The organism is Aeromonas sp. TECH754, from assembly GCF_056279295.1.
In genome coordinates this window covers 2,351,715-2,406,592 of the sequence record NZ_JBWBRA010000001.1, presented here as the reverse complement: position 1 = coordinate 2,406,592, position 54,878 = coordinate 2,351,715, and the positions used below count along the sequence as shown (strand labels likewise).

Annotated in this window: 56 protein-coding genes, 1 pseudogene and 1 riboswitch (2 of these 58 cut by a window edge); of the genes and pseudogenes, 39 read left to right on the top strand and 18 right to left on the bottom strand. The window is 61.4% G+C overall.

All coding sequences use genetic code 11. From position 1 onward, the window contains the following. A protein-coding gene (locus ACZ9IL_RS10610) for an endonuclease/exonuclease/phosphatase family protein (protein WP_476003485.1) crosses the window boundary here: on the top strand, positions 1 to 387 show its final stretch. 459 nt of this gene lie to the left of the window's left edge; 387 of the gene's 846 nt are visible here — the last part of the coding sequence; its start codon lies beyond the left edge, outside the window; its stop codon occupies positions 385 to 387. 68 nt (positions 388 to 455) lie between these two features. Here ACZ9IL_RS10610 and ACZ9IL_RS10605 read toward each other — a convergent pair whose 3' ends face one another. Beyond that, positions 456 to 1,706, bottom strand: coding sequence for a lytic transglycosylase (locus ACZ9IL_RS10605; protein WP_476003484.1), 1,251 nt, complete (start codon positions 1,704 to 1,706; stop codon positions 456 to 458). Between the two features lie 54 nt (positions 1,707 to 1,760). Between ACZ9IL_RS10605 and ACZ9IL_RS10600 the strand changes: the two genes are divergently transcribed. Next, positions 1,761 to 1,979 carry a hypothetical protein gene (locus ACZ9IL_RS10600; protein WP_476003483.1) on the top strand — a complete coding sequence of 73 codons (219 nt, stop codon included), beginning with the start codon at positions 1,761 to 1,763 and terminating at the stop codon, positions 1,977 to 1,979. Positions 1,980 to 2,066: 87 nt separating this feature from the next. Here ACZ9IL_RS10600 and gloB read toward each other — a convergent pair whose 3' ends face one another. Then, entirely contained in the window at positions 2,067 to 2,831 is a 765-nt protein-coding gene (gene gloB / locus ACZ9IL_RS10595) for a hydroxyacylglutathione hydrolase (protein WP_476003482.1), read from the bottom strand. 81 nt (positions 2,832 to 2,912) lie between these two features. On the opposite strand from gloB, the gene ACZ9IL_RS10590 reads away from it, so the two are divergent. Continuing rightward, positions 2,913 to 3,635 (top strand): class I SAM-dependent methyltransferase, encoded by a 723-nt coding sequence (locus ACZ9IL_RS10590; RefSeq protein ID WP_476003481.1) that lies wholly within the window; start codon positions 2,913 to 2,915, stop codon positions 3,633 to 3,635. Between the two features lie 40 nt (positions 3,636 to 3,675). On the opposite strand, the gene rnhA is transcribed toward ACZ9IL_RS10590, so the two are convergent. Then, positions 3,676 to 4,140 (bottom strand): ribonuclease HI, encoded by a 465-nt coding sequence (gene rnhA / locus ACZ9IL_RS10585; RefSeq protein ID WP_476003480.1) that lies wholly within the window; start codon positions 4,138 to 4,140, stop codon positions 3,676 to 3,678. A gap of 53 nt (positions 4,141 to 4,193) precedes the next feature. Here rnhA and dnaQ point away from each other — a divergent pair, with 53 nt between their 5' ends. After that, a complete protein-coding gene (dnaQ, locus tag ACZ9IL_RS10580; protein ID WP_476003479.1) occupies positions 4,194 to 4,928 on the top strand; it encodes a DNA polymerase III subunit epsilon in 735 nt (244 codons plus the stop codon). Then, positions 4,925 to 6,187, top strand: coding sequence for a TIGR03503 family protein (locus ACZ9IL_RS10575; protein WP_476005342.1), 1,263 nt, complete (start codon positions 4,925 to 4,927; stop codon positions 6,185 to 6,187). The genes dnaQ and ACZ9IL_RS10575 overlap by 4 nt, the downstream gene beginning before the upstream one ends. A 68-nt stretch (positions 6,188 to 6,255) precedes the next feature. Here ACZ9IL_RS10575 and ACZ9IL_RS10570 read toward each other — a convergent pair whose 3' ends face one another. Together ACZ9IL_RS10570 and fadE are read right to left on the bottom strand one after the other, a co-directional pair. Next, a complete protein-coding gene (locus ACZ9IL_RS10570) occupies positions 6,256 to 7,776 on the bottom strand; it encodes an HD domain-containing phosphohydrolase (RefSeq protein WP_476003478.1) in 1,521 nt (506 codons plus the stop codon). Positions 7,777 to 7,952: 176 nt separating this feature from the next. Beyond that, positions 7,953 to 10,409: an acyl-CoA dehydrogenase FadE gene (gene fadE, locus ACZ9IL_RS10565; RefSeq protein WP_476003477.1), complete on the bottom strand. Its 2,457-nt coding sequence runs from the start codon at positions 10,407 to 10,409 to the stop codon at positions 7,953 to 7,955. 260 nt (positions 10,410 to 10,669) lie between these two features. On the opposite strand from fadE, the gene lpcA reads away from it, so the two are divergent. The 3 genes from lpcA to ACZ9IL_RS10550 all read left to right on the top strand — a co-directional run bounded on the left by lpcA (position 10,670) and on the right by ACZ9IL_RS10550 (position 12,769). Next, positions 10,670 to 11,248 (top strand): D-sedoheptulose 7-phosphate isomerase, encoded by a 579-nt coding sequence (lpcA, locus tag ACZ9IL_RS10560; protein WP_033129351.1) that lies wholly within the window; start codon positions 10,670 to 10,672, stop codon positions 11,246 to 11,248. A gap of 85 nt (positions 11,249 to 11,333) precedes the next feature. Then, positions 11,334 to 12,131: a class II glutamine amidotransferase gene (locus ACZ9IL_RS10555; protein ID WP_476003476.1), complete on the top strand. Its 798-nt coding sequence runs from the start codon at positions 11,334 to 11,336 to the stop codon at positions 12,129 to 12,131. Positions 12,132 to 12,433: 302 nt separating this feature from the next. Beyond that, the gene (locus tag ACZ9IL_RS10550; RefSeq protein ID WP_476003475.1) at positions 12,434 to 12,769 is read left to right on the top strand and encodes an Hpt domain-containing protein; all 336 of its coding nucleotides are present in this window, start codon (positions 12,434 to 12,436) and stop codon (positions 12,767 to 12,769) included. 14 nt (positions 12,770 to 12,783) lie between these two features. Here the strand turns inward: ACZ9IL_RS10550 and ACZ9IL_RS10545 are convergent, their stop codons facing one another. Next, a complete protein-coding gene (locus ACZ9IL_RS10545) occupies positions 12,784 to 13,707 on the bottom strand; it encodes a gluconeogenesis factor YvcK family protein (protein ID WP_476003474.1) in 924 nt (307 codons plus the stop codon). A 109-nt stretch (positions 13,708 to 13,816) separates the two neighbouring features. Between ACZ9IL_RS10545 and ACZ9IL_RS10540 the strand changes: the two genes are divergently transcribed. Both ACZ9IL_RS10540 and ACZ9IL_RS10535 read left to right on the top strand, forming a co-directional pair. Further along, positions 13,817 to 15,001 carry an FIST signal transduction protein gene (locus ACZ9IL_RS10540; protein WP_476003473.1) on the top strand — a complete coding sequence of 395 codons (1,185 nt, stop codon included), beginning with the start codon at positions 13,817 to 13,819 and terminating at the stop codon, positions 14,999 to 15,001. 18 nt (positions 15,002 to 15,019) lie between these two features. Next, positions 15,020 to 17,101 (top strand): PAS domain-containing hybrid sensor histidine kinase/response regulator, encoded by a 2,082-nt coding sequence (locus ACZ9IL_RS10535; RefSeq protein WP_476003472.1) that lies wholly within the window; start codon positions 15,020 to 15,022, stop codon positions 17,099 to 17,101. Positions 17,102 to 17,343: 242 nt separating this feature from the next. On the opposite strand, the gene ACZ9IL_RS10530 is transcribed toward ACZ9IL_RS10535, so the two are convergent. The 4 genes from ACZ9IL_RS10530 to narQ form a co-directional block, all read right to left on the bottom strand. Beyond that, entirely contained in the window at positions 17,344 to 17,919 is a 576-nt protein-coding gene (locus tag ACZ9IL_RS10530; protein ID WP_476003471.1) for an LON peptidase substrate-binding domain-containing protein, read from the bottom strand. Positions 17,920 to 18,238: 319 nt separating this feature from the next. Then, positions 18,239 to 18,664 (bottom strand): globin domain-containing protein, encoded by a 426-nt coding sequence (locus ACZ9IL_RS10525; RefSeq protein WP_476003470.1) that lies wholly within the window; start codon positions 18,662 to 18,664, stop codon positions 18,239 to 18,241. A 203-nt stretch (positions 18,665 to 18,867) separates the two neighbouring features. Further along, the gene (gene narL, locus ACZ9IL_RS10520; protein WP_033129359.1) at positions 18,868 to 19,506 is read right to left on the bottom strand and encodes a two-component system response regulator NarL; all 639 of its coding nucleotides are present in this window, start codon (positions 19,504 to 19,506) and stop codon (positions 18,868 to 18,870) included. Then, complete coding sequence (narQ, locus tag ACZ9IL_RS10515; protein ID WP_476003469.1) at positions 19,506 to 21,218, bottom strand: nitrate/nitrite two-component system sensor histidine kinase NarQ; 1,713 nt, start codon at positions 21,216 to 21,218, stop codon at positions 19,506 to 19,508. Before narQ ends, narL begins: the two co-directional genes overlap by 1 nt. A gap of 79 nt (positions 21,219 to 21,297) precedes the next feature. Then, positions 21,298 to 21,451: riboswitch (molybdenum cofactor riboswitch) on the top strand. Here narQ and moaA point away from each other — a divergent pair. From moaA to ACZ9IL_RS10430, 17 genes are all read left to right on the top strand, one after another. Then, positions 21,439 to 22,431: a GTP 3',8-cyclase MoaA gene (gene moaA / locus ACZ9IL_RS10510; protein ID WP_476003468.1), complete on the top strand. Its 993-nt coding sequence runs from the start codon at positions 21,439 to 21,441 to the stop codon at positions 22,429 to 22,431. (Overlaps the previous riboswitch by 13 nt.) Positions 22,432 to 22,685: 254 nt before the next feature. Further along, complete coding sequence (gene napF / locus ACZ9IL_RS10505) at positions 22,686 to 23,207, top strand: ferredoxin-type protein NapF (protein WP_476003467.1); 522 nt, start codon at positions 22,686 to 22,688, stop codon at positions 23,205 to 23,207. Continuing rightward, entirely contained in the window at positions 23,204 to 23,482 is a 279-nt protein-coding gene (locus tag ACZ9IL_RS10500; RefSeq protein ID WP_476003466.1) for a chaperone NapD, read from the top strand. Before napF ends, ACZ9IL_RS10500 begins: the two co-directional genes overlap by 4 nt. A 158-nt stretch (positions 23,483 to 23,640) precedes the next feature. Next, on the top strand, positions 23,641 to 26,130 hold the full coding sequence (gene napA, locus ACZ9IL_RS10495) for a nitrate reductase catalytic subunit NapA (protein WP_476003465.1): 2,490 nt from the start codon (positions 23,641 to 23,643) through the stop codon (positions 26,128 to 26,130). 15 nt (positions 26,131 to 26,145) lie between these two features. Beyond that, entirely contained in the window at positions 26,146 to 26,880 is a 735-nt protein-coding gene (gene napG / locus ACZ9IL_RS10490; RefSeq protein WP_476003464.1) for a ferredoxin-type protein NapG, read from the top strand. Beyond that, entirely contained in the window at positions 26,877 to 27,752 is an 876-nt protein-coding gene (gene napH / locus ACZ9IL_RS10485) for a quinol dehydrogenase ferredoxin subunit NapH (protein WP_476003463.1), read from the top strand. Before napG ends, napH begins: the two co-directional genes overlap by 4 nt. Further along, entirely contained in the window at positions 27,752 to 28,207 is a 456-nt protein-coding gene (locus tag ACZ9IL_RS10480; RefSeq protein ID WP_476003462.1) for a nitrate reductase cytochrome c-type subunit, read from the top strand. Before napH ends, ACZ9IL_RS10480 begins: the two co-directional genes overlap by 1 nt. A 94-nt stretch (positions 28,208 to 28,301) precedes the next feature. Further along, positions 28,302 to 28,892, top strand: coding sequence for a cytochrome c3 family protein (locus ACZ9IL_RS10475; protein ID WP_476003461.1), 591 nt, complete (start codon positions 28,302 to 28,304; stop codon positions 28,890 to 28,892). A 222-nt stretch (positions 28,893 to 29,114) separates the two neighbouring features. Then, entirely contained in the window at positions 29,115 to 29,621 is a 507-nt protein-coding gene (moaB, locus tag ACZ9IL_RS10470) for a molybdenum cofactor biosynthesis protein B (protein ID WP_476003460.1), read from the top strand. 57 nt (positions 29,622 to 29,678) lie between these two features. Continuing rightward, positions 29,679 to 30,173: a cyclic pyranopterin monophosphate synthase MoaC gene (moaC, locus tag ACZ9IL_RS10465; protein WP_476003459.1), complete on the top strand. Its 495-nt coding sequence runs from the start codon at positions 29,679 to 29,681 to the stop codon at positions 30,171 to 30,173. Further along, positions 30,170 to 30,415 (top strand): molybdopterin synthase sulfur carrier subunit, encoded by a 246-nt coding sequence (gene moaD / locus ACZ9IL_RS10460; protein ID WP_476003458.1) that lies wholly within the window; start codon positions 30,170 to 30,172, stop codon positions 30,413 to 30,415. Before moaC ends, moaD begins: the two co-directional genes overlap by 4 nt. 4 nt (positions 30,416 to 30,419) lie before the next feature. Continuing rightward, complete coding sequence (gene moaE, locus ACZ9IL_RS10455; protein WP_476003457.1) at positions 30,420 to 30,908, top strand: molybdopterin synthase catalytic subunit MoaE; 489 nt, start codon at positions 30,420 to 30,422, stop codon at positions 30,906 to 30,908. Positions 30,909 to 30,957: 49 nt separating this feature from the next. After that, entirely contained in the window at positions 30,958 to 31,686 is a 729-nt protein-coding gene (gene modA / locus ACZ9IL_RS10450; protein WP_476003456.1) for a molybdate ABC transporter substrate-binding protein, read from the top strand. A gap of 210 nt (positions 31,687 to 31,896) precedes the next feature. After that, complete coding sequence (gene modB / locus ACZ9IL_RS10445; RefSeq protein WP_476003455.1) at positions 31,897 to 32,577, top strand: molybdate ABC transporter permease subunit; 681 nt, start codon at positions 31,897 to 31,899, stop codon at positions 32,575 to 32,577. Beyond that, positions 32,570 to 33,199: a YdeI/OmpD-associated family protein gene (locus ACZ9IL_RS10440; RefSeq protein ID WP_476003454.1), complete on the top strand. Its 630-nt coding sequence runs from the start codon at positions 32,570 to 32,572 to the stop codon at positions 33,197 to 33,199. The genes modB and ACZ9IL_RS10440 overlap by 8 nt, the downstream gene beginning before the upstream one ends. A gap of 22 nt (positions 33,200 to 33,221) precedes the next feature. Continuing rightward, on the top strand, positions 33,222 to 34,277 hold the full coding sequence (gene modC / locus ACZ9IL_RS10435; protein ID WP_476005341.1) for a molybdenum ABC transporter ATP-binding protein: 1,056 nt from the start codon (positions 33,222 to 33,224) through the stop codon (positions 34,275 to 34,277). An 86-nt stretch (positions 34,278 to 34,363) separates the two neighbouring features. After that, positions 34,364 to 35,143 (top strand): alpha/beta fold hydrolase, encoded by a 780-nt coding sequence (locus ACZ9IL_RS10430; RefSeq protein WP_476003453.1) that lies wholly within the window; start codon positions 34,364 to 34,366, stop codon positions 35,141 to 35,143. Between the two features lie 142 nt (positions 35,144 to 35,285). On the opposite strand, the gene moeB is transcribed toward ACZ9IL_RS10430, so the two are convergent. After that, the gene (gene moeB, locus ACZ9IL_RS10425) at positions 35,286 to 36,044 is read right to left on the bottom strand and encodes a molybdopterin-synthase adenylyltransferase MoeB (protein ID WP_476003452.1); all 759 of its coding nucleotides are present in this window, start codon (positions 36,042 to 36,044) and stop codon (positions 35,286 to 35,288) included. Continuing rightward, entirely contained in the window at positions 36,041 to 37,267 is a 1,227-nt protein-coding gene (gene moeA / locus ACZ9IL_RS10420; RefSeq protein WP_476005340.1) for a molybdopterin molybdotransferase MoeA, read from the bottom strand. Before moeA ends, moeB begins: the two co-directional genes overlap by 4 nt. Before the next feature lie 353 nt (positions 37,268 to 37,620). Here moeA and folE point away from each other — a divergent pair, with 353 nt between their 5' ends. Together folE and ACZ9IL_RS10410 are read left to right on the top strand one after the other, a co-directional pair. Continuing rightward, positions 37,621 to 38,277 carry a GTP cyclohydrolase I FolE gene (gene folE / locus ACZ9IL_RS10415; protein ID WP_476003451.1) on the top strand — a complete coding sequence of 219 codons (657 nt, stop codon included), beginning with the start codon at positions 37,621 to 37,623 and terminating at the stop codon, positions 38,275 to 38,277. Between the two features lie 324 nt (positions 38,278 to 38,601). Next, a complete protein-coding gene (locus ACZ9IL_RS10410) occupies positions 38,602 to 40,251 on the top strand; it encodes a methyl-accepting chemotaxis protein (RefSeq protein ID WP_476003450.1) in 1,650 nt (549 codons plus the stop codon). A gap of 279 nt (positions 40,252 to 40,530) precedes the next feature. On the opposite strand, the gene ACZ9IL_RS10405 is transcribed toward ACZ9IL_RS10410, so the two are convergent. Continuing rightward, complete coding sequence (locus tag ACZ9IL_RS10405) at positions 40,531 to 42,264, bottom strand: formate--tetrahydrofolate ligase (RefSeq protein WP_476003449.1); 1,734 nt, start codon at positions 42,262 to 42,264, stop codon at positions 40,531 to 40,533. A gap of 66 nt (positions 42,265 to 42,330) precedes the next feature. On the opposite strand from ACZ9IL_RS10405, the gene ACZ9IL_RS10400 reads away from it, so the two are divergent. Then, positions 42,331 to 42,738, top strand: coding sequence for a hypothetical protein (locus ACZ9IL_RS10400; protein ID WP_476003448.1), 408 nt, complete (start codon positions 42,331 to 42,333; stop codon positions 42,736 to 42,738). 69 nt (positions 42,739 to 42,807) lie between these two features. Here ACZ9IL_RS10400 and ACZ9IL_RS10395 read toward each other — a convergent pair whose 3' ends face one another. Further along, positions 42,808 to 43,710: a LysR family transcriptional regulator gene (locus ACZ9IL_RS10395; protein ID WP_476003447.1), complete on the bottom strand. Its 903-nt coding sequence runs from the start codon at positions 43,708 to 43,710 to the stop codon at positions 42,808 to 42,810. A 142-nt stretch (positions 43,711 to 43,852) separates the two neighbouring features. Here ACZ9IL_RS10395 and ACZ9IL_RS10390 point away from each other — a divergent pair, with 142 nt between their 5' ends. The 4 genes from ACZ9IL_RS10390 to ACZ9IL_RS10375 all read left to right on the top strand — a co-directional run bounded on the left by ACZ9IL_RS10390 (position 43,853) and on the right by ACZ9IL_RS10375 (position 46,851). Further along, positions 43,853 to 44,413 (top strand): YceI family protein, encoded by a 561-nt coding sequence (locus ACZ9IL_RS10390; protein ID WP_476003446.1) that lies wholly within the window; start codon positions 43,853 to 43,855, stop codon positions 44,411 to 44,413. Continuing rightward, positions 44,413 to 45,150: a hypothetical protein gene (locus tag ACZ9IL_RS10385; RefSeq protein ID WP_476003445.1), complete on the top strand. Its 738-nt coding sequence runs from the start codon at positions 44,413 to 44,415 to the stop codon at positions 45,148 to 45,150. Before ACZ9IL_RS10390 ends, ACZ9IL_RS10385 begins: the two co-directional genes overlap by 1 nt. 192 nt (positions 45,151 to 45,342) lie before the next feature. After that, positions 45,343 to 46,470 carry an adenosylhomocysteinase gene (locus tag ACZ9IL_RS10380; RefSeq protein ID WP_476003444.1) on the top strand — a complete coding sequence of 376 codons (1,128 nt, stop codon included), beginning with the start codon at positions 45,343 to 45,345 and terminating at the stop codon, positions 46,468 to 46,470. A gap of 69 nt (positions 46,471 to 46,539) precedes the next feature. Then, entirely contained in the window at positions 46,540 to 46,851 is a 312-nt protein-coding gene (locus tag ACZ9IL_RS10375; RefSeq protein WP_476003443.1) for an Rdx family protein, read from the top strand. A 141-nt stretch (positions 46,852 to 46,992) separates the two neighbouring features. On the opposite strand, the gene ACZ9IL_RS10370 is transcribed toward ACZ9IL_RS10375, so the two are convergent. From ACZ9IL_RS10370 to ACZ9IL_RS10360, 3 genes are all read right to left on the bottom strand, one after another. Continuing rightward, positions 46,993 to 47,151: a hypothetical protein gene (locus ACZ9IL_RS10370; protein ID WP_476003442.1), complete on the bottom strand. Its 159-nt coding sequence runs from the start codon at positions 47,149 to 47,151 to the stop codon at positions 46,993 to 46,995. Between the two features lie 141 nt (positions 47,152 to 47,292). Next, a complete protein-coding gene (gene pepT, locus ACZ9IL_RS10365; protein ID WP_476003441.1) occupies positions 47,293 to 48,516 on the bottom strand; it encodes a peptidase T in 1,224 nt (407 codons plus the stop codon). 590 nt (positions 48,517 to 49,106) lie between these two features. After that, positions 49,107 to 49,283, bottom strand: coding sequence for a hypothetical protein (locus ACZ9IL_RS10360; protein ID WP_476003440.1), 177 nt, complete (start codon positions 49,281 to 49,283; stop codon positions 49,107 to 49,109). Positions 49,284 to 49,549: 266 nt separating this feature from the next. On the opposite strand from ACZ9IL_RS10360, the gene speA reads away from it, so the two are divergent. From speA to ACZ9IL_RS10335, 5 genes and pseudogenes are all read left to right on the top strand, one after another. Next, positions 49,550 to 51,451 carry a biosynthetic arginine decarboxylase gene (gene speA / locus ACZ9IL_RS10355; protein WP_476003439.1) on the top strand — a complete coding sequence of 634 codons (1,902 nt, stop codon included), beginning with the start codon at positions 49,550 to 49,552 and terminating at the stop codon, positions 51,449 to 51,451. A gap of 230 nt (positions 51,452 to 51,681) precedes the next feature. After that, positions 51,682 to 51,903 carry a hypothetical protein gene (locus ACZ9IL_RS10350; RefSeq protein ID WP_476003438.1) on the top strand — a complete coding sequence of 74 codons (222 nt, stop codon included), beginning with the start codon at positions 51,682 to 51,684 and terminating at the stop codon, positions 51,901 to 51,903. A gap of 61 nt (positions 51,904 to 51,964) precedes the next feature. Next, positions 51,965 to 52,348 carry a RidA family protein gene (locus tag ACZ9IL_RS10345; protein ID WP_476003437.1) on the top strand — a complete coding sequence of 128 codons (384 nt, stop codon included), beginning with the start codon at positions 51,965 to 51,967 and terminating at the stop codon, positions 52,346 to 52,348. A gap of 194 nt (positions 52,349 to 52,542) precedes the next feature. Beyond that, the gene (locus ACZ9IL_RS10340; protein ID WP_476003436.1) at positions 52,543 to 53,196 is read left to right on the top strand and encodes a helix-turn-helix transcriptional regulator; all 654 of its coding nucleotides are present in this window, start codon (positions 52,543 to 52,545) and stop codon (positions 53,194 to 53,196) included. A 136-nt stretch (positions 53,197 to 53,332) separates the two neighbouring features. Then, positions 53,333 to 53,920 (top strand): annotated as a pseudogene (locus tag ACZ9IL_RS10335) (histidine phosphatase family protein). Positions 53,921 to 53,970: 50 nt separating this feature from the next. Here ACZ9IL_RS10335 and ACZ9IL_RS10330 read toward each other — a convergent pair. Next, positions 53,971 to 54,878, bottom strand: the 3' portion of a protein-coding gene (locus tag ACZ9IL_RS10330) for a DEAD/DEAH box helicase (RefSeq protein ID WP_476005339.1). The gene runs 2,236 nt beyond the window's last position; 908 of the gene's 3,144 nt are visible here — the last part of the coding sequence; the start codon falls outside the window, past its right edge; the stop codon is at positions 53,971 to 53,973.

The window sequence follows — 54,878 nt, the reverse complement described above, 5'->3', positions numbered from 1 at the left end:
AGCCTGTATCCACTGCAGGGGGATCCGGACGGTGTGCTGGTGGTCAACCTGCACGCGGTCAACTTCGAACTAGGGATGGCGACCTTTCGCGAGCAGATCAACGATCTGACTGCGTTGATCCACCGTCATCAGGGCCCGGTCATCCTGGCGGGGGATTTCAATACCTGGAGCGACAAACGGGAATTCTGGTTGAACAAGCTGGTGGGAGAGCTCGGCCTGCAGGAAGCCATCCCGGTGCCTGACTTGCGCCGCACCGCCTTCGGTCGCCCGCTCGATCACCTCTACTATCGCAACCTGGATCTGGTGGAGGTGAGCTCACCCGCCACCGATGCCTCGGATCACAATCCCATCATGGCGCGTTTCGCTGCCCAGACTATTACTCCCTGATCAGAACCAGATGGCAGGCAAAAAAATACCCCGCACCAGGCGGGGTATTTTTTATCTGGTCTCAGCCATCAGCTGTTGTTCTTCACGAACAGGGTCAGCTCCTGACCCGGCTTGAGGGCGTCGCTCTTGCCGATCTGATTCCAGCGCATCACGTCGTTGACGGCGACCTGGAAGCGGGCGGCGATGGAGGAGAGGGAGTCTCCACGACGCACCTGATAGACCATGGACTTGTTGCTGCCCTTGCCCTGCTTGGGCCAGACCACCAGTTTCATGCCAGGTTTGAGGGCCGACTTGGCATTCAATCCGTTCCACTTGGCCAGATCGGTGTGTGCCACACCGTGCGCCTGGCTGATGCTCCACAGGTTGTCGCCGGAGCGCACTCGATAGTTCACCTTGTTGCCACTACGGCTGGCCAGTTGCTGCGGCTTGCTCTGGGCTACTGTGCTCGACTTGCCGCCGTTGGGGATCACCAGAGTCTGGCCACGACGCAGGTTGGTGCCACGCAGGTTGTTGGCCAGCTTGAGCTGCTGCACGCTCACCCCGTGGTTCTGGGCGATGCGGGACAGGGTATCGCCGCTGGTGACCTGATAGGAGTGCACGCCACGGGTGCGTTCACGCTTGGGCAGATCGGCCAGCGCCAGCTCCAGGGTGTCGGCATACTCGACAGGCACCAGCAGGTTGTAAGGTCCCTGCGGCGACGTCATGCCACGCTTGAGCGCGGGATTGAGTGCCTTGAGCTGGGATGCGGACACCCCCGCCAACTGGGCCGCCACGTTAAGATCGATCTGACCACCGGTGTTGATGGTCCGCAGCTGAGGCTTGTTGGCCAGCATCGGCAGGGGAACATTGTATTGATCCGCGTTGCGGATCAGGTCCGCCATGGCCAGGATCTTGGGCACATACATCCGGGTCTCGCGGGGCAAGTCCAGCGACCAGTAGTCGGTCGGTCGACCGGCCTTCTGGTTGCGGATGATGGCGTTGCGCACCCGTCCTTCGCCGGCATTGTAGGCGGCCAGGGTCTGCAACCAGTCACCGTCGAAGAAGCGGTTCAGGTATTCCAGATAATCCAGCGCCGCATTGGTGGACGCAATCACATCGCGACGGCCGTCATACCAGTTGTCGTGGCGCAGGCCGAAGTTTCTGCCGGTGGCAGGCACAAATTGCCAAAGACCGACCGCATTGCTGCGGGAGCGGGCATTGGGATCGAAGGTGCTCTCGATCATGGGGATGGTAATAAGCTCCATTGGCAGCTCACGCCGTTCGATTTCCTCTACCATCAGATACAGGTAGGGCTCAGCCCGGCTGGCAATGGTCGCCATATGCTTATCATTACGCAGTAACCAATCACGCTGTTGGCGGACTCGGGCATTATCATGCGAGTCCAGCTGCATATCATCGCTGATACGCACCCACAGGTTATCAGTGTCATCCATCTCTTCCAGCTGTTCATCACCGAACAGCATGCGCGAAGAGTGTTTTTTGTACGTTTTCTTGCTGACTTGGGGGGATTTGATCGGCTCGATTGCCGTTATCGCCCGGTCATCCTGATGGCTCAGGTTTTGACAGCCGCTGAGAAACAGCGCTGCCAATAAGGCCGTTCGTAGCTTCATCTCGCTCAGGTCATCTATTGAAAAACAGCTCGCATCATAAGGGGCAATAGCCCCCTGATCAAGGTTTGTTCAAAAAACGTCCTTCCAGCCCCGCAGCACGGCGAAGGTATCCTCTGGATTTTCCAAGCATTTCAGGGCGTATTTCTCAGCAGAAAATCGCACGGAATCCTGCTCGCAGCGTATGAAAACGTTGAAATGCCGCTCATCCCCCAGGCGGGAGGGGAGACTCGGAAGACCCTGTTGGCGCAACTTGCTGATCACCCCGATCCGCTGCTGGATCGCCAGGTTGTCGGGTTCGACCGCGTGGGCGAAACGCAGGTTGGAGAGGGTGTATTCATGGGCGCAATAAAGGAGGGTGTCGTCGGGCAGGGCCGCGAGCCGCTGCAGCGAATCGTGCATCTGGGCCGGGGTCCCTTCGAACAGGCGACCGCAGCCGGCGGAGAAGAGGGTGTCGCCACAAAACAGCATGCCCTGACCGTGATAGGCGATATGGCCCAGGGTGTGGCCGGGCACATGGAGGACGTCCAGGCTCAGGCCATGCCAGTTGATCTGATCGCCATCCTCCAGCCACTGGCCGTGATGGTCCGGCATGGGATCCAGTTTCGGGCCATAGAGGCGGGCATGGGGGAAGTGCTGCAGCAGCGCGAGCACACCGCCCACGTGATCGCGATGGTGGTGGGTCAGCAGGATGGCGTCGAGCTCTAGCCCCAGGGCATCGAGCCGTTCCAGTACCGGTGCGGCCTCGCCCGGATCGACAACCAGGCAGTGATTCTCGTGTCGGATCAACCAGATGTAGTTGTCACTGAAGGCAGGAACTGTGATGACGCTATACATGAGTCGGCTTCTCTTTGTGTTCTCTTTATGGGAGGGATCTTATATAACAGAATGGCGTTTGAACCCCGGATTGGTCCCATTATGCAGCTGGCACGTAGCGAACAACAGATCGAGATCCCGACCAGCTGGTCGGCGCTGCCCATGGGGGATTGGGTGGCCGCCGAAATCCAGGAGCGGCTCGATAACTGGTGCCCGCACCTGTTTGGTTATCATCTGCTGAAAATTGGCGCCCTGAGCGCCGAGCTCTCCTGCGGTGGCTCCTCCATTCGCCACCAGATTGGGGTCGCCCCTGACGGCAGACCGCTGGATATCAAGGGCGATCCCCTGGCCTTGCCGGTGCGCACCGGCAGCGTGGATGCCTGTCTGCTTGCCCATTGCCTCGATTTCTCACCGGATCCCCATCAGGTGCTGCGTGAGGCCGAACGGGTGTTGACCGAGGATGGCTGGCTCATCGTCAGCGGCTATAACCCCGTCAGCCTGGTGGGGCTTGGCCATTATCTGCCGGTGTTGCGCCAGCGTCTGCCCTGGTCGGCACGCATGTTCACTCCGGTGCGGGTGACCGACTGGTTGCAGTTGCTGGGGTGCGAGGTGATGTTTGACGAGCGCTTCGGCTTTTCTTTCATGGGCAAGCAGAGCCGGATCGGCTGGTGGCGGGAGAGTCTGGGGCGAGACTATTGCCGGCCCCTTGCCTCGGTCTACGTGATAGCCGCCCGCAAGCGGCGTTTCCCCATCACGCCGGTGCGCCGTCGCTGGCGCCTGCCAGAATCGATGGCGGCGCCGGGCATGGCGCGTCAGGGCTGGTAGCCAGTCTCAGCGGCTTCAAATAACCGGGAGGTGCAACACCTCAGGGTTGATAACCCGTGTCTTCGGCGAGCTGTTTGCCGCTGGCAGCGTCCCGGGCCAGTTCATCGCAGCGCTCGTTCTCCGGGTGGCCTGAGTGCCCCTTGACCCAGAGCCATTCGATCTGATGGCGGCTCGCCTCCGCATCCAGCGCCTGCCAGAGATCGACGTTCTTGACCGGCTGACGGTTCGAGGTCATCCAGCCCTTCTTTTTCCAGCCGATGATCCACTGGGTGATCCCCTGGCGCACATACTGGCTGTCGGTGGTGAGGCGGACCTGGCAGGGTTCGTTCAGGGTACGCAGTCCCATGATGGCGGCCATCAGCTCCATCCGGTTGTTGGTGGTCAGCCGATAGCCTCCCGCCAATTCCTTGCGGTGCTTGCCATAGACCATGACGGCGCCATAGCCACCGGGGCCCGGATTGCCGAGACAGGAACCATCCGTATATAAATCAATCTGTTTTTGCATGGTGCTTGAGGGTAAACTAGCGAGTAAAACCGAAGTTTGACATAGATTGGATCATGAACACACCCCAACTGAATCGCCAGATCATTCTGGATACTGAAACCACAGGTATGAACACGGCAGGCGGCCCCGTCTACCTCGGGCACCGCATCATCGAGATCGGCTGTGTGGAGGTGATCAACCGCAAACTGACCGGCAATCATTTCCATGTCTATATCAAGCCGGATCGACTGGTGGACCCCGAGGCCATCGCGGTGCACGGCATCACCGATGCCTTCCTGGTCGATAAACCAGCCTTTAGCCAGATAGCCGATGACTTCATCGAGTTCATCCGCGGCGCCGAGCTCATCGCCCACAACGCACCCTTCGACGTGGGCTTCATGGACTATGAGTTCAGCAAGCTTGGCCTGAGTTTCAAGACGGCGGATATCTGTGGCATCACGGATACCCTGGCGATGGCGCGGGATCTGTTCCCCGGCAAGCGCAACAACCTGGATGTGCTGTGCGATCGCTACGGCATCGACAACTCCCACCGTACCTTGCACGGTGCACTGCTCGATGCGGAGATCCTGGCCGACGTCTACCTGCTGATGACCGGTGGCCAGACCAAGCTCAATCTGGCCAACGAGAGCAGCGAGAACGACAGCAACCAGGACACCGGGATCCGCCGGCTGGAGAGCAATCGCCCGCCGCTCAAGGTGATCCGTGCCAGTGACGAGGTGGTGGCGACCCACGAGGGGCGGCTCGATCTGGTGCAGAAGAAGGGAGGCGCCTGCCTGTGGCGGCAATGAGCCCGTTCTGGAGCGGATTGCTGCTGGCGTCGCTGTCGCTCCCGATGGCGGGCATGGCCAACGAGGTGTTTGCCTCCTCCGACATCCCGCTGCTCGACAATCGCTTTCGCATCGATTACGGAGTGAAAGAGATCACCTTCATCATCAAACGCAAGCCGGGTACCCCCTCGGTGATCCTGGTGCAACCCGATGGCAGCAAGCTCTATGTGGGCAAGGTCACCCCGCCGGACGTAGGCTGGCTGGCGCAGCAGGATCAGGATCTCATCACGATTCGCAATCCCATGGCGGGCCCTTGGCAAGCCATCGGTGGAGTCGACCCCGACAACCGGGTGCGACTGTTGTCTGACATCCGGCTCGAGAGCGAGCCACTGCCGTCCCGACTCTATCAGGGGGAGCAGGTCAAGCTGCAATCCCGGCTGCTGATCGATGGGGCGGCGCCCGGCGCTGGCTATTACCTCTCCGATCTGGGCATGACGGTGAAGCTGCAGCAATTTGGTGATGCCGCCCAGGACGGGGATCCCCTGTTCGAGGAGACCCTTGGCCGCTATCTGGACGATGGCAAGGGGCTCGATGAGGTGCCGGGGGATGGCGTCATGACCACAGAGGCCGTGCTGGACGTTCCGGCAGGGAAGTATCGTGCCCTCTACAGCACAGGTAACCAGGTGTTCTCCCGTGCCCAGTCACAGCAGGTGCTGCTCTTCCCATGGCCGGTCAGTTACACCCTGACGGCGCCCTCCGGTGAATCGGGGGCCAAACTCGCTTTGCTCATCGATGCCGACGAGCTGGATCCGGCCTCGGTGGCCATCCAGGGCAAGGCCATCAACAGTACCGGCGAGAGCCTGGCGTTCAATGCGGTAGCGAGCGAGCCTAGCGTCAACATCGATCTCCCCACCCTCAAGGCGGTGGGGCAGTACAAGGTCGAGGTGACCCTGTTTGGCACGACCCGGCTCGGGCGAGAAATACGGCTGCAACTGCCGACCAAGTCGTTCAACATATTGCCGGTGCTGGCACCTCAGCCCTCGGCGGCCCCGGTCACCCCGGCGGTGATGCCGGCCGAGTCGCAACCTGAGCCGCAGGAGAGCAGCAGCTTGTTGCCCTGGATCTTGGGTGGCGGCGGTTTACTGTTGCTGCTGCTCGGTGCTGGCGGGTTTATTCTGCTGCAAAAGCGCCGGATCCTGCACAAGGCGATGGCGGCGCAAAAGGCACAGAGTGAGGTTGCACCGGCTCCCGCGCTGGATCTGAATCTGCCGGAGCAGTAGGCCAGCACCTGATGGTGAAAAAGCCGCCCAAGTGGGCGGCTTTTTCATGGCGAGCGAGCGGCATTCGCTCAGTGCGCGCCGATATAGATGTCCTTGTGCTGTTCGCGAATGTCGAGAAACTTGTCCAGATTGGCCAGCATCAGGGTCACCAGCTGGGGATCGAAGTGCTGACCTCGTTCGGTTTCGATAAGAGCCATTACGCGATCCAGCGGCCAGGCCTGTTTGTAGCAGCGATCCGAGCCCAGGGCATCGAACACGTCGGCCAGCGCGACGATGCGCCCCTCCAGCGGGATGGCCTCGCCGCTGAGCCCGCGGGGATAACCACTGCCATTCCATTTCTCGTGGTGGCTGCCGGCGATGGTGGCGCCTATCTGGAACAGTGCCAGATCGCTGCCGGAGAGCATGTCCTGCCCCAGTTGGGCATGGGTCTTCATGATCTCCCACTCTTCCGGCGTGAGCTTGCCAGGCTTGTGCAAGATGGCGTCCGGGATCCCCACCTTGCCGATGTCGTGCAGGGGAGAGGCCCGCTTGATGAGCTCGCAGCGCTCCTCGTTCATGCCAAGCAGCTGGCAGAACAGCTCGGTATAGAGCGCCACCCGCTTGACGTGCAGGCCGGACTCCTTGGAGCGGGTCTCCACCAGCTCGCCGATGCGGTAGATGATCTCGCGCTGGTTGTCGCCGATGACCTCGTTGAGCCGGATGTTTTCCAGCGCCACTATGATGTTCTCGGTGAACAGGCTCAGCAGGCCGGTGTCCATCTGGTTAAGCGGGCGGGTGGTCTCGATGTGGAACAGCAGGTGATGGCGGGCATTCTGGCAGTAAAGAACCATCTGGTTGCCGTCGTAGACGTTGGCCCCCTTGGTCATGGCGTGGCGCAAAATGGCGGGGGCCTCGCTCAGCCGCAGGGGTGGTTCATTGCTGAGCAGAGGTTCGAGCTCCTGATCCCGGACCTCGTAGGCCAGGTGCTTCACATCATAGATCTGGGAGTCTTCCAGGTTGAGCAGGGCGCTGAGCTGGGTCTGGGCTCCCTCGACAAATTGGCGCAGTGCGCGTTGTTCGAAGATCCCCTTGGATGCCTCAATGACCTTCTCCAGTCCCTGCCGGTTGCTCTCCAGGGTACGGATGTCCCGGTAGGAGCGCAGGCTGGCGCGCAGCAGGGTACGCAACTTCTGGGAGGTGAGCTCGGTCTTGTCCTTGTAGTCGTTGATGTCGTAGTTGGTGACGACGTCATCCTCCGGCGCCTGACCGGGTTGGCCGGTTCGCAGCACAATGCGCACCATCTTGTTTTGCAGTTCATCGCGCACGAACTTCACCACGGCGAGACCGGCGTCATCAGCCTCCATGACCACATCGAGCAGCAACAGGGCGAGATCCGAGGTGGTGGCGAGCAACGCCTTGGCCTCGGCGGCCGAATAGGCGTGCAGAAAATCGATGGGCTTGCCGTCAAATTCAAACTTGCTCAGGGTGATCTTGGTGATGCGGTGCACTTCCGGCTCATCATCCACGATCATCACCTTCCAGCCAGCTTGTCGTGATGCGGGCAGGGGCAGATCGTCGTCGTCATCAATAATCAGGATTTGATCATCCATTATGCAATCCTGTGTGTGATCCTGTGCATACCTTAACTGCTTCATTAACGATAGGAAACGGATAGATTTACAAAATTTGATCCAGCTGACGTCTCTTTTTCGAGCCAGCTGGCGCAGGTAATTCTGGCATAAAAAACGCCTCCACAAGGGAGGCGTTTTGGCATTCAAAACCGGACTCAGGCTGCCCTGTGATAGGCGGAAGCCTCAAACAGCGACTTGTTGGCGACGAGATCGATGGGGTCGAAGTCATCCACGTTGATGGTCTGCAGGCGACTCTGCTCAGCGCGGCGCAGCAGCTCGGCTTCGGTCTGATTGATGACCCCCAGCGCGAGACCAGCATCGGCCACCTTGTCCAGCTGGGTGAAGGGGCGCTTGAGGCCTTCCACTTTGCATACCTTGTCAAACAGCGGCTCGGCGGCCAGCACGTCATCGAGCGCCTGCTCCAACAGCCCGAAGGGATTGCCCTGCTCGCGGGTGAGGTACTGACCCTCGGCCAGGCGGCTGCGGGTGGCACTCGGGGTTTGCAGCAGACGGGCGACCTGGTTGTCGAGCTTGTCACTCGGGCGCTTCAGATCGCGACCAAGCGGCAGCACGATGACGCGCAGGGCTAGGCCAATCCAGCGGTTCGGGAAGTTGCGCAGCAGTTCGTCGATGGCTTCCTGCGCCTTGAACATCGCATCTTGCAGTGCCCAGTGCAGCAGCGGCAGATCGGCCTGCTGGCGACCCTCGTCCTGATAGCGCTTGAGGGCGCTGGAGGCCAGATAGAGCTGGCTCAGCACGTCGCCGAGACGGGCGGAGACCCGCTCCTTGCGCTTGAGCTCGCCGCCCAGGGTGCCCATTGCCATGTCGGACAGGAAGGCCAGGTTGGCGGAGAGACGCGTCAGCTGCTGGTAGTAGCCCTTGGTCTGATCCTTAAACGGTGCCGCGGCCAGCTTGGCACCGGTCAGGCCCAGCCAGACGCTGCGCACCAGGTTGCTGATGGCGAAGCCGACGTGGCTGAACATCGCCTTGTCGAACTCCTTGAGCGCCACTTCCTTGTCCGGGTGGCTGGCGGCCAGCATCTCCGGCAACACGTAAGGATGGCAGCGGATGGCACCCTGACCATAGATGATCATGCTGCGGGTCAGGATGTTGGCCCCTTCGACGGTGACGGCGATGGGGGCGCCCTGATAACCGCGGGCCAGATAGTTGTTCGGACCCATGCAGATCGCCTTGCCGCCGTGGATGTCCATGGCATCGATGACGCACTTCTGGGCGCGGTCGGTGAGGTGATACTTGACGATGGCGGAGATGACCGAGGGTTTCTCCCCCAGATCGATGCCGGTCACCGTCAGCTTGGCGGCGGCGCCCATGATGTAGGCGTTGCCACCGAGGCGTGCCAGCGGCTCTTCGATGCCTTCCATCTTGCCGATGGGCAGCTTGAACTGGCGGCGGATGCGACTGTAAGCGCCGCTCGCCAGGGCCAGCATCTTGACACCGCCGGTGCTGTTGGAGGGCAGGGTGATGCCGCGGCCGACCGAGAGACACTCCACCAGCATGCGCCAGCCCTGGCCGGCCATGGCCGGGCCACCGATGATGAAATCGAGCGGCACGAACACCCCTTCACCGCGGGTCGGGCCATTCTGGAACGGCACGTTGAGCGGGAAGTGACGACGACCGATCTCGACGCCCTTGATGTGAGTGGGGATCAGGGCGCAGGTGATGCCGAGCTCTTCTTCCTCCCCCAGCAGGTGATCAGGGTCGCGCAGCTTGAAGGCCAGCCCCAGCACGGTGGCGATGGGAGCCAGCGTGATGTAGCGCTTGTTCCAGGTCAGGCGCATGCCGAGCACCTCTTCCCCTTCCCACTCACCCTTGCAGACGATGCCAAAGTCCGGGATGGAACCGGCGTCCGAACCCGCTTCCGGGCTGGTCAGGGCGAAGCAGGGGATCTCCTTGCCAATGGCGAGACACGGCAGGTAATGGTCCTTTTGCTGCTCGGTGCCGTAGTGTTGCAGCAGCTCGCCAGGCCCTAAGGAGTTGGGCACGCCGACGGTGGAGGCGAGCACGGCGCTGGCGCCGCACAGCTTTTGCAGCACGCAGGACTGGGCATAAGCGGAGAATTCCAGCCCGCCGTATTTCTTCTTGATGATCATGGCGAAGAACTTGTGGTCCTTCAGGTATTGCCACACCTCGGGGGAGAGATCGGCGCGCTCGTGGGTCACCTCCCAATCGTCGACCATGCGGCACACCGCTTCGACCGGGCCGTCCAGGAAGGCCTGCTCTTCGGCGCTGAGGGTGCTGACCGGAATGGCGTGCAGCTTCTTCCAGTTCGGGTTGCCGGCGAACAAGTCGGCTTCCCACCAGGTGGTGCCCGCCTCGATGGCCTCTTTTTCGGTGCGAGACATCTCCGGCATGATGGACTTGTAGATCTTGAACAGCGGCCTGGTCAGTTGATTACGGCGAAACTCCACCAGATTCAACGGGATGGCAACCAGGGCGAAGAGTACCCAGATCAACAGGGGGACCTGGCCATAGAAGGCACCTATGAGCAGGGCTACGGCCGTGGCCAGCGTGGAGGTGAACAGAGACGCCCGGCGATAAGCCATGGCGCCGATCACCAGGATCACTCCGAGCAGAGTGAGGGTCGTCGTCATTTTTCGCTCCTTGCATGAGTTGCCGAAGTTGGGGGAGAGTGAGTTAACTGATCCAGAGGTCTGACCTGTTGGATGTGGCCCCAGTTGTAAATCATGCGCACAAACTTATCAAGCTGTTTACAAGCTTGTTACCTCGGCGCTGTGATCGGCCTAACGTCTCGCAGGCGGCATCTTGGCGGGCAGGGGGGCGACGGCGAGATTGGCTTGTGCGACAATGGGTCGACCCTATGTTGGACGATACAAGAGAGACATCAGACGCCATGTACCAAGAACTTATCCGCAATGAATTGACCGAAGCTGCCACTGTGCTCCAGGCATTCCTGGCCGATGAGCAAAACCTGAAGAACATCGAAGCCGCCGCTCGCTTGCTGGCTGACTCCTTCAAGCAGGAAGGCAAGGTACTCTCCTGTGGCAACGGTGGTTCCCACTGCGATGCCATGCACTTTGCCGAAGAGCTGACCGGCCGTTATCGCGAGAACCGCCCCGGTTACGCCGGCATCGCCATCTCGGATCCGAGCCACCTCTCCTGTGTCTCCAATGACTTCGGCTACGACTATGTATTCTCCCGCTACGTGGAAGCGGTCGGTCGTCGTGGCGACGTGCTGCTCGGTATCTCCACCAGTGGCAACTCCGGCAACATTCTGAAAGCCATCGAGGCCGCTCATGCCAAGGGCATGAAGGTGATCGCGCTGACTGGCAAGGACGGTGGCAAGATGGCGGGCCTCGCCGACGTCGAGATCCGGGTACCGCATTTTGGCTATGCCGACCGCATTCAGGAGATCCACATCAAGGTGATCCACATCCTGATCCAGCTGGTCGAAAAAGAGATGGCCAAGTAATCGGAAGATGGCACTCAGGCCTCAGATCCGGCTAGCGCCATTGAATGAAGAAGAGATGCTCAAGCAAGTTGGGGGTTGACTGGATATGTGCGAATTGCTCGGCATGAGTGCCAATGTGCCGACCGACATCTGCTTCAGTTTCACCGGGCTGATGCTGCGGGGCGGCAAGACAGGACCCCACAAGGATGGCTGGGGGATCACCTTCTACGAGGGGCGGGGTTTTCGTACCTTCAAGGATCCCGAGCCCAGCGCCCAATCTCCCATCGCCAAGCTGGTGCAGGCGCTGCCCATCAAGAGCCGCGCCGTGGTCAGCCACATCCGGCAGGCCAACCGGGGCTGCGTGTCGCTGGAGAATACCCACCCGTTCACCCGCGAGCTGTGGGGACGCTACTGGACCTTCGCCCATAACGGCCAGCTGACCGGCTACAAGCGGCTGCCGACCGGGCGTCATCGTCCGGTGGGTGACACCGACAGCGAGCACGCCTTCTGCTGGCTGCTTGGTCAGCTCGAGCAGAAATACCCCAAGCGCCCGACCAATTTCCCCGCCATGTTCCGCCATCTGGCGAGTCTGTGCGGGGAGCTGCGCACGCTGGGGGTATTCAACATGTTGCTGTCGGATGGAGAGTTCGTGATGACCTATTGCAGCAACAACCTCTACTGGCTGACCCGGCGGGCACCCTTTGGTGAGGCCAGTTTGCTGGACGAGGACGTGGCCATCGATTTTCAGAGCGAGACGACACCGAATGACGTGGTGACGCTGGTCGCGACCCGGCCGCTCACCGGCAATGAAAACTGGGTAAAGATGATGCCTGGTGAGTTTTGCCTGTTCCGGTTGGGTGAACTGGAATATGGCAACGCCGCCAAGTTGCTGGTTCAGGAATAAAAAAATACCAGGGTAGAATCCTACCCTGGTTCTTCGCAGCAGCCATACAGGCAAAAAGGGATGAGAGAGGTGTTGCTGAGCCGCATCATTCTCATGACTCGCATTGTTATTTAAATGTTAATTTTGTTGCAACATTTAAATATTATCCCGCTGTGCCGACTTTTCGAGAACTTGAACTGGCTCACATTATGGTGTTGTTGAGGCAGCCGAGCGGCCCTCTCTCCCCCGCCAGTGCGGATGACAGCAAGCGGGTGGATCGGCTATATTGTGGTCTGTTTGGATACCATCAAAGGGAAAAGAAGATGGAGTGGCTGGATCAGAAGGTGCTGCGACAACTGGCAGAAGACATAGGTCACGAGATGATGCCTGTGGTCATCTCGGTCTTTGTCGAGGAGGTGGGTGCACAACTCGCCCAGCTCAGGCCGCTGTTGGAGCAGCGGGACTGGACTGCCCTTGCGCGCCTCGCCCACAGCATGAAGTCTTCTTGCGGCAGTTATGGTGCCGAGCCCAGCTACCGGCAGGTGATTGCGCTGGAGCTCGCTTGCCGGCGGGAAGATGCAGAAGACGCAGGCCAGTTGCTGGCACAGCTCGAACACTCCCTGCCGCAGGTCTTTTCCCACCTGGCCCGCTATCACTGATGGTGTGAGCGGGTTTACCCCGCCTTGTCATGGGCGAGGTGCCAGCTCTGGATCACCTTGTCCAGCGCCTGCCTGAGTTTGAGGCGATCGTGTCGATGGGGAAGGGCCGCCTCACCCAGACTGGCCTGGATGAGGCAATGGGCCAGCTCGGGCACGGTGGGGCCTTCGGGGGCCAGGATGGCATCGACCCGACCGCTGCCAATCTTCTCCTCCAGCCAGCGATACTGGTTAAGCAGCGTCAGCTGACCGGCGGGCCCCTCTTCTGCGACCAGATTGCCGATGAAGACGACGATGGCCCCGCTGTTGCGGATGGCCTCGGCGATGTCGCAGAGCAGCAGGGGGGGCATGACGGAGGTGAGAAAACTGCCTGGCCCCAGAATGATGATGTCGGCGTGGGTCAGGGCCTCGACGGCCTCCCGGGTTGCCGGCACCGCCGGCTTCAAGCTCAAGGCGCGGGGGGGCGTGGTGAGCCTGTCGATGGAGACTTCCCCCAGGATCTGGTCGCCGCACAGGGTATGGGCACACAGATCGGTGGGATGTTCGGACATGGGCAGTAGCTGGGGCTCTATCTTCAGCATGTCGCTGATGAGCCGGATGGCATCCAGCGGCCGGACACAGAGATTGTCGAGAGCCAGCAGCATCAGGTTGCCGAGGTTGTGGCCCGCCAGCTCGCCACGTCCCGTGAAGCGGTATTCGAACAGCAAGCTGCCGATGCCGGGATCGGTCACCAGCTGATTGAGGCAGTTGCGCAGATCTCCCCAGGCAATGCACTCCTGACTCTGGCGCAGGCGCCCGGTCGAGCCACCGTCATCCGTGGTGGTGACGATACCGGTCAGCCGGGACCCTAAAAACGAGAGGGAAGAGAGCACCCGACCCATGCCATGCCCACCGCCGATGGCGACGACCCGGTCAAAGTGAGTGATGTTTTTCTGCCGCATGCGGTCATCCTGTGGGGGGCCAGTGCGTACCATTCTAGTCAACGCAGCTGGTAATTGTTTGATAAGGGTATGATTTTTGCTTGCTAGCAGCATCACATACCACGAGGAGATGGTGTTGAACTTCCTGACGGCTCACTCTCTTGCAGAGACGACATTGCTGGCCGCCCAACAGATAGCTGAACGGCTGCTCGCTCAATCACCTCGCTCTCCTACGTTGTTGCTGGTCTATTTTACCCAAGCTCACGATGCAGCGGTACTGCGTCATGCGCTCAAGACCCGCTTTCCCGAGGCTCGCCTGATGGGGTGCAGCTCCTGCGGCGGGATCCTGACCGAGGCTGGCCACCATGCCCGGCTTGGCTGGAGCCTGGCCGTAGCCGCACTCTATGATGACAAAGGCGGCTACGGTGTGGCGGGCCAGCTCGGTGAGGCACCGGATGTGCGTCAACTGCTGCGCAGTGCCATCGCCAATGGCGGCCGCCCGGGTGAGCTGCCACAACTCATTTTGCTGCATACCAGCCCTGGGCTGGAAGAGGCCATGCTGGCTGGGATCGAGGCGGAGTTCGGCACGACGGTTCCCGTCGTCGGCGGCTCGGCTGCGGATGATGCGGTCACCGGCGACTGGCAGTTGTGCTGGAGCGAGGGGGAGGGCCAGCAGGGCTGCGTGCTGGCGGTGCTCTATCCGGATTGCCAGTTGGCCTTTCAGTTTCACTCCGGTTATGTGCCCACCGAGCAGCATGGCATCATTACCGCGCTGGATGGACGCGAGGTGCTGACCATCGACCACGAGCCGGCGGCGCGGGTTTATGCTCGCTGGACCGGGCGCAAGGCGCCCTGGCGGGTGGGCCCCATCCTGAGGGAGACCACCCTCTCCCCGCTGGCCCGTCAGGTGGGGATGCTCGATGACATGCCTTATCACAAGCTCTCTCATCCCGAGGCCGTGACCGCGCGGGAAGGGCTGCGCCTGTTTACCGAAACCCGGCTGGGGGAGCGCTTGCAACTGATGTACAGCAGTCAGGAAGGCTTGCTGCAGCGCAGCCTGAATGCGGTGCGGATCGAGCCCGAATATGGCATGGTGGGCAAGGTGCAACCGTTCGGGGCGCTGGTGGTCTTCTGTGCCGGCTGTCGGCTGGCACTGGGAGAGGGGCTGAACGATGTCGTCGACCAGTTTCGTGACCGGTTGGGGGAGATCCCCTTCATTACCCCCTTTACCTTCGGCGAGCAAGGACGATTGCCCCATGGTGAGCTGGCCCATGGCAATCTCATGGTGTCGAGCGTCATCTTCCTCGATAGCTGATAGGGTGTTGAACACAAGATGATAGGCAATAGCGAACTCGAAGCGCTGGGTGACAAACTGCAAACCACGCTGGTGGAGCTGGTGCGTTGCCGGGAGCGGGAGGCCAAATATCGCCAGGAGTCGCAAGCCTTGCTGTGTGGGGTGGCGACCCTGGCCGATGCCCAGAGCCTGGAGCAGGTGCTGGACAGCCTGATCCAGGCGCTCAAGCCCTTCATCGGTTTCGAGCAGGCGGATGTGGTGGCCTGGGGGGCTGCGAGCGGCAACACCCATCTCAGCACCCAATCCGAGGAGGTGGGGCGACCCTGGTCGCTGACGCCTCTCTTCTCCCGCGCCATCGCAGGAGAAACTCTGGTCATCTATGATCCGACCCAGTTGCCGGAGCTCGCCCCGCTGGCGGGCACCGCAGGCTGGGCCAGCGTCATGATGACGGGTCTGCAGGCGCCCGGTTTCTCCGGTGTCCTCATCTGCCGCCATGGTGTGGCGGGTACCTTCGATCTCAAGAGCAAGGCGGCGATGCAGCGCTGCCGTCCCCTTATCTCCCAGGCGCTGGTCAATATCGCCTATCGGGCTCGCCTGCAAGAGCAGGTCGATCTCAAGACCCTCGCCCTGCAGGCCAGTGAACAGCGTTTTCGCAGTTTCGCCGCCATGGCATCCGACTGGTTCTGGGAGACGGATCCCGAGCACCGACTCACCTATGTGTCTGCCCCTGGCTATCAGGGGGAGGTGCTCATTCGCCAGACCGGGCGCAGCCTTCATGACTTTGCCCATGACAAGCAGGACCCCGAGTGGTGCAAGTACCGGCACCTAATCGCTCGCTATCAACCCGTGCGGGCGATACGTGCGCGGGTGACGCTGGCCAGCGGCCCTTGCTGGATGGAGATCAACGCCGAGCCTTGCTTCGATGTCAGCGGCGCCTTTATCGGCTATCGCGGCACGGCCCGGGAGATAGGCAACCAGATCCGTCGGGAACAGGAGCTGGCACGAGCGCGAGACGAGGCCGAGACGGCCAACCGCGCCAAGTCGCAGTTTCTGGCCATGATGACCCATGAGATCCGCTCCCCCATGAATGCGGTGCTGGGGATGCTGGATCTGCTGCAGTATGGGCGGCTCGAGACGCCGCAGCAGGCCCTGCTCGGCCATGCCACCCACTCGGCACATCTGCTGCAAACCATCATCGATGATGTGCTCGACTTCTCGAAGATCGAATCTCACACCCTGGCACTGCACTGCGAACCGTTCCAACCCGCCCGGCTGTGCCAAGCCTTGGTGGAGCCCTTGCAGGAGCAGGCGCGTGCCAAGGGCATTCGCTTGCATTGGCAACTGGATGAGGCCTTGCCGGATCAGTTGCGGGGTGACGCAGTCCGGCTATCTCAGGTGATCGGCAACCTGCTTGGCAACGCGGTGAAGTTCACCGCCGCCGGTCAGGTGCGACTCGTGCTGGGGTGGCAGGATGAACGGCTGAGGGTCTCTGTGAGCGACACCGGGATAGGCATCTCGCCCGAGGATCAGGCCTTGCTGTTCGAGCCCTTCTATCAGGTCGACAGCTCGGCCACTCGCCGCTTCTCCGGCTCCGGGCTTGGGCTTGCCATCAGCCGGCGGCTGGTGCAACTGATGGGGGGCGAGATCTGCCTGCAAAGTCGCCAGGGGCAAGGCAGTTGCTTCTGGTTCGAGTTGCCCGGCATGGCGGCGCCTTGCGCCGATCTTGCCAGCCCGGTTAGCGATGGCGTCTCTATGCTGGATCTGGACGTGTTGGTGGTGGAGGACAGTCCGGTCAATCAGCTGGTGGTGTCGCTCATGCTGCAGAAACTGGTGTGTCGGGTGCGGCTGGCGGCCAACGGCCTGGAAGCGCTGGCACAGGTCAGTGAGCGACGACCCGATCTCATACTGATGGACATGCGGATGCCACAGATGGATGGGTTAGAGGCGACCCGGCGCTTGCGCGAGATGGGGTGCGAGGTGCCGATAGTGGCCTTGACGGCCAATGCGATGACGGAGGACAGGGCGCGTTGCCTGGAACAGGGGATGGATGATTTTCTGGCCAAGCCCATCAGTCTGGTCCGCCTGCGCAACTGCCTGTTACGTCATTGCAGGACAAGCTGAGCGGATTTTGGATAAAAAAATGGTCAACCTGGTGGTTGACCAATTCTTCAGCAAATACTGAAGAGAGCACGGGATAAATCGGGTTGTACGGTCATATATGAAAAAACCGTGCCAACTTTTCAGAACCTGTTATTGCGGCTTGCAGCTGAGCTATGCGCTATTTATTCTGCCAGCTCGTTGCAAAATGCTAATTATTATTTATCATTGTAAGAATTTTCGCATTTTGCAAAACGCTTGGTGACTCACTGTGCGATCAGTCGGCGCAGAAACTGGCGCGCCGCTTCACTGTTTTGTTTGGCAATCAACATCTGTTTTTCATAGATCGGCATGGGCAGGATCTCGAGCCAGCGTTGGCAGAGCCAGGCCGCATCGTCAAACTGCTTGTCCGGGTAGAGCTCATCCAGTTCAGGATATTGCTCAAACACCTCCCTTAATCTGCTGACCAGCTGCTTGTCGCTGAAGTCCGAGTGGGCGCTCGGCCAATTGGGCAGCGTTTCTACTTGGGCGTGACGCAAACCTGTCTCGTCCGTTTCCATTTCGTGGATGGAGAATCGTTCCAGGCCGAGCACAGTGACCCCGAGCAGGCCATCGTTGAGGGTATAAAAATCCGTTACCTTGACCCGCGTGCCGACCGGCAGGATCCGCCCGCACGTGCCCGTGCTGGTCGATTCCTCCATGACGATGCCAAAGCCCCGATCATCGATGAACGATTCCTTGAGCATCTGCAGGTGGCGTGGCTCGAACAGGCGCAGGGGGAGTTTCCCGCCTGGCAGTATGTGTGAGGGTAAGGGGAACAGTGCCAAGGGTTGAAGTTTCATGTTCCATCCTCCGAATAAGTCGCATCTGAATATGACAATGCAGTGACTGTGCCAGAGGATGGAAAAATCGGCCCATCGAGACCATCAAGAAGGAATTAATTTTAATTTTATTTAAAAATCAACTGGTTATTAATTAAGTAAATATTGGCTTCAAGATGACTCGTGGTGGGATACAGGTGAGTTTAAAGGGGCTCGAACATGCCCCATCTGCAGAATGGGGCATCATTTGCATATTGCACATCGACTCCCCGCAAAATGCCTGACATGCATTATCCGTCTGGTTAGGGGAGGACCCCTCCGGAGCTATGGTCAAGATGGGTCAAGCGAGTGATGTGGTGCGCTGATTCAACCCTTCCAACATCAGGGCCGAGATCTCGTCATACATCTGCGACCAGGCGTCAGCCAGTTCAGGTGTGAAACTCTCCCCCAAGCGCCGCGCCAGCACAGTCGTCAACGCCTGCTTCAGCAGCGCGAACTGGTGTGGCTCCACCTTGAATTTTTGATGCCTGCGACCGAGATCCCTGATGATGAAACCCAGGGCATCCAGCTGCTCCAGGCTGGTGATCACCGTGTTGAGGGTCTCCGATACCTTGGCGACCGGCATTCCTGCAGGATCGGGAAAGAGGTCGATCAATTCCGGTGACAGTCGGAACAGCTCCTCATACACCTCCCGCACATAGCTGTGATTCAATGCGGTGACCTTGCCCCATGCCTTTTGTACCAATTCGATCTGTGTGGTCGTCATGTCGCCCCTTCTCCATCCGTGGTCGCCTGAAAATAATAATGCAATAACTCAGTAAGATGTGGCGAGGTGGAATTATTTCATGTGCCCCGGTATTGGGCTCATCGAGGGAAGGGGTTCTGGTGCGACATCCAGCAAAAGGCCCCGAGGTGACGGGGCCTGATATGGGGATTGATACAGCTTGTCGAGTGATGCCTGACGCGTGCTTAGTTGCGCTGCTCCAGGTACATGACGGCGGCTTCTACCCGGCTCTGGGCCTCGAGCTTCTTGAGCAGGCTCTTGACGTGAACCTTGACGGTTCCTTCGGAGATATGCAGCACGGAGGCGACCTGCTTGTTGGACAAGCCCTTGGCAATCTCGCGCAGGATCTGCATCTCGCGCCGGGTCAGGCTCTCGAGTTTCTGCTGCAGGTGATCCAGCTCGTAGATGTTTTCCAGATAGGGGCGCAGCGGCTCGCTCAGGATCTGCTTGCCGGTCATGACATCGGCCAGCTGGCCCAGCAACATATCCGGCTCGGTGTCCTTGAGCAGGTAACCGTCGGCGCCGGCCTTGAGCAGGGCGACCACGTCCTGGCGGGCATCGGAGACGGTCAGGATCACCACTCGGGAGGTGACCTCTTCGGCCCGCAGTGCCTTGAGAGTATCGAGACCGGACAGGCCCTTCATGTTGAGATCGAGCAGAATAAGATCCGGTTCGGACTCCTTGGCCATGGCCACGGCATCAGTCCCGTTGGAGGCCTCACCTATCACCTCGAGGTTATCTTCCAACTCCAGCAGTTGCACAATCCCTTTGCGCATGAGGGGATGGTCATCCACGACCAGAACACTATATTTCATCTCGTCCATCAGGCGTCTCTTGTTAGGCTGGTGGGAAAGGTCAGGTGTACACGGGTGCCTCCTGACGGCAGCTCACTGATGGCCAACTGACCGTGCAACTTGCTGGAGCGCTCGTTCATGATGCTAAGACCGTAGTGATTGACCGCGGAGCTCGCGCTCCCAATTCCGACACCATCATCTGAAATCTGAACCTGGATGTTACCATCAGCGAGGGTCTCACAGCTAACCTCAATCAGCCGTGCGCCTGCATGTTTGATGGCATTGAGCACTGCCTCACGGATTAGCTGCAGGATGTGGATGTGCTGGCCGGCCTCGAGATCGGTATCAGACAGGCCGTATTGAAGCCTTATCTCGGCACCGGTCTGGGGTTTGAGCTGCTCCAGCATGACGGCGATGGCTTCCCCCAGATTGGCATCGCCTATGCTGAGGCGGAAGGTGCCGAGCAGCTCGCGCAATTGGGTGTAGGCATTGCTGAGGCCCTCGTCGATCTGCTGCATGGCGGCCTGCGCCTTGCCATGATCGCCCCTGGCGACGGAGCGCTTGAGCAGGGTGGACTGGATCTTGAGGTAGGAGAGCGCCTGAGCCAACGAGTCGTGCAGCTCGCGGGCGATGACGGCCCGCTCCTCCATCAGCAGCAAGCGCTGGTGTTGCAGCAGGGTCTGATCCTTGTGCAGGACCTGCGCCAGCAGCATGGAGAAGTTCTTCATCAGACGTTCGTCGATGGGGTGATCACTGATCATGTCGAGCCGCCCGTACTCCTGATCATCCATCTGCAGATAGAAGCTCACCACCGTATCCAGATCGCCGGGCCAGCCCTTGCGCCCCGTAATGTAGACCGGCATGGCGTTGTGTTCGAAGCGCGTCAGCCGGATGTAATCGATGTGCTGATGGGCTGCGGCCCGCTCCAGCAATTTTTGCAGGGTGCGTCGACTCAGTGGCGCAGCATGCAGCTTCTGGGCGGTGGAATAGAGGAAAGAGAGAGTGTCGTTGGCCTGTTGCAGCTTGGCCGTCTTCTCCTCGACCTTGCTGCCGAGCTCCCGATAGAGCTTGCCGAGCTCGTCAGCCATGGTGGCAAAAGCCCCCGACAGCTCCCCCAGCTCGTTGTCACAATGGGGGGGCAGGGTTAAATCGAACTCCTGGCGCTGGATCTGGCGGGCACAATAGACCAGCTGATTGAGTGGGGCGACCACCTGCTGGCGAGTGAAGCGCACCGTGAACCAGGCGATGGTGATGATGGAGAGCAGGCCCAGCCCCTCTGCCAGAGCCAGCATGCGTACCTTGAACTCGACGTGATACTGCATCTGGTTGACGAAGTCATCGATGGCGGCGACAAATTGCTCGGTGTTGTCGGTATAACGTCTGGGGGTGGCATTCTCGATGTGCTCGCGCATCACCTGCCATTGCAGCAGCACCTCGCCATAGGTGCGGCGCAGGGAGGCGGGGGTGATCCAGCGCTGGGTCTCTTGCAACTCACGGGCGTGCAGGGTCTGCTCGAACTGGGCGAGCCGCCCGAGCACGACCTGATCCTTCTCTATTTCGTAGGCCATGCGATAGGCCTGCATCCGCAGGGATCCCGACAGATTGATGGCCTTGGCATCGGGTACCGAATAGAACAGGGTGACCATGGCTACCAATGCGATCAGGCTAGCCATGAACAGGATGAGCACCATGGAGCGGCCGATGGCGCTGCTGACCGAGTGCACTTTGAACCACTTTCCCATACCGATTGGATTCCCTCGAATCAGACAATAACCCCACAAAGTAGCATGGGAGTGTACTCCAACTTGTGCTAGCATCGAAAAACTAGATGAACTCCGAGCTGTTTTGCCTAAGTCCTTGAGATAGGGGAAAACAGCCGTCAGCCGGTTGTCGATCGTCAACAGCCGAGCTGTAAGGGTCAGGAAAGAAATGCCCTGGCCTCCCGTATTTGGAAAGGTGTTTATGTTGCCACTTGAAGATGGTTTTTCCCGTCGTTTTTACTATTTGCGCCTGTCGGTCACCGACGTGTGCAATTTTCGTTGCACCTATTGCCTGCCCGATGGCTATCATCCCCCGGCAGGAAACGAGGGGCGCAAGTCGTTTCTCTCCCTGGAGGAGATCCGGCGCATCGTGTCCGGCTTTGCCGCTATGGGCACCCGCAAGGTGCGCCTGACCGGCGGCGAGCCTTCCCTGCGCCGTGATTTCACCGCCATCATCGAGACCGTGGCCAAAACGCCTGGGATCGAGAAGGTGGCCATGACTACCAATGGTTATCGCCTCAAAGAGCGGGCACAGGAGTGGTTCGATGCGGGCCTCACCGCCCTCAATGTCAGTGTCGACAGCCTGGATCCCCGCCAGTTTCACCAGATCACCGGCGAGAACAAGCTGGCGGAGGTGATGGAGGGCATCGAGGCGGCGCTGGCTGCCGGCTTCAAGTCGGTGAAGATCAATGCGGTGCTGCTCAAGGGGCTCAACGATCATCAGCTGGGTGCGTTTCTGGCCTGGATCAGGCACAAACCCATCGAGCTGCGTTTCATCGAGTTGATGCAGACCGGCGAGATGGACAGCCTGTTTCGCGATCATCACACCAGCGGTGAACTCATCAAGCGACAGCTGCTCGGCAATGGCTGGGTTCAGCAACTGCGCGGAGCAGATGACGGCCCGGCCCAGGTGTTCATGCATACTGAGTCGCAGGGGGGAGTGGGGCTCATCATGCCCTACAGCAAGGATTTCTGCGCCGATTGCAACCGGCTGCGGGTCTCCTCGGTGGGCAAGCTGCATCTGTGCCTGTTCGGCGACAACGGAGTGGAGCTGCGCGACTTGCTGGGGTCCGACGTCCAGCAGGAGGAGTTGCAGCAGCGGATCCGCCATGCCCTCATCGGCAAGGCCGCCACGCATCGCCTGCACGACGGTAACGCCGGCATGACGCCTCATCTCGCCTCCATCGGTGGCTGAAATGTTGATCTCCCGCACAAAAATAGCCACCGATTAATAAGCAATCCTCCCATAGGGGTAATTTGGTTTGCCCCGATTGCGGCTTATTGCGCCAAGGGTTTGATCCAGCGCAAGAATCCCCCCTGTTTATCTCCCTAGTGGTATATCACTGGACTTGTCAGAGTCGCAATATACACCCACGCTTCTAATTGGTATTGAAAATACCAGTCACTGTATTCACGCTCGCGTTTTGTCCCTGAAAAAAAGGAGTCGATATGCCGGATGGGGTCAACCTGTCACGCCGCAGTCTGTTTCGAGGACGACTGAGCCCGAGCGAACCCAAGCTGCAACTGCCCTGGTCCGTCTCCTGGGCCGATTTTGTGGCCGATTGCACCCGCTGTGGTGACTGTCTGGTGGCCTGCCCCGAACAGATCCTGGTCAAGGGCGACGGCGGCTTTCCGACGGTGGATTTCCTGCGCGGCGAGTGCACCTTCTGCACCGACTGTGTCACCGCCTGCCTGGCGCCGATATTTCGGCCGACCACCGAGACGCCGTGGGAGTATGTGGCCCATATCGAAGCGGGCTGCCTGGCCGGTGCCCAGGTCTTCTGCCAGCGTTGCCAGGACAGCTGCGAGCGGCTGGCGATCCGTTTTTCCCCCCAGCTGGGGCGAGTCCCTACCCCCAGCGTTGATAGCGAACAGTGCAATGGCTGCGGCGCCTGCGTCGCGGATTGTCCGGTGGGCAGCATCCGGATCGGAGTGCGCCATGACGACGCGCCGACAGGAAGCAAGCGATGAGCAAGTTGGAAAATAATATGAAGCAAGAAGAGTTCCACGTATCTAGCCTGGTGGTGCTGACCCAGCCCCCACAACGTCACCGGCTCGCCGAGCAGATCGCCGCCCTCGAGGGGGCCGAGATCCACGCCGTCAGCGACGAAGGCAAGCTGGTGGTGACCCTGGAGGGGCCGAGCCAGCGGCCCATCATGGATGCCATTGACGCCATTAATGCGATGCCGGGGGTGCTGTCCGCCGCCCTGATCTACCACCAGTTCGACGAATTCGATGGGCAATAACAAGGAATGACGCGTCATGAGGCTGAGCCAGCGGGATTCATCATGATGGCGGCCAGTGATGCGATACAAGTGATGCCGGGTGTGTTGTTCACCGGCCTGAGCTACTACCAGATCGATACACTCGACAACTTACGCGATAAGCAAAGTGAGGATATGCCATGAAGCTGAGTCGACGCGACTTTATGAAGGCCAACGCGGTGGCGGCAGCCGCTGCCGTGGCCGGTGTCAGCGCCCCCACCCTGGCGGCGAACCTGATCACCAGTACCGACAAGACCGCCATCACCTGGGATAAAGCGCCGTGCCGTTTCTGCGGCACCGGTTGCTCCGTGCTGGTGGGCTCTCAGGGTGGCCGCGTCGTCGCGACCCAGGGCGATCCCGATGCCCCGGTCAACCGTGGCCTCAACTGCATCAAGGGCTATTTCCTGTCGAAGATCATGTACGGCCAGGACCGGCTGACCCAGCCCTTGCTGCGTATGACCAACGGCAAGTTCGACAAGAACGGTGATTTCGCCCCCATCAGCTGGGATCAGGCGTTCGACATCATGGCCGAGAAGTTCAAGGCCACCCTCAAGGAGAAGGGCCCGACCGCCGTCGGCATGTTCGGCTCCGGCCAGTGGACCATATGGGAAGGTTACGCCGCCTCCAAGTTGATGAAGGCCGGCTTCCGCTCCAACAACCTGGATCCCAACGCCCGTCACTGCATGGCCTCGGCCGTGGTCGGTTTCATGCGCACCTTCGGCATGGATGAGCCTATGGGGTGCTACGACGACATCGAGCAGGCCGACGCCTTCGTGCTGTGGGGCTCCAACATGGCCGAGATGCACCCCATCCTCTGGTCACGGATGTCCGATCGCCGCCTCTCTAATCCGGACGTGCAGGTGCACGTGCTCTCTACCTTCGAGCATCGCAGCTTCGAGCTCGCCGACAACGGCATGGTGTTCACGCCGCAGACCGACTTGGCGATCCTCAACTACGTCGCCAACTACATCATCCAGAACGACAAGGTGAACTGGGAGTTCGTCAACAAGCACACCCAGTTCCGCCTGGGCGTCACCGACATCGGCTACGGCCTGCGTCCGACCAACCCGCTGCAGCAGCAAGCCAAGAACCCGGACAGCGGCGAATCCACCCCCATGAGCTTCGATGACTTCGCGAAATTCGTGGCGGATTACGACGTGGAATCGGTCTCCAAGTTATCCGGTGTCTCCAAGGAGAAACTGGAAAAACTGGCCCAGCTCTATGCCGATCCGAGCAAGAAGGTGGTCTCCTACTGGACCATGGGCTTCAACCAGCACACCCGTGGCGTCTGGGCCAACAACCTCTGCTACAACATCCACCTGCTGACCGGCAAGATCTCCACCCCGGGCAGCGGTCCCTTCTCCCTCACCGGCCAGCCGTCCGCCTGTGGCACTGCCCGGGAAGTGGGCACCTTCGCTCATCGCCTGCCCGCCGACATGGTGGTGACCGAGCCCAAGCACCGCGCCATCGCCGAGAAGATCTGGAAACTGCCGGAAGGCACCATTCCGGACAAGGTGGGCTATCACGCCGTGCTGCAAAGCCGCATGCTCAAAGACGGTAAGCTCAACGCCTACTGGGTGATGTGCAACAACAACATGCAGGCTGGCCCCAACATGAACGAGGAAGGGCTGCCCGGTTATCGCAACCCGGCCAACTTCATCGTGGTGTCCGATCCGTATCCGACCGTGACCGCCCAAGCCGCCGATCTCATCCTGCCCACCGCCATGTGGGTAGAGAAAGAGGGTGCCTATGGCAACGCCGAGCGCCGTACCCAGTTCTGGCACCAGCAGGTCAAGGCGCCGGAAGGGGCCAAGTCCGACTTGTGGCAGCTGATGGAATTTGCCAAGCGCTTCACCGTGGAAGAGGTGTGGCCGGCGGAGCTCATCGCCAAGCAGCCCGAGCTCAAGGGCAAGACCCTGTATGAGGTGCTCTACAAGAACGGCCAGGTCGATCAGTTCCCGACAGAGCAGAGCAAGGGCGTGCTGAATGACGAGGCCGAGCACTTCGGCTTCTACGTGCAGAAGGGGCTGTTCGAGGAATACGCCACCTTCGGCCGCGGTCATGGCCACGATCTGGCACCGTTTGATCAGTATCACGAGGCACGCGGTCTGCGCTGGCCGGTAGTGGACGGCAAGGAGACCCTGTGGCGCTATCGTGAAGGCTTCGATCCTTATGTGAAAGCGGGCGAGGGCGTGCGTTTCTACGGCAAGCCCGACGGCAAGGCGGTGATCTTCGCGCTGCCCTATGAGCCGGCCGCCGAGTCGCCGGACAAGGAATACGACATGTGGCTCTCCACCGGTCGCGTGCTGGAGCATTGGCACACAGGCAGCATGACCCGCCGGGTGCCCGAGCTCTATCGCGCCTTCCCGGATGCGGTGCTGTTCATGCACCCGGAAGATGCCAAGGCTCGTGGTGTGCGCCGTGGTGAAGAGGTGATCGTCGCCTCCCGTCGCGGTGAGGTGAAGACCCGCGTCGAGACCCGCGGCCGCAACCGCCCGCCCAAAGGCCTGGTGTTCATGCCCTTCTTCGATGCGAGCCAGCTGGTCAACAAGCTGACCCTGGACGCCACGGATCCGCTCTCCAAGGAGACGGATTACAAGAAGTGCGCCGTCAAGGTCATGAAGGCCTAAGGCGGGGCAGGGGGGATGAGTCGCAGTCGTCGCCAGTTCCTGGCCGATCTCGCCAAGGGGGCCTGTGGTGTGGGCCTGCTTGGCGCAGGGCTCGGCGGGTTGGCGCGCCAGCAGGCGCAAGCCGTGCCTGCCCAGGTGCTGCGACCGCCGGCGGCGCTGACGGAGGCCGAGTTTCTCGGCGCCTGCGTGCGCTGCGGCCTCTGCGTCGAGGCTTGTCCCTACGACACCCTGAAACTTGCCAGGCTGCTTGACCCCGTGACCACGGGGACGCCCTACTTCGAGGCGCGCGCGGTGCCCTGCGAGATGTGTGAGGACATCCCTTGTGTCGTGGCCTGCCCGAGCGGGGCGCTGGACCCGGCCATGACCGACATCGATCAGGCGCGGATGGGGGTGGCGGTGCTCATCGATCACGAGACCTGCCTCAACTACCTGGGCCTGCGCTGCGATGTCTGTTATCGGGTCTGCCCGCTGATTGACAAGGCAATCACCCTCGAGCTGCAACGCAACCCGCGCACCGGCAAGCACGCCATGTTCCTGCCCACGGTGCACAGCGATGTCTGCACCGGTTGTGGCAAGTGCGAGCATGCCTGCGTGCTGGAGACGGCGGCCATCAAGGTGGTGCCCCATCGGCTCGCCAAGGGGGAGCTCGGTCATCACTACCGGCTCGGTTGGGAAGAGAAGGCAAGGGCGGGAAAATCCCTCATCGGTGATCGACTCACCCTGCCTACCCGCAAGCCGGAGGGGTTATGAGTCGTTATCCGGGGGCGGAAGCCCGTGTGCGGCTCGGCTGGTGGCGGTCACACCGCTTCCTGCTGCTGCGCCGCCTGACGCAGCTCGGTGTGCTGGGCTTGTTCCTGCTGGGGCCGCTTGCGGATCTCTGGATCCTCAAGGGGAATCTCTCGAGCTCACTGCTGCTGGAGACGGTGCCGCTGGCGGATCCGCTCACCCTGCTGCAATCGGTCGCGGCGGGCCACTGGCCCCTCGCCACCCTGTGGCTCGGGGCGGCCATAGTGCTGCTGGGGTACTGGCTGGTCGGGGGACGGGTGTTCTGCTCCTGGGTCTGTCCGATCAACCTCGTCACCGATGCAGCCGCTTGGGTAAGGGCTCGGCTCGGCCTCAAGGGCAACGGCCAGTTCAGCCGCCACACGCGCTACTGGTTGCTGGCCATGGTGCTGGTGGCCGCGGCCTTCACGGGCGTGCTGGTGTGGGAGCTGGTCAATCCGGTTTCTCTTGGCATGCGTGGTCTGCTGTTTGGCATGGGGGCGGGTTGGGGGCTGCTGCTGGCGCTGTTTCTGTTCGACCTCTTCGTGGTGGAGCGGGGCTGGTGTGGTCACCTCTGTCCGGTGGGGGCCTTCTATGCCCTGATCAACCGGGTTGGATTTATCAAGATGTCAGCCAGGGGGCGTGAGCGTTGCAGCAACTGCATGGATTGTTATGCGGTCTGCCCCGAGCGTCCCATACTGCGCGGCCCGGTTCACGGTGCCAGGCGCGGTCACGGGCCCTTGATTGCGGCTCAGGAGTGCACCAATTGCGGCCGTTGCATCGATGTCTGCGCGGAGCAAGTTTTTGAAATCACTGTAGGTTTTGCCGTCAAGGCAGAGAAAACGTCGGAGAACAAATAATGAAAAAGCTGATTGGAGCAATGCTGGCCTGCCTGATGGCGGGTTCCTTGATGGCGGCAGTCCCCGAGGTAACCAACAGCACGGGGGGCATCAAGTCGGAGCGGGGAAGCACGGATCTCGTGACCGAGGCCGATCCCGCCCCGCTGAAGAACTATCGCAAGGATGGCGACATCTACGATCGACAGTACATGCATCAGCCGCCGCTGATCCCCCATGACATCCGCAACTACGAGGTGGATAACAAGGTCAACAAGTGCCTGGCCTGCCACAGCTTCAAGAATGCCAGCCGCATGAAGGCCCCCAAGATCAGCCCGACTCACTTCGAGACCCGTGACGGCATGACCCTGGGTGAAGTCTCTCCCCGTCGCTACTTCTGCCTGCAGTGCCACGTGCCGCAAGCGGATGCCAAGCCGCTGGTGGAGAATACCTTCAAGCCCGTAGAAGCACTGAACTGAGGGATCCATAGATGAAATTACCCGGCTTTTTGCAGTGCCTTCGGGACACCTTCAAGTCCCCCTTGAATGAAGCCCTGAACGGAGGAGTCCATCGATGAAATTACCTGGTTTTGTGCAGCGACTGTGGACCACCTTCAAGTCCCCCTCCAAGGCCGCCCTCTGGGTGCTGCTGATGATGGGCTTCTTCGGCGGGGTCATCTTCTGGGGGGGCTTCAACACCGCCATGGAAGCCTCCAATACCGAGAAGTTCTGTACCGGTTGTCATGAGATGAAGGACAACGTGTTCGTGGAATACCGCGACACCATTCACTATGCGAACCGCTCCGGGGTGCGCGCCAGCTGCCCGGATTGCCACGTGCCGCATGAGTGGACCTACAAGATCATTCGCAAGGTGCAGGCCTCCAAGGAGCTGTGGGGCATGCTGACCGGCAAGGTGGATACCCGCGAGAAGTTCGAATCCCATCGCCGCGAGATGGCCGAGCGGGAGTGGCAGCGCATGAAGGACACGGATTCGAGGGAGTGTCGCAACTGCCACAACTTCGAATACATGGACTTCTCCTTGCAGGGGCGTCGCGCCGCCCAGATGCACTCCACCAATCTGGCGAGCGGGGCCAATACCTGCATCGACTGTCACAAGGGCATAGCGCACCAGTTACCTGACATGACGGGTGTGAAAGGGTTTTAAGCCGATGACCAGGGGGTCGGGGAGACCCGGCCCCCTGGTTTTTCATCTTTATGGACTCGTTGACTCCATCTGTACGACAACTTTTGGTAGAATCCGTGCGCGACAACGCGACTCCCGCCTTTTTTCCCACTCTTCAGCCAACCTGGCACGGGCGGTATCTGGCCGAGCGAGTGCGTTTCATCTCTTCTCCTCTCGTGGTCAATGATTGACAGGAATTGTCCAATGGCACCCAAAAACAGCGAATTCATCCCCCTCAAGATCGCCGTGCTGACGGTCTCCGACAGCCGCTCCGCCGCCGACGACAGCTCGGGGGACTATCTGGTATCGGCCCTGAGCCAGGCCGGCCATCGACTCGCCGATCGGGCGCTGTGCGCCGACAACCTGTTCCGGGTGCGAGCCCAGGTCAGCGACTGGATCGCCGACGAGGGCGTGCAGGTGGTGCTGGTCAACGGCGGCACCGGCTTCAACGAGCAAAACCGGGTACCCGAGGCGGTGGGGGTGTTGTTCGAGCGTACCGTGCAGGGCTTTGGCGAGATGTTCCGTCAACTCTCCTTTGCCGAGATCAAGGGCTCGGCGATGCAGAGCCGGGCGCTGGCCGGACTGGCCAATCGCACCCTCGTCTTCTGCCTGCCGGGCTCCACCGGCGCCTGTCAGCTCGGCTGGGAGCAGTTGATCCGGGAGCAGCTCGACGCCCGCACCAAACCGTGCAACTTTGTCTCCCACCTTTGAATCGCGGCGCGTGTCAGCACGCGCCATTCATGCCAGCCCTCAAGCAAGGGAACAGTGATGAACCTGACCCATCTCAACCAGAGCGGCGAAGCCCACATGGTGGACGTGACCGACAAGCAGGCCACCGAGCGTGAAGCCCGCGCCGAGGCGTTCGTGACCATGGCACCCGCTACCCTGGCGCTGATCCTGAACGGTCAGCACCACAAGGGTGACGTGTTCGCCACCGCCCGCATCGCCGGCATCATGGCGGCCAAGAAGACCGCCGATCTCATCCCGCTCTGCCATCCGCTTGCCCTCACCAAGGTGGAGGTAGAGATCGAGCCTCAGCCCGAGCACAATAGGGTTCACATCCGCACCCTCTGCAAGCTCTCCGGCAAGACCGGGGTGGAGATGGAAGCCCTGACCGCCGCCTCGGTGGCGGCGCTCACCATCTACGACATGTGCAAGGCGGTGCAAAAAGACATGGTGATCGAGCAAGTCAGGCTGGTGGAGAAGCGGGGCGGCAAGTCCGGCCACTTCCAGTTGGATGTAGGCAAGGGGGAGCAGGCATGATCAAGGTACTGTTTTTTGCCCAAGTGCGGGAGTTGGTCGGCTGCGACGAGCTCAGCCTGCCCTGCGAGTACGTGACTGCCGAGGCGCTGCGAATGGCCCTGAGTACGCGCGGCGACAAGTGGGCGCTGGCGCTGGAGGCAGGCAAGCTGTTGGTGGCGGTGAACCAGACCCTGGTGCCCCTCGACACGGCGCTGGCCGATGGCGACGAGATCGCCTTTTTCCCCCCCGTAACCGGAGGCTGAAGCCATGTCTCACGAGATGCGCAATGACGCCGCCGACCGCATTCTGGTGCAGCGGGCCGATTTCTCCCTCGGAGAAGAGTTCGAGCGGCTCGCCACCCGTCACGACACCGGTGCCATCGTCACCTTCGTCGGCAAGGTGCGCGACTTCAATCAGGGGGCGCAGGTCAAAGGACTGGCGCTGGAGCACTACCCCGGCATGACCGAGAAGGCGCTGGCCGATATTGTCGTCGAGGCGCGCAGCCGCTGGCCGCTGCAGGAATGTACTCTCATTCACCGCATCGGCGAGTTGCTGCTCGGCGATCAGATTGTGCTGGTGGCGGTGAGTAGCGCCCATCGAGATGCCGCTTTTGAGGCTTGCCACTTCATCATGGATTTCTTGAAGACCCGGGCGCCGTTTTGGAAGAAGGAGCTGACCGCCGAGGGGGTTCAACGCTGGGTTGAGGCCAAGGAGAGCGACAACGCCGCCGCGGCCCGCTGGCAATCAGGGGAATAGACCCGTCACAGGATCTGGCAACGAGGGATCCGCAACCAGGAGTAAGGGAATGAAACCGCTGTTATCTGTTGTCATGCTGGGGGTCTGCGCTGCGACGTTGCACACCACCGCCGTGCAGGCCGATGAGGTCAAGGTCGCCGTGGCCGCCAACTTCAAGGGCACCATAGAGCGTATCGGCAAGGACTTCACCGCCAAGACCGGCCATACCCTGGCCATCTCCTCCGCCGCGAGCGGCGTGCTCTACACCCAAATCACTCACGGTGCCCCCTTCGATCTCTTCCTCTCCGCCGATGTGAAGACCCCGCAAAAGCTGGAAGCGGAAGGCAGGGGCAGTGAGCGCTTCACCTATGCCATCGGCCAGCTGGGCCTGTGGAAGAAGGGCGGTCCGGCCCCTGATGAGGCCACTTTGCACGACTGGAAGGGCAACCTCGCCATCGCCAACCCGAAAACCGCTCCCTATGGCACCGCCGCCATGGCGACTCTGGCACACCTCAAGATCGATCCCAAGCAGTACCGCCTGCTGACCGGTACCAACATCGGCCAGACCTGGCAGTTCGTGGACACCGGCAACGCCGAGCTGGGCTTCGTCGCCTGGGCCAACCTGGTGGAAGCGGGCAAGACCGGCGAAGCTTGGGCCGTGCCGAGCGCCTTCTATCCCGCCATCGAACAGCAGGGTCTGATCCTGAAGAAGGGCGAGGCGGTCGATGCCCTGGTGGCCTGGTTGAAGGGCCCGGGTCAGGAAGCGATCAAGGCTGCGGGTTATGCCCTGCCGCAGTGACGGCATGAGTGCTGACCCTGCATGATGACTGGCCGGCCCCTGGGCCGGCCAGTCTTTACGATAAGGATGCAAACCATGCTGTTGTCTGAATCCAGCCGGGACGCCTGCCATGAGTGACGAGGATCTGCTGACGGCGTTTCGCCTGACCCTGACGCTACCTTTGAGCCATCATGGCGCCATATTTTTCATTCGAGCCCGAGAGGGGACGCTATGAGCGAAGGGGATCTGCTCGCGGTTTGGCTGACCCTGAAGCTCGCCGCCAGCACCACCGGCATACTCCTGCTGCTGTCGCCGCCGCTCGCCTGGTGGCTGTCTCGCAGCCAGCACAGGCTCAGACCCGCAGTGGAGGCTCTGGTGGCGCTGCCTTTGGTGTTGCCGCCGACCGTGCTCGGCTTCTATCTGCTGCTCGCCTTCTCCCCCTCCTACGGCTTTGGTGCCTGGTGGCGAGAGACCTTTGGCGCACCGCTCGCCTTCAGCTTCCTCGGCCTGTTGTTCGCCTCCATCATCTACTCCCTGCCCTTCGTGGTGCAGCCGCTCACCTCCGCCTTCGTCAACATGGGCAACAAGGAGCTGGAGGCGGCCGCCACCTTGGGGCTCGGACCGCTTGAGCGCTTCTTCCACATCATCTTGCCGATGACGCTGCCGAGTTTCGTGATGGCGGCGGTGCTGGGCTTCGCCCACACCCTGGGGGAATTCGGGGTGGTGCTGATGATAGGGGGCAACATCCCGGGGGAGACCCAGGTGCTCTCCATCGCCCTGTTCGATCACGTGGAAACCATGGATTACCAGAATGCCCACTACCTGGCCGGCGGCCTGATGGGCTTCTCTCTGGTCATGCTGGTGCTGGTCTACGGGGTATTGCAGCGCAGGCAACGGAGGCTGTTTGGCTGAGGACGAGTTTCATCGAGAGGATATGTTCATCGCAATGCAGAATGCATCACAGCAGTACGAAACAGTCTGTCCTGCCAGTCAGGCACAGTGGCGGGAGTGGCTGCACCGACACCACCTCGAAAGAGAGCAGGTCTGGCTCATTTACTACAAGAAGGCATCGAACAAGCCCTCGCTGAGCTGGTCGCAGGCCGTCGATGAAGCACTCTGCTTTGGCTGGATAGACAGCACCAAGAAGAGCCTGGATGGGGATCGTTACATGCAGTTGTTCAGCCGGAGGAAACCCGCCAGCACCTGGTCCAGCATCAACAAGGCGAAGGTCGCGAGGCTGGCTGCGTACTCCCTTATCAGCCCCGAGGGGCTCAGGGTCATTGAACTGGCCAAGGGTAACGGCAGCTGGAATAGCTTGGACGAGGTAGAGGCGTTGCTCATCCCGGCCGATCTGGCGCAGGCGTTTGCCGGCCGGCCCGGTGCGGCTGAGTGGTGCGAGGCGCTCAGCAAATCGGCGAAAAAAGCGCTGCTGATGCGTCTGCTTCAGGCTAAAAAGGCGGAAACCCGGGCGAAGAGGGTGGCAGAGATAGTGGCCAGCACCTTGCCACCCTCGGCCATGCCGTCAGTGGCCTGAATCCATGGAGATAAAGTCGGTGATGACCCTCTCGTTGCAGGTGTACCGCCAGTTTGGCGGATTCGCACTCGATTGCGATCTGGCGCTCCCCCTTGGCGGCATCCTCGGGCTGTTTGGTCCCTCTGGCTGTGGCAAGAGCACCCTGCTGCGGATCATGGCCGGGCTCGACCGTATGCCAAGCGATCGCCTGTGCTGGCAAGCGCGGGAGATGGCCGGCCTGTTGCCTGAGCAGCGCCGCATCGGGCTGGTGTTTCAGGACTCGCGGCTCTTCCCCCACCTGACGGTGCTTGCCAACTTGCAGTTGGCGGCCAAGAAGGGCAGGGGGCGCTGGCAGCCAGAGGAGTTGGCCACACGGCTCGGTTTCGCCGAGCTGCTGGGCCAGCCGGCCCACGCTCTCTCCGGCGGTCAACGTCAGCGGGTGGCGCTGGGACGGGCGCTGCTGGCGGAGCCGGACTTGCTGCTGCTCGATGAGCCCTTCTCGGCGCTGGACAGGCGCAGCCGCATCCAGCAGGCCCACGTGCTCAAGGGGTTGCAGCGAGAGAGTGGCCTGCCGATGATCTTCGTCAGTCACGCCATGGAGGAGGTGAGCCTGCTGTGCGATCAGCTGGTGCTGCTGGCCGAGGGTCGAGTGGAGGCGCAAGGCCGGCCGAGCGAGATCTTCGCCCGCACCGATCTCTCCCTGGCCAGTCGCGATGATGCCGGTGTCATGCTGGAGGCCAAGCTGGCTCACTATGATGCCGCCGAACAGATGGCGAGCCTGCAACTCGGGGAGCAGTTGCTGATGGTCACCATGGAGCATGCTCCCGATGAGACGGAGCCCTTGCAAATCAAGGTGGCGGGGCGGGATGTGGTGATAGCGATAGCACCCATCGCACACTCCAGCCTCTCCAACTGCCTCGAGACTCGCTTGCTCGAGGTGCGCGAGTTGCGGCCGGGCCAAACCCTGTTGCAGTTGGCGCTGGGGCAGCAGATACTGCTGGCCCGGATCACCAGCCGCTCCGCCGCCCGCCTCGCGCTCATGCCGGGGCAGCGACTCTACGCCTATATCAAGGCCGTCAGTCTGGTGGGCGAGGGGTGATGGACTCGCGGTGACTGGCGAGCCGCCAGCAGAAGAGCGTATCCAGGGGCCTGCAGAGGCAGACAGGAGTCCAGAGGAAGAGATCCGTGCGTCGTAATCAGATAATGAAGTCCCACGGGCTGGCCCTGCGCAGCGCGGGAGAAGGCCCCCTGCTGGTGTTGCTGCACGGGCTCGGCTCATCCAGTCTCGACTGGCAGGCGCAGATAGAGCGCTTCGGTGAACACTACCGGGTGGTGGCGCTGGATCTGCGTGGCCACGGCCAGAGCATGCAGGAGGGACCCTTCGACGTCGCCACCTTGGCCAGCGACGTGGCGCGCTGGCTCGATGAACAGCCGGAGCCCGCCTGGGTGGTGGGACTCTCCCTTGGGGCCATGGTGGCGCTGGAGCTGGCCCTGCAACTGCCGTACAAGGTGCGCGGCTTGGTGCTGGTCAATGGTTTCAGCGAATTCCTGCTGGAGACCCCCAAGGAGCAGGAGCGCCATGCCCAGCGCCTCAAGTGGCTGCGCTGGTTCGGCATGCGCCCGCTCGCCTGGTGGCTGGGGCGCGAACTCTTCCCAGGCCCCGAGCTCGCCCAGGTGCGCAGCACCTTCCGGCTGCGCTTCGTGCAGAGCAACAAGAAGAAGACCTATCGGGCCTTGCTCGCCGGTTTGCCCGGCTGGTCGGCCCGCGCCCGGCTCGGCCAGATAGCGCAGCCGGTCGCCATCATCTCCACCACTCAGGATTATCTGCCGCTCGCCAAGCGGGTGGAGCAGTTCGCCGCCCTGCCCAACGCCAGCATTCACACTCCGCCCGGCCATCACGCCTGGCCCGCGGAAGATCCCGCCGGGTTCAATCACCTGCTACAACGGATCCTGGCGACGTACTGACACTAGCGTTGTCCGTTTTTCGCCCTTGCGTGGCTAATCGAACCTGTGGCTCTTGCGCATATAAAAAAGCCGAACCTGCTGGTTCGGCTTTTTTGTCGGCGGGATTCAGGCTCTGAGGGCGGTGATTGCAGCCATCCCGGGACTAGGCTGGCAGCGAACAGACCGGGCAGTCGGGACGCTTGGGCAGCTTCAGCTCGCGAAAACCGCCACCGAAGCCATCGATCATCAGCAGCCGGCCGCTATGGCTCTTGCCCATGCCGGCCAGCAGCTTGATGGCTTCCAGCGCCTGCAGGCTGCCGACCACGCCGACCATGGGGGCCAGCACGCCGGCCTCGACACAGGTGAGGGACTGCTCGCCAAACAGCGAACTCAGGCAGGCGTAGCAGGGCTCATTTTCTTGCCAGGTGAAGCTGCACAGCTGCCCTTCCAGCCGGATGGCGGCGCCGGAGACCAGCGGCACCTTATGTTGTCTGGCCTTCTGGTTGAGCAGGTTGCGGATGGCAACGTTGTCGGTGCAATCGAGCACCAGCTGATGCGCGGGCAGCAGGGTATCGAGCAGCGCCTCGTCGGCGACGACGGCGTGGGTCTCAACTGTGAGCCAGGGGTTGAGGGCGCGCAGACTCAGCGCTGCCGAGTCCACCTTGTTCTCACCGATGCGTTCGTCGTTGTGCAACACCTGGCGCTGCAGGTTGGAGAGCTCCACCTTGTCGAAATCCACCAGGGTCAGCCGACCGACCCCGGCCACCGCCAGATATTGGCTGGCGGCGCAGCCGAGACCACCGACACCAATCACCAGCACCGCGGCCTGTTTGAGCGCCTCCTGCCCCTCGAAGTCGAAGGATTTCAGGATAATCTGGCGGTTGTAGCGCAGCAGTTCAGCATCGGAGAGGATCTCGCTCACAGCAGCAGCCCCGCGAAGGGTTCGACGGTGACGATTTCCCCCGCAGCCACCTTGCCCCGTGCCTGCTCCAGCACGATGTAGCAGTTGGCGCGAGACAGGGAGCTGAATACGCCGGAGTCCTGGGAGCCGGTGCTGCGCACCTCCAGCCCGTTTGGCCCCTGACTCAGGATGCCGCGCTGGAAGTCCATCCGGCCCGGTGCTTTCTTCAAGGGTTCACTCGCAATGGCGCTGACACGCAGTGGTGGCATCAAGGTTTGCCCGGCGAGTTTGGCCAGGGCGGGGCGCACCAGTTGATCGAAGGTGACCATGGCGGAGACCGGGTTGCCCGGCAGGCCGAAGAACCAGGCGTTGGGCAGGCGGCCGAACGCGAACGGCTTGCCCGGCTTGATGGCGAGCTTCCAGAAGCCGATTTCGCCGAGCTCTTCGAGCAACTGCTTGGTGAAGTCCGCCTCGCCGACCGAGACGCCGCCGGTGGTGATCAGGGCATCGGCTTCAGCGTCTGCCTTGATGAAGGCGGCCCGCAGCTGCGCGGGATCGTCCGGGATGATGCCGAGATCCAGGCAATCGATCCCCAAGCGCGCCAGCATGGCCTTGACCCCGTAGCGGTTGGAGTCGTAGATGTCCCCATGCTGGAGCGGGGTACCCACAGGTTTAAGTTCATCCCCGGTGCTGAAGATGGCCACCTTGAGCGGGCGGCGCACCGTCACGCTGGCGATACCCAGGGATGCCAGCAGCGGCAGCTCGCGGGGGCTGAGGCGCAGCCCGGAGGCCAGCACCTGCGAGCCCTCCGCCATGTCTTCGCCACGGCGGCGAATATTCTGGCCGGGTCTCGGCTGACAGAGGAAACGCACCGATTCTCCGTCGAGCTCAGTCTCTTCCTGCATGATGACCGCCTCGGTGCCAGCGGGAACGGGGGCGCCTGTCATGATGCGGATGCAGTGACCGGCGGGCCACTCTCCCTGATAGGGCTGACCGGCGAAGGCCTTGCCCGCCACCTTGAGCGGGACGCCGGCGGCGAGATCTGCCTGGCGCACGGCGTAACCGTCCATGGCGGCATTGTCGAAGGGGGGGACCGACAGGGGGGAGGTGATGTCCTGGGCCAGGATCCGATCCAGCGCCTGTGGCAGCGGCAGTTGCTCGGTATCGCAGCAGCAGGCAAGTTGGTCCAGCATCCCTTGCAGGGCATCGCCCAGGGGGAGCAGTGAGCCGGTATCGAATCCCATCATCATGACCTCTTTGGTGTGGTAGAGGGCAGATTATCCCAAAAATCAGCCCGGATGGGCAGGTTCATCGCACAGGAAAGGGCGGTGGACGGACACGGGGGGTGGCGAAGGGGGGATTTTCTTGGCAGGCTGGTCGGCGGGGGAGGAGCCTCGCAGCGGATCCCCCCGTATGGGCAGGGTGGATTGAGGGTAAAACAGGACGGTTTGACATAAAGTCAGGTGTCGGGCTTGAGTTAGTCCGAATTATGACAATAATCGCCCTGTACTATTACCGTCCTGAACGGGTGCGCACCACAGAGTGCCGTCACCGGTACGGTGGCCATCACAGTCCCTGAGCGTGGGAGAGAAACAAGATGACGAGCTTAAGCCAGGAAGCCCTGTTGGTCAGGGCCGCCCTCGAGGCCCAGGGCCTGGAGACACCGCTGGTGGCCAATGAGTTGAACGGCCAGCAGAAGAAAGAGAAGATCGAAGGCCACATGCGCGCCATCATGGAGACGCTGGGGCTGGACTTGCGTGACGACAGCCTGACCGAGACGCCGCACCGCATCGCCAAGATGTACGTGAACGAGATCTTCTCCGGCCTCGATTACGCCACCTTCCCCAAGGTCACGGTGATCGAGAACAAGATGAAGGTGGACGAGATGATCATGGTGCGAGACATCAGTCTCACCAGCACCTGCGAGCACCACTTCGTCACCATCGACGGGCTGGCCCACGTGGCCTACATCCCCCGTGGCAAGGTGATAGGGTTGTCGAAGATCAACCGCATCGTGCAGTTCTTCGCCCGCCGGCCCCAGGTGCAGGAGCGCCTCACCCAGCAGATTTTGTTGGCGCTGCAGACCCTGCTCGGCACCCGTGACGTGGCCATCAGCATCAAGGCGACGCACTTCTGCGTGAAGGCCCGTGGCGTGATGGATTCCACCTCCTATACCACCACCACCTCCCTCGGTGGCGTCTTCAAGACCCAGCCGGACACCCGCGCCGAGTTCCTTGGCGGCCTGAAAGGCTAACAGACAGGGGCATGTCGCTGCGACATGCCCCTGTTGTCTTCTCCCCCTGCTGTTTCCCCCGACGCTTTCATCAGAAAAGTGCTAAAGCCGCGTGCGAACGAGCCGATACAGCTCACCATGTCGGTTGATCACCGTCGTGGCCGTTGCCCGAAGAGGGCAAGGTCGATTCATGGGACAGGCCACGGCTAACCCTGGAGCTCGCCTCATCCGTGTCAACGGGGTCAGGCGACTCGATGTACTGCTATGGATGGCAGGTATCCTGATCCGTGCCAGGAAGGCACTGCACAGACGAATACCACTCGCTCACCCATTGCAGGACATGCCATGAACACCATGACCATAGGTAAGAAACTCACCGCAGGCTTTGCGGTGCTCGGGCTGATGATGGCCTTTATCGGCGGCTTCTCGCTGCTGCAGTTTGGCAACATGAACCGGGCGGCCACTGGCTTTACCGACAGCATACTGCCCGCCGTCGTGCGTACCAGTAACCTGGGTGAGACCATCAATGCCCTGCGCCGCTACGAACTGGATGTGTTCCTGGTGGCGGACGACCCCCAGCAGAGAGCCCATTACCGCGATGCCAGCGAGCAGAGCCTGCGCGAGGCCGATCGCCAGATAGCGGCCCACGATGCCACCATCTGGGCGGAGGATGTGGAGGAGCGCCGCACCTTTGACACCGTCAAGCTGGACTGGCAGAAGTACGTCGCCCTGCATCAGCGCATCAAGCAGATGCAGGACGGCGGCCAGATGGCCGAGGCCCAGCACCTGTTCATGGCCGAAGGGGTCACCCTCTACACCGCTCTGGCCAAGTCGGTGTCGGAGCTCATTCAGATCAACCACGGTTATTCCATCAACTCCCGTGCCGAGGTGGTGGCTGCCTTTGACAGCGCCAAGCTGAGCATCATCATCGCCCTGCTGCTGGGACTGGGGCTGGTGGCCGTGCTGTCCACCGTACTGACCCGTCAGATCCGGGATCCGCTGGTGATGCTGGCCCGCCAGACCCAGCGCATCGCGAGCGGCGATCTCGGCAAGGGCGAGCTGCAGGAGTGGATCCGGGGCAATCGCTTCAAGCGCGATGAGCTGGGCCAGCTCGGCACCGCCATCGATCGCATGCAGGGCTCCCTGGCAGACTTGGTGAGCGAGATCGCGGGTTCGGTGAGCCAGCTCAGCAGCGCAGTGGAGGAGGTGAGCGCCATCTCCGAGCAGTCCGCCAAGGGCATGGCCAGCCAGCAGAGCGAGGTCTCCCAGGTGGCCACCGCCATGAACGAGATGCAGTCCACCGTCAACGAGGTGGCCCGCAACACCACGGATGCCATGAGTGCCGCCAAGGCCGCCTCTCAAACCTCGGGCGAGGGGCACAAGGTGGTGGGGCGCGCCATCACCAGCATCGAGCAGGTATCCGGGCAGATCGAGCAGGCGGGTGGCGTGGTGCAGCAGCTGGAGCAGGACAGCACCAACATCAGCATGGTGCTTGACGTTATTCGCGGCATCGCCGAGCAGACCAACCTGCTGGCGCTCAATGCGGCCATCGAGGCGGCCCGCGCCGGTGAGCAGGGCCGAGGCTTCGCGGTCGTCGCCGACGAGGTGCGCTCTCTGGCCCAGCGCACCCAGAACTCCACCGCCGAGATCAGCAAGATGATCGAGGTGCTGCAGGAGCGCACCGCCGAGGCGGGCAGCGCCATGCAACTGAGCCGTCAGCAGATGCAAAACAGCGTCGGGCTGGCGCGCGAAGCGGGCGACAGCATCGACAGCATCAACGGTGCCGTCACCCTGATCAGCGACATGAACACCCTGATCGCCACCGCCACCGAGGAGCAGAACGCGGTGACCGAGGAGCTCAACCGCAGCATCGTCAACATTCACAATGCCGCGGACGAGAATGCGCAGGGCGCCCAGCAGACCGCCCAGGCCTGCATCGAGCTGAGCAAGCTGGCGACCTCGCTGCATCATATGACCCAGCGCTTCACGCTCTAAGAACCTGTGCACGATCTTACTGCGAGGCCGTGATCAAGGCTCATGCGCTGCTCGGAATCCTCACGTATGTTTATACGCTCCGGTTCCTGCGCTGCTCTTCACCTAGCTGACGACCTCTCGCGACAGCTCGTAGACAGGTTCCAAGTCGCGTTGTTGCCTCGCAGATAGCAGAAGGCCCCGCCAATTGGTGGGGCCTTGTTGTTTCTGGCGGACTTGCCGGATTGGCTCAGTCCGACTCTCTCGCTGTCTATCGATGGTGAGGTTGGTAGTCGGGTTCTGTCAGCTCAGCCCCACTATTTCGCCGTCGTCATCGATGTCGATGTGGCGATAGGCCGGCAGACTGCCGAGCCCCGGCATGGTCATGATGGGGCCCGCCAGGGCGTAGACGAAGCCGGCACCGGCGCACAGCCTCACCTCGTCGATGGGCACCTCGAAATCCGTGGGCACCCCCTTCTGGGCCGGATCGTGGCTCAGTGACAGCGGTGTCTTGGCCACGCAGATGGGCAGATGATCCCAGCCTGCGGCCGAGAGTGCCGCGAGCTGGGCCCGCGCCTTGTCCGACAGCAGGACGCCACGGCCGCCATAGCCGCATTCCACCAGCGTGGCGAGCTTGGCCGTCAGGCTCATCTCATCCGGGTAGAGCAGCGTGATGTCGCTCGGTTGCTGGCAGGCGTCGATCACCACTCTGGCCAGCTCGGCGGCGCCTGCGCCGCCTTGGGTGAAGGACTCAGAGAGGGCGACGCCGCAGGCACCGGCACGGCGCGCCTCGTCCGCCAGCAACGCCAGCTCAGCCTGGCTGTCGCTCGGGAAACGGTTGATGGCGACCACCACGGGTACCCCGTAGCGGCGAGCATTGGCAACGTGCCAGGCGAGGTTGGCGCAGCCCTGGCGCAGGGTCGGCAGATCTTCTTCCCCGAGGCTCGCGGGCAGGGGCTGACCCGGGCGGATGTCGAGCAGGCCGCTGTTGGCCTTGAGGCTGCGCACCGTGGCCACCAGCACCACGCAGGAGGGGGTGATGCCGGACTGGCGGTGCTTGATGTTGAAGAACTTCTCCAGCCCCATGTCGGAGCCAAAGCCCGCCTCGGTCACCACATAGTCGGTCAAGCCCAGCGCGATGCGATCGGCGATGACCGAGGAGTTGCCGTGGGCGATGTTGGCGAAGGGACCGGCGTGTACCAGCACCGGGGTCTGCTCGGTGGTCTGCATCAGGGTCGGCTGCAGCGCATCCTTGAGCAGCACCGTCATGGCGCCGGCCACCTCCAGCTGCTCGGCGGTGATGGGCTGACCACGGTTATCGAGGGCCAGCTGGATGCGGCCGATGCGCGCGCGCAGGTCTTTGAGATCGCTGGCGAGCGCCAGGATTGCCATCAGCTCGGAGGCGGCGGTGATGACGAAGCGATCGGCACGCTCCACCCCGTCGGCGGGGCCGCCCTGGCCTATGGTGAGGTGGCGCAGGGCGCGATCGTTCATGTCGAGGGTGCGTGGCCAGAGGATGTTGGCGGGGTCTATGTCGAGCCGCGCCAGGCCGGTTCTGGTGGTGAACTCGTCACCGAGCCGCTGCTCGTGGAACAGGCGGGCATCCAGCGCCGCCGCCGCCAGGTTGTGGGCGGCAGCGATGGCGTGAAAATCCCCGGTCAGGTGCAGGTTCATCTCCTCCATCGGCACCACCTGGGCGTGACCCCCTCCGGCGGCGCCCCCCTTGACCCCGAACACGGGGCCAAGACTCGGCTGGCGAATGGTGGCGATGCTGGGCTGGCCGATGTGGTTGAGCCCCATGGAGAGTCCCAGCGTGGTGACCGTCTTGCCTTCACCGAGCGGGGTGGGGGTGATGGCGCTCACCAGCACCAGTTTGCCCGCCTGTTTGGCTGCGGATTGCTTGAGCAGTTCGAGGCTAAGCTTGCCCTTGTAGTGGCCCTGGGGGCTGAGCAGGGCGGCCGGAATGCGAAGTCGCCTGGCCAGTTCGTCAATGTGCAGGCGGGGGGACTGGCGGGAGATCTCGATATCGCTTAGCATCAGCACCTCGTTGGCATGTCTGGTTAAAACTGCGGCGAAGTCTAGAGGAATCAACAAGGTTATCCAATGAGTAATGCTATTTTATCCGGTAGTCGTGAGCCCCATCAAAATCCCGTTTTGCTGGATCTCAACGGGCTCTATCATCCCCCCAAGCGGCCGCTGACTGCCCTTGGCATCGTCAGCACCCTGATCCCGCTGTTTGGCTATGGCTGGCAGGCGATGACCCAGGATCCCGAGACCCACTTTCGCCAGGAGCTCGGCAAGCGCATCAACAAGCACAAGACCGACGAGGCCAACCTCATCCTGACGCTGCAACTGGCAGGGATGCTGGACTGCCACTGCCTGCACATCACCTTGCCCTACGTCCTGAGTGAGGCGCAGCTCGCGACCCTGCGCCGCCGGTTGCCTCGCTGGCAGCTGACGCTGACCGGACTGTTGCTGGTGGCCGAGCTGCCTGCCGTTCCCCGGCCCTAATCTCATATCTTGTGATCCCAGCACCTGTCATGGGCGCGAGGTAGCGCTCCTGCCAGTGGCGGCTGTCTGTCACACCTCGCGATCCCAGTAGTGGGGGGCGAGATAGCGCTCCTGCACGAACTCGATGAAGCAGCGTACCTTGGCCGAGACGAAGCGGCGGTGCGGATAGAGCGCATAGAGCCCGATCTGCCCCTGATCCCACTCGGGCAGCAAGGAGACCAGCTCCCCCGAACGCAGCGCATCCCCGACGATGAAGGTTGGCTGCCAGATGATGCCCATGTGATTGCAGGCGGCCCGGGTCAGCACCACCCCGTTGTTGGCACGCAGCGGCCCCTGGGGCCGCACATTTATCTGCTCCCCATCCCGTTTGAAGACCCAGTCCGGCTGGGTCAGGGTGTAGATGAGGCAGTCGTGCTGCTTGAGATCTTCGGGACTCCGTGGTGTGCCTCGCCGGGCCAGATAGGTCGGGCTGGCGCACACCACCAGCTTCATCATGGCCAGCTGCTTGGCCACCAGGGAAGAGTCCGGCAGGTTGCCGATGCGCAGCGCCAGATCAAAGCCTTCCTCTACCAGCGCTACCCGCCGATCGCTGTACTCTATCTCCAGCTTGAGCTCGGGGAAGCGCTCGCGAAACAGCGGCAGGGCGGGGGAGAGGTGCAGGTAGCCAAAGTCCATGGGCACAGACAGCTTGAGGGTACCTTGTGGCTGCTGGTTGTTGCGGGTGAGCTGGCTGTGGGTCTCCTCCAGCTCGGCCAGCAGCGCCTGGGAGCGCTGGTAGTAGAACTGGCCCGCCTCGGTGGGGTTGACCTGGCGGGTGGTGCGCGACAGCAACCGAGTCGACAACGACTCCTCGAGTTGCTGCATCAGCTTGGAGGTCATGGCGACCGAGATGCCGAGCTGATGGGCGGCCTTGGTAAAGCTCTGACATTCCACCACCTTGATGAAGGTGCGCATGGCGGCTATCTGATCCATGACGTTTCTCTCCTCACTTTCTACTGTCAGATGATAATCATTTTAATATAACGCTAATTATCTATCATCGTTCGTGAGGTTAACATCCCGTCTACAGTTATGGCTTCTCAATGAATAAATGAAGGAAAATGGAATGAGCGCGATGAAGATGACCAAAACCCTGCTGGCCTCCTGCCTGTTTATGGCGGCTCCCCTGATGGCCGCCGATTACAATGTCGATCCGGCGCACACCACAGTCCAGTTCAAGGTGGGCCATCTCGGCTTCTCCGAGGTGGTGGGCCGCTTCAACACCTTCAGTGGCACCTTCAGCGTGGACGAGGCCAACCCGGCCACGGCCAAGGCGAGCTTCGAGATCGATGCCGCCAGCGTGGATTCCAACCACGAGCCCCGTGACAAGCACCTGCGCAGCCCGGACTTCCTGGACGTGAAGCAGTATCCCAAGATGACCTTCGTCAGCACCGGTTATGAGGGCACCAAGGACAAGGGCGTGCTCAAGGGCACCTTGACCATGCACGGCGTCACCAAGGAAGTGGCCTTCGATCTGGTGCACATCGGTGAAGGCAAGGATCCCTGGGGCGGCTACCGCAATGGCTTCAATGCCACCACCGTTCTCAAGCGCAGCGACTTTGGCGTGAACTTCATGGTGCCGAACATCACCGATGAGCTGACCATCAATCTGTTCGTCGAAGGCGTGCGCAAGTAATGGGCGCTGCACTCCTGTTGCAAACCCTGGCGGCTCCCTTGGGGGCCGCTTTGCTGTCATGGTGCTGGCCCAGGCTGGGGTATCTGTGGGGGATGCTGGCGCTCTGGCTGGTGGGCTGCCTGCTCGGCGGTGTCTATGGCCTGCCGGTCAAGGCGTGGCAATGGCTGCCGCTGACGCTGCTGGTGCCCGCCCTTGCGGCGCAATTGACCGACAAGCGGGCCGCGGTGGCGCTGTTTGCCGTGCTCGGCGGTCTGGTGTGGTGGCTGGGGCTAGCCTCGGTGCTCGCCACCGAACCGCGCATCTGGCTGGCACTGCTGCCTGCCATCGTCTGGTACGGCTGGTCACAGCTGCGCACCGACAGCCAGGAGGGGCTCGGTTTCGCGCTCGGTTTCATCTGGCTGGCGCTGGTTATCGGCATCGACGGCAGCCTGCTCATCGCCCAGCTGGCGGGTGCGCTGGCGGCCTTCGCCGGTTTCCGTGCCCTGCTCGGTGCCTTTGCCGGGGTGAGGGTGTCGCCTGCACCCCTGGCGCTGGCACTCGCCTTCGTGCAGATGCTGGCCTGGCAATATGTGGAGGTACCGCTGCTGGTGTTGCTACCGGTCTGGCTGCTGCCGCTGCTGGAATGGGCCTTGCGCAACAAGCCCTGGATCTCGCGCTGGGCGCTGCTGATCCTGGTGGCGGGCATCGGCGCCGGATTGAGTCTGTGGTGGGTCTGGCCGGAGGCATCACTGTACTGATTTTTGCATGAAAAACAGGCGATTACCTTGATATTTGCATGGTCAGTCATAGTCTGCGCAGATAAAGATTGAGCGCTATTGTGGTTTCAGATAAAAATGATTTCATTAATATTTTATCTGGATGCAAACAGAACCCGGCCATGCCGGGTTCTGTTTGCCTGCATACTTGCGGCACACTAAGGAGGCGCACAGTTGCGCAGTCAAGGATCTGAGCATCTGTTTTTTCGCCATTTCATCGAGCAGGCACGCCTCGAGGGCCTCTGTATTCTGCTGGTCACCCATCTGCTCCCCGACAGGCCCCATTTTATCCAGGCACTCGCCCAAATCGGGCGGGTGGGCGCCATCTTGCCCAAACCCAAGTCAGTGCACGGACCGACCCTGACCTGGGCCCAGCAGCATTATCCGGTGTTACCCCTCGATCGCCACTGGAGCAATGATCCAACAGAGGTCATCGCCCAGATAGCGCCATTGGTCGAGGCCCATGAGCGGCTCATCATCCTGGACATCGGCGGTTATTTTGCCAGGACCCAGGCCATCCTCTCCGAGCACTTCGGGGCGCGTTTCATCGGGGTGGTGGAAATGACCGAAAACGGTCATCAGCGCTACGAGCAGGAGCTGCTGGCCGCTCCCGTCATCTCGGTGGCGCGCAGCCCCCTCAAGCAGGCCGAGGATATCCAGATCGGCCTGAGCGTGGTCTACTCCGCGGAATCCCTGGCCCGCACCCTCAATCGCACCTTCAACGTCTGCCAGGCCGCCCTGTTTGGCTATGGCAAGGTGGGGCGCAGCATCGCCCGCGAGCTGCGCTGCCGCAACCTGCACCTGGAGCTGGTGGAGACGGATGCCCTGCGCCAGGTGGAGGCGCTCTCCCACGGCTTCAAGCTGGTGGGCAAGGAAGAGGCCCTCGGCCGGGCCGAGCTGGTGATCTGCTCCACCGGCAACGGTTCGCTGGATCTGGCCGATCTGCTGGCGCTGCGCCCCGGTGCCATGTTGGCCTCGGTGACCTCGGCCGACGACGAGTTCGCGTTTTGTCTCTCCCAGCTCCCCTGGCCGAGCGAAGAGGTGTGCCCTCACGTGCTGGCGCTCACCCGGCCGGATGGCAGCACCATCTTCCTGCTCAACCGGGGGGAGGCCGTCAACTTTGTCCATGGCGCCGTCATCGGCGAGTATGTCTATCTGGTGCTGGCGGAGATCATCGAGGGGGTGCATCAGCTCTCTCGCCAGGCCCCGGCACCCGGCTTGTTCGAGTTGCCACAGGCGACCATGCAGACCATAGCGCGCCATTGGCTTGCCGATTTTCACGGGGTCGCCCAATCGGACTAGCCCCGTCCTCTTTGCACGCGGCATTGCGGGCGCCCGCCGCCCGTTGCCCCATTTTTACGGAATCATCCCATGACAGAACAGCTCACCCCCGTCGCCAAGCCTCGCATCGAGATCCGCTACTGCACCCTCTGCCGCTGGATGCTGCGCGCGGCCTGGCTGGCCCAGGAACTGCTCTCCACCTTCGACAGCGACCTCGGCGAGGTGGCGCTGGTGCCCGCCAGCAAGGGGGAGTTCAAGATCCTGGTGAACGGCGTACAGGTGTGGGATCGGGTGGTCGATGAGGGCTTCCCCGAGGCCAAAGAGATCAAGCAACGGGTGCGTGACATCATAGCGCCGGAGCGTGATCTCGGGCATGCGGATCGCAAGCCCGCCGTGGAGTGATCGGCGCTGGTTTGATGGATAACAGGGAGGCTATGCCTCCCTTTTGCTTGATGGCAACCGGCCTGTCTGTCAATGCGTCGGGGGATGGCGTGTCTGGCTGCTGACCTATGTAGCGCGCCCGCTTGTGGGGCTTGATGCGGCTCATTTCCACCCACCCCAGACCTCGATGCAGTGCAGATGGGGATACTGCTCGGCAACGTGCACGAAGGTCTGCTCGTGCAGCAGCCAGTGCAGCCAGTGCAGCCCCTGCCTGAGCCGCGGGCGGATCGGCGGTTGGAGAGGCGGGGCAGGTGCTGTCACAGCAGAGTGTCGAGGCTGAACATGGGGCTGCGTTGTGGATCCTTTGCCCCAGCATCTGCCGGCGCTGTTCCCGCCGCGTGGCAACCGAATGACAGTTTGATGGCAGGGCGAGCGTGGCTCGCCCTGCTCAAGGGGGCCGGATTATGCCCGGTAGGCGGAGGTCAGTCGCACCAGCTCCACCAGGGTGGCGACCGCTTTTTCCATGGATTGCAGCGGGATGAACTCGTGCTTGCCGTGGAAGTTGTGGCCACCGGTGAACAGGTTGGGGCAGGGCAGGCCCATGAAGGAGAGGCGGGCGCCGTCGGTGCCGCCGCGAATGGGCTTGATCTTCGGCACCACGTCGGCCGCGACCATGGCGGCCTTGGCCAATTCCACTATGTGCAGGTGCGGCTCTATCTGGCTGCGCATGTTGCGATAATTATCCCGGATCTCCAGCTCGATGCGCGCCTTGGGGCATTCCAGTTGCAAGGTGGCGACCCGCTCCTTGAGCTGGGCCTTGCGGGCGGCGAAGCTGTCGTCATCGAAGTCGCGGATGATGTAGTGCAGCTCGCTCTGCTCGACGGTGCCACTCATCTGGGCCAGGTGGAAGAAGCCCTCGTAGCCTTCCGTGCACTCCGGTGTCTGCCCGGTTGGCATGGCGGCATGGAAGCGGGCGGCCAGGGTCTGGCTGTTGATCATGCTGCCCTTGGCGGTGCCGGGGTGCACGTTGTTGCCGGTGATGCGCACCGTGGCGCCGGCGGCGTTGAAGTTCTCGTACTCCAGCTCCCCCAGCTCGCCGCCGTCGACGGTATAGGCCCATTTGGCCGGGAAGCGATCGAGAGGAAACAGATCGGCACCGCGGCCAATCTCCTCGTCCGGGGTGAAGCCGAGCCAGAGATCGCCACGGGGGATCTCGGGGTGGGCCAGCAACTGCTCGACGGCACTGAGGATCTCGGCGATACCGGCCTTGTCATCGGCACCGAGCAGGGTAGTGCCGTCGGTGGTGATGAGATCCTGGCCCAGGTAGTTTTTCAGGCAGCGATACTGGCGGATGGCCAGCACCTCGTCCCCCTTGCCGAGACAGATGTCGCCGCCTCTGTAGTTCTCGACTATCTGGGGCACCACGTGTTCGGCTTCGTAATCGGCGGTGTCCATGTGGGCGATGAGGCCGATGGCCGGGGCATTCGGCTGGTTGCCAGGCAGACAGGCGGTGAGGTAGCCGTGTTCGTCCAGGATGACCTGACTGAGGCCAAGCTGTGTCAGCTCCTCCTGCAGGGCGCGGGCGAAGACGCGTTGGCCCTCGCTGCTGGGGCAGGCGGGATTGGTCGCATCGGAGCGGGTATGAAAAGTCAGGTAACGCAGAAAACGCTCAAGCAGGGTATCCATGGACAAGCCTCGAACCGGAAATGATGAGGGGCCATTGTGGACAATACTGTCGCACCGATTATTGCGTCAGCGCAGTTTTTGATGAATTTGAGAGAGGGGGCGGGAGGGGTTGATACCGGTCATTCAAGGGGGCTTGTGCATAAAAATTCCAAATGAAAGCGTGGTTAATCACCCTCACATCGACCGAATATGACCTCGGCCCTGTGCCGGCAAGGCATGAGACAAGATGGCCGGTTCACCTGTTATTTTCAGGGCTAATCGGGAGGGGGGGCCAATGCGCGCCATCCCAGAGCCAGCCTTGCTGGCAGCAAGATTTGACCCACCCGCTAAAACCCGTTTTTTAACACGATTTTTTATTGTCAGTAGCGGCGGTAAGTGTGTACACTCCGCGCCGATCCGATGGTAACCCTGAGCAGGCAGAGCCGCCAGACACCGAAGGATCATACGCCTATAGGGCGAGGCACGCAGAAACGACAGACACTGCTAGGGTATGGTTTCTTTAATACCGGTTAGGCTCCGGTATCAGGGAGAGCAACGGACTCTCATCATCCAACTGACCGACTGAGCCAATGGCTCATCATCTTCCCTTGTCATGGGTGGTCACTGGTGTTGAGCTGGCTGTGGTGGTTGTCGTCTATCAACACCTGTGCGTGCTGACGTCTTCCCTTATCTTCCTTGAAATCTCCCTTGTCGTCGCGATGGCTGCCGAATGATGAACGGACGGCGTGGCTGATGCCTTCCGTCATCAAAGTACCGCGGCGCTGCATTATCGTGGCACCGCATACCGTTGAGCTTGATGTAAAGCCACCAGCCCCACATCAAGACTCGTTACTTCCCAAGATCCACCAGGCAGCTCAGGCTTGCCGCGATGTGCAATCGAAAGGCCGGCGATGTTGAAGGTAATGACCAGGGTGTCGTTATTGTTCGGTCGCCAGCAGGCAGCCTCGGCTCGCCACAGATTGCCATCGATGGTCTGGATGTGATTGAGGGTAACGAAGGCGGCCCATGGCCGCTCATTTGCGAGGCATAGCCCATGACTAACTGGTCCAGCAAGGACTCCTTGAAGGTCTACAACGTTCCCTACTGGGGTGCGGGTTTTTTCAATATCAATGACGCCGGTCATGTGACCGTCGCGCCCGACAAGTCGCGCCCCGATGCCCACATCGTCATCTCCGATGCCATCGAACAGTTGCGCCAGTCCGGGCTGACCACCCCGGTGTTGCTGCGTTTCCCCGACATCCTCAAGAGCCGGGTCGATGCGCTGTTCAACGCCTTCGGTCAGGCCATCGAGAAGTCAGGCTATGAAGGGGACTACCTGTGCGTTTACCCGATCAAGGTAAACCAGCAGCGCCGCGTCATCGAGACCATCAGCCAGTCCTACAGCGACAAGCCACGGCTTGGGCTGGAAGCGGGCTCCAAACCGGAGCTGTTGGCCGTGTTGTCCCATCACCATGAGCAAGGCTCGGTGATCGTCTGCAACGGTTACAAGGACCGCGAATACATCCGCCACGCCCTCTTGGGCAACCTGATGGGCCACAAGGTCTACATCGTGGTGGAGAAGCCTTCCGAGCTGGAAATGGTGCTGGACGAGTCAGCTCGCCTCAACATCAAACCGAACATAGGTGTACGTGCCAAGCTCGCCTCCACCGGTTCCGGCATGTGGGAATCGAGCGGCGGCTCAATGTCCAAGTTTGGCCTCTCAGCCTCCCAGATCCTGGCGCTGGTCGAGCGTCTGCGCAGCCTGGACAAGCTGGATTGCCTGCAACTGCTGCACTTCCACCTCGGCTCCCAGATCGCCAACATCCGCGATATCCAGGGCGGCATCCGCGAGTGCGGCCGCTTCTACGCCGAACTGCGTCGCCTGGGCGTGCCCATCGACGTGGTCGATGTTGGCGGTGGCTTGGGTGTGGACTATGAGGGCACCCGCTCCCAGAGCCACTGCTCCGCCAACTACAGCCTGTCCGAATACGCCAACAACGTGGTGTGGGGCATCGGCGACGTCTGCCGCGAGTTTGACCTGCCGCACCCGACCATCATCAGCGAGTCCGGCCGTGCCCTGACCGCTCACCACGCCGTGCTGGTCACCAATCTCATTGGTGCCGAAGGGGTGGAGATGAACGACATCAGCGCACCGGATGACGACGCGCCCACCCTGTTGCAGAACATGTGGAAGGGCTGGCTGGATCTGCGCAGTGACGATCCCTCTCTGCTGGAGATCTATCACGACTCCGTGGCCGATCTGGGCGATGTGAACACCCAGTACACCATGGGCCTGCTCAACCTTGAGCAACGCGCCTGGGCCGAGATGTTGCACCAGAACACCTGCCTGACGCTCAAAGAGCTGCTCAACCCGGTCAACCGCAACCACCGCGCGCTGGCTGACGAGCTCTCCGAGAAACTGGCCGACAAGTGTTTCGCCAACTTCTCCCTGTTCCAGTCGCTGCCGGATGCCTGGGGTATCGGTCAGGTGTTCCCGGTGATGCCGCTGGCGGGTCTCGAGCGTCCGCTCACCCGTCGCGGCATCCTGATGGACATCACCTGCGACTCCGACGGTCAGGTCGAGCACTACGTCGATGGTCTGGGGGTCGAGAGCACCCTGCCGATGCCGGAGTACGGCGAGGACGAAGTGTGCCACGTCGGCTTCTTCCTGGTCGGTGCCTATCAGGAGATCCTCGGCGATCTGCACAACCTGTTCGGTGACACCCACTGCGCGGAAGTGTGGCTCGATGACGAAGGCAAGATGGACATTCGCAACGTGGTGCGCGGCGATACCGTCGACCAGCTGCTGCGTTACGTCAACATCGACCCGTCCGTCATCCGTGAGAACTACCAGCGCATCGCCTCCCATCCGCAACTGGATGACGCAACCCGCAAGGCCCTGCTCGACGAGCTGGAGCTGGGTCTGCAAGGCTACGCCTACCTGGAAGACGAATAAGCCTCAGGCTTGTTCAGCCCGTCAGCGGGAATGAAAAAAACGGCGCCTTCGGGCGCCGTTATTGTTGCTGTCTCGAGCGAGTGCTGCTTTTTTGCTATCCGCTATCCGCTATCCGCTATCCGCTATCCGCTATCCGCTATCCGCTATCCGCTATCCGCTATCCGCAGGCTGTGTCCCGTGGGATCAAGCCGTCTCGTTTTGGCGCAGAGGCAGACCGAGTCGCGGACGCCATGTCTGAGGCCGACCCAGTCACCAGCGGCTGCCCGGGAGTGTCTGATGCACCCGATGAAAATCCTGGCGGTGCGTTAGATGCAAAAAAACTTGAGTCGTTGAGACCCTTAATAGAGATGAATTTTCTATTTAAATCAGTCTATTGGATTGTAGTTTGTTGTTCCTTTGCGCGTGTTCAAGCTTATTTTTATAAAAATAAAGTTGAACAAACCTATTTATAATCAAATAATGTTGCACGAACCATGAGCTAGACGCTCACACCTGCTGATCTTCGGAGGTCCTATGAAAACCGTTATCGTCGCAACCGCTGCACCCGATGCCATTGGTCCCTACAGCCATGGCACCGCCTATGGCAATCTCATCTTCACCTCGGGTCAGCTGCCCGTCTGCAAGCGCCAGGGTGGCGTGGTGGAAGGCGGGATCGAGGCCCAGACCCGCCAATCGCTGGAGAATCTGAAGTCCGTGCTGGAGGCCGGCGGTGGCAGTCTGGCAACCGTGCTCAAGACCACCTGCTATCTGGCAGATATCGCCGATTTCGCCGCCTTCAACGGGGTCTACCAGCAGTATTTCCTGAGCGAGTGTCCTGCGCGCAGCTGCTTTGCGGTCAAGGATCTGCCGATGGGCGTCAGGGTCGAGATCGAGGCCATCGCTCATCGACTGCCCTGAGAGGGGAGTCGCTTGCGAGCCGTTTGACTATGCCCTGCCCAGGCTTGCCAGCCCTGCGGCAGTGCGCAAAAACCGCCATAGAGATCAGACAGATGGCAACAGTGGACATGGCTGCCGCCGAGGCTATCATGTCTGCCTGAGCAGGCACCCAGCCGCAGCCGATGATGGGCCGCGGCGTTACCATCAAGGCCCCCATGAAACTGCACGAGTTGACCCCGACCGATTTCGAGATCCTCAAGGCGATGGAGATCATAGTGGACGGCATCGCCGCCATGTATGGCCAGCATACCGAGGTGCTGCTGCACAGCCTGGATGCGAGCAATCCGTCGATCATCAAGATTGCCAACGGCCACATCACCGGCCGCAGCGTCGGCGCCCCCATCACCAATCTGGCGATGATGAAACTCAAGAGCGGGCAGGATGTCTCCAGTCCCTACATGACCAAGTGCGCCACCGGCAAGACGCTGCGTTCCCTCACCACCGTCATTCGCAACGGCGAGCACAAGGCGATCGGGCTGCTCTGCATCAACAGCGATATGGACGCCCCGCTGCAATCCGTGCTGCGCACCATGATGCCCGAATGCATGCACCAGCATGAGCCGAGCGCTACCCCTGAGGTGTTCGCCCGCAACATCGACGAAGCCCTGAGCAGCACCATCGACAGCATCAGCGCCGAGGTGCGGGGCAACGAGGCGGTGCCGCCGTCCCAGAAGACTCGGGTCATGGTCAACCAGCTGCATGAGCTGGGGATCTTCGAACTCAAAGACAGCGCCCAGCTCACCGCCCGTCAGCTCGGCATCTCGGTGCACTCCATCTACCGCTATCTGCGGGAGATCAAGAAGGGCTGAGCGCCCTTGAACTCGGTGGCAGGAACCGGGTCAGCCCTGACCCGTTTGCTCGCCCATTGCGGCCACCTGAGTCTTTATCGTTCCGCCCATCTGTTATCATCTGCCCTTTCGTCTATCTCAACTTGCTGGAGAAGCCATGCCGCGCACCCTCTATCTGCTGCGCCACGGCCAAACCCGCTATAACGCCGAGCTGAGGCTGCAGGGGCGTTGCAACTCGGATCTGACCACCAAGGGGGAGGCGCAGGCCGCCGCCATGGGGGCTCGCCTGCGCGACCTGCTGGATGACGCCGCACGCTGGACCCCCTATGCCAGTCCCCTCGGTCGGGCCCGGCAGACGGCGCAACTGGTGTGCCAGCAGCTGGGGCTAGATAGCGATCGCATCGTCTAGAACGAGCGGCTGGTGGAGCTTGGGATGGGGGAGTGGGAGAGCCGTCGGGTGCCGGATCTGCTGGAAGATCATCCCGAACTCGATATCGGTAAACCGGATTGGTACCTGCAGGCGCCGGCCGGGGAAGATTTTCAAAGCATCCAGCGCCGGGCCCAGAGCTGGCTGCGGGATAACAGCGTCGTCGAGCGCGCCATCGTCATCTCCCACGGCCTGTTTGGCGCCATGCTGCGCGGCGCCTATGCCGATCTCGACTATGTCACCACTTGGCGCCAGGAGCTGCCACAGGATGCCTTCTTCAAGCTCAGCGGCGGCCGCATCGAGCGGATCCCATGCTGATCCCAATGAAAACGGCTCGCGGATGGGCGAGGTGTTTTATCTAATGGGAGTTAGCCAACCGCCAACTTTGCTGCTTCTTTCCACATGAAGGGAGGCATCGGAGTGGTCAACTGCCATTTGATGTTCATCGGTTGGCTGCCGCTGTGGGAGATGTATTCCACCTCACCAAAGTTCACAAAGCCAAGGGTGCGGCCAAATTCATCTTTGCTCTGCTCACGGACAAACAGAAACAAGCGCTTACCTTCTGCTCTGTGGTTAATGTAACTCAGGCCTTTACCATGCTCAGGGCGAGCGCTGTTTTGGCTCTGCCAATGGAACAGCGACTCGTTGATGGCGTAGTCGTGATAACGGGTGGTGGGGGAGAAGTGCTGCTCCGTCTTGTTCAGGGTCACGAACAGCAATTCGATATTTTGCTCTGCGATGACATACACCCCTTCGCGAGCTGTGGGTTGTTGCGCGAAGGTGGTCGCACCAAAGCCAACCAGTACCTGCTCTCTGGCATAGCGGGCATGCAGTTGCAGCGGATTGCCGGGAAGGTCAGGCATGGCTCGCTGTTCGTGCTGCACCCGATTGATCAGCATGGGTAACAGATCTGCCAGCTCAGCCCTTAACTCTGGTTGATTGAGTCGTTTCAGGCTGTGCGTCAAGGAGCTAAAGCCTGCGTTGGGGCCGCTCTGTTGCCAGAAGTCGTAGTGACACATCAAGGTCATGCGCTCATCGTGCTCGGCCGTTAAGGTAAAGGCGCCTTCCACTAAGGTCTGCAAGAATTTCAAGTAATGGAGCGCATCGCAGCCCAATAGCCGTTTTTGGATGGCCCGGGTGTAGAGGGTAGATAACTTATCATCGCTCATTTCAGAAACAATGTGGTTACGAGCCTGTTTGACCAAGGTGCTCCAGTTGCCGCGCTTGTAGATCTCCTCAAGGCTGATGTGAGGGTAAAACTTCAAAAAGTTCGCCA

Bases quoted from the DNA above. Each gene is read 5' to 3' on its own strand.
- ACZ9IL_RS10605 (WP_476003484.1), bottom strand. From the start codon at position 1,706: ATGGCGACCATTGCCAGCCGGGCTGAGCCCTACCTGTATCTGATGGTA.
- ACZ9IL_RS10600 (WP_476003483.1), top strand. From the start codon at position 1,761: ATGCGAGTCCAGCTGCATATCATCGCTGATACGCACCCACAGGTTATC.
- gloB (WP_476003482.1), bottom strand. From the start codon at position 2,831: ATGTATAGCGTCATCACAGTTCCTGCCTTCAGTGACAACTACATCTGG.
- ACZ9IL_RS10590 (WP_476003481.1), top strand. From the start codon at position 2,913: ATGCAGCTGGCACGTAGCGAACAACAGATCGAGATCCCGACCAGCTGG.
- rnhA (WP_476003480.1), bottom strand. From the start codon at position 4,140: ATGCAAAAACAGATTGATTTATATACGGATGGTTCCTGTCTCGGCAAT.
- dnaQ (WP_476003479.1), top strand. From the start codon at position 4,194: ATGAACACACCCCAACTGAATCGCCAGATCATTCTGGATACTGAAACC.
- ACZ9IL_RS10575 (WP_476005342.1), top strand. From the start codon at position 4,925: ATGAGCCCGTTCTGGAGCGGATTGCTGCTGGCGTCGCTGTCGCTCCCG.
- ACZ9IL_RS10570 (WP_476003478.1), bottom strand. From the start codon at position 7,776: ATGGATGATCAAATCCTGATTATTGATGACGACGACGATCTGCCCCTG.
- fadE (WP_476003477.1), bottom strand. From the start codon at position 10,409: ATGACGACGACCCTCACTCTGCTCGGAGTGATCCTGGTGATCGGCGCC.
- lpcA (WP_033129351.1), top strand. From the start codon at position 10,670: ATGTACCAAGAACTTATCCGCAATGAATTGACCGAAGCTGCCACTGTG.
- ACZ9IL_RS10555 (WP_476003476.1), top strand. From the start codon at position 11,334: ATGTGCGAATTGCTCGGCATGAGTGCCAATGTGCCGACCGACATCTGC.
- ACZ9IL_RS10550 (WP_476003475.1), top strand. From the start codon at position 12,434: ATGGAGTGGCTGGATCAGAAGGTGCTGCGACAACTGGCAGAAGACATA.
- ACZ9IL_RS10545 (WP_476003474.1), bottom strand. From the start codon at position 13,707: ATGCGGCAGAAAAACATCACTCACTTTGACCGGGTCGTCGCCATCGGC.
- ACZ9IL_RS10540 (WP_476003473.1), top strand. From the start codon at position 13,817: ATGGTGTTGAACTTCCTGACGGCTCACTCTCTTGCAGAGACGACATTG.
- ACZ9IL_RS10535 (WP_476003472.1), top strand. From the start codon at position 15,020: ATGATAGGCAATAGCGAACTCGAAGCGCTGGGTGACAAACTGCAAACC.
- ACZ9IL_RS10530 (WP_476003471.1), bottom strand. From the start codon at position 17,919: ATGAAACTTCAACCCTTGGCACTGTTCCCCTTACCCTCACACATACTG.
- ACZ9IL_RS10525 (WP_476003470.1), bottom strand. From the start codon at position 18,664: ATGACGACCACACAGATCGAATTGGTACAAAAGGCATGGGGCAAGGTC.
- narL (WP_033129359.1), bottom strand. From the start codon at position 19,506: ATGGACGAGATGAAATATAGTGTTCTGGTCGTGGATGACCATCCCCTC.
- narQ (WP_476003469.1), bottom strand. From the start codon at position 21,218: ATGGGAAAGTGGTTCAAAGTGCACTCGGTCAGCAGCGCCATCGGCCGC.
- moaA (WP_476003468.1), top strand. From the start codon at position 21,439: ATGTTGCCACTTGAAGATGGTTTTTCCCGTCGTTTTTACTATTTGCGC.
- napF (WP_476003467.1), top strand. From the start codon at position 22,686: ATGCCGGATGGGGTCAACCTGTCACGCCGCAGTCTGTTTCGAGGACGA.
- ACZ9IL_RS10500 (WP_476003466.1), top strand. From the start codon at position 23,204: ATGAGCAAGTTGGAAAATAATATGAAGCAAGAAGAGTTCCACGTATCT.
- napA (WP_476003465.1), top strand. From the start codon at position 23,641: ATGAAGCTGAGTCGACGCGACTTTATGAAGGCCAACGCGGTGGCGGCA.
- napG (WP_476003464.1), top strand. From the start codon at position 26,146: ATGAGTCGCAGTCGTCGCCAGTTCCTGGCCGATCTCGCCAAGGGGGCC.
- napH (WP_476003463.1), top strand. From the start codon at position 26,877: ATGAGTCGTTATCCGGGGGCGGAAGCCCGTGTGCGGCTCGGCTGGTGG.
- ACZ9IL_RS10480 (WP_476003462.1), top strand. From the start codon at position 27,752: ATGAAAAAGCTGATTGGAGCAATGCTGGCCTGCCTGATGGCGGGTTCC.
- ACZ9IL_RS10475 (WP_476003461.1), top strand. From the start codon at position 28,302: ATGAAATTACCTGGTTTTGTGCAGCGACTGTGGACCACCTTCAAGTCC.
- moaB (WP_476003460.1), top strand. From the start codon at position 29,115: ATGGCACCCAAAAACAGCGAATTCATCCCCCTCAAGATCGCCGTGCTG.
- moaC (WP_476003459.1), top strand. From the start codon at position 29,679: ATGAACCTGACCCATCTCAACCAGAGCGGCGAAGCCCACATGGTGGAC.
- moaD (WP_476003458.1), top strand. From the start codon at position 30,170: ATGATCAAGGTACTGTTTTTTGCCCAAGTGCGGGAGTTGGTCGGCTGC.
- moaE (WP_476003457.1), top strand. From the start codon at position 30,420: ATGTCTCACGAGATGCGCAATGACGCCGCCGACCGCATTCTGGTGCAG.
- modA (WP_476003456.1), top strand. From the start codon at position 30,958: ATGAAACCGCTGTTATCTGTTGTCATGCTGGGGGTCTGCGCTGCGACG.
- modB (WP_476003455.1), top strand. From the start codon at position 31,897: ATGAGCGAAGGGGATCTGCTCGCGGTTTGGCTGACCCTGAAGCTCGCC.
- modC (WP_476005341.1), top strand. From the start codon at position 33,222: ATGACCCTCTCGTTGCAGGTGTACCGCCAGTTTGGCGGATTCGCACTC.
- moeA (WP_476005340.1), bottom strand. From the start codon at position 37,267: ATGGGATTCGATACCGGCTCACTGCTCCCCCTGGGCGATGCCCTGCAA.
- folE (WP_476003451.1), top strand. From the start codon at position 37,621: ATGACGAGCTTAAGCCAGGAAGCCCTGTTGGTCAGGGCCGCCCTCGAG.
- ACZ9IL_RS10410 (WP_476003450.1), top strand. From the start codon at position 38,602: ATGAACACCATGACCATAGGTAAGAAACTCACCGCAGGCTTTGCGGTG.
- ACZ9IL_RS10405 (WP_476003449.1), bottom strand. From the start codon at position 42,264: ATGCTAAGCGATATCGAGATCTCCCGCCAGTCCCCCCGCCTGCACATT.
- ACZ9IL_RS10400 (WP_476003448.1), top strand. From the start codon at position 42,331: ATGAGTAATGCTATTTTATCCGGTAGTCGTGAGCCCCATCAAAATCCC.
- ACZ9IL_RS10395 (WP_476003447.1), bottom strand. From the start codon at position 43,710: ATGGATCAGATAGCCGCCATGCGCACCTTCATCAAGGTGGTGGAATGT.
- ACZ9IL_RS10390 (WP_476003446.1), top strand. From the start codon at position 43,853: ATGAAGATGACCAAAACCCTGCTGGCCTCCTGCCTGTTTATGGCGGCT.
- ACZ9IL_RS10385 (WP_476003445.1), top strand. From the start codon at position 44,413: ATGGGCGCTGCACTCCTGTTGCAAACCCTGGCGGCTCCCTTGGGGGCC.
- ACZ9IL_RS10375 (WP_476003443.1), top strand. From the start codon at position 46,540: ATGACAGAACAGCTCACCCCCGTCGCCAAGCCTCGCATCGAGATCCGC.
- pepT (WP_476003441.1), bottom strand. From the start codon at position 48,516: ATGGATACCCTGCTTGAGCGTTTTCTGCGTTACCTGACTTTTCATACC.
- ACZ9IL_RS10360 (WP_476003440.1), bottom strand. From the start codon at position 49,283: ATGCAGCGCCGCGGTACTTTGATGACGGAAGGCATCAGCCACGCCGTC.
- speA (WP_476003439.1), top strand. From the start codon at position 49,550: ATGACTAACTGGTCCAGCAAGGACTCCTTGAAGGTCTACAACGTTCCC.
- ACZ9IL_RS10350 (WP_476003438.1), top strand. From the start codon at position 51,682: ATGTCTGAGGCCGACCCAGTCACCAGCGGCTGCCCGGGAGTGTCTGAT.
- ACZ9IL_RS10345 (WP_476003437.1), top strand. From the start codon at position 51,965: ATGAAAACCGTTATCGTCGCAACCGCTGCACCCGATGCCATTGGTCCC.
- ACZ9IL_RS10340 (WP_476003436.1), top strand. From the start codon at position 52,543: ATGAAACTGCACGAGTTGACCCCGACCGATTTCGAGATCCTCAAGGCG.